This is a genomic window from Streptomyces sp. NPDC104313, assembly GCF_055583985.1.
Map to the genome: position 1 here is coordinate 115,344 of NZ_JBVJMW010000004.1, position 57,671 is coordinate 173,014.

At 71.6% G+C, this 57,671-nt stretch carries 29 protein-coding genes, 1 tRNA gene and 4 pseudogenes (2 of these 34 cut by a window edge); 14 read left to right on the forward strand and 20 right to left on the reverse strand.

Annotation, left to right across the window (positions count from 1 at the left end; genetic code table 11):
• On the forward strand, positions 1-232 hold the 3' end of the coding sequence (locus tag ACZ60Q_RS10860; RefSeq protein WP_469631510.1) for a LutC/YkgG family protein. 401 nt of this gene lie to the left of the window's left edge; only the last 232 of its 633 coding nucleotides appear in the window; its start codon lies off the left edge, out of view; its stop codon occupies positions 230-232.
• Between the two features lie 134 nt (positions 233-366).
• Positions 367-552, forward strand: a pseudogene (locus ACZ60Q_RS10865) (sulfite exporter TauE/SafE family protein); the annotation flags it as partial.
• A 42-nt stretch (positions 553-594) separates the two neighbouring features.
• On the opposite strand, the gene ACZ60Q_RS10870 reads toward ACZ60Q_RS10865, so the two are convergent.
• Entirely contained in the window at positions 595-1,089 is a 495-nt protein-coding gene (locus tag ACZ60Q_RS10870) for a hypothetical protein (protein WP_469631513.1), read from the reverse strand.
• A gap of 87 nt (positions 1,090-1,176) precedes the next feature.
• Positions 1,177-1,656, reverse strand: coding sequence for a DUF309 domain-containing protein (locus ACZ60Q_RS10875; protein ID WP_469631515.1), 480 nt, complete (start codon positions 1,654-1,656; stop codon positions 1,177-1,179).
• Between the two features lie 110 nt (positions 1,657-1,766).
• Here ACZ60Q_RS10875 and ACZ60Q_RS10880 point away from each other — a divergent pair, with 110 nt between their 5' ends.
• The gene (locus ACZ60Q_RS10880) at positions 1,767-4,421 is read left to right on the forward strand and encodes an ATP-binding protein (protein WP_469631518.1); all 2,655 of its coding nucleotides are present in this window, start codon (positions 1,767-1,769) and stop codon (positions 4,419-4,421) included.
• Between the two features lie 48 nt (positions 4,422-4,469).
• A tRNA-Pro gene (locus tag ACZ60Q_RS10885) sits at positions 4,470-4,543 on the forward strand.
• Positions 4,544-4,717: 174 nt separating this feature from the next.
• Here the strand turns inward: ACZ60Q_RS10885 and ACZ60Q_RS10890 are convergent.
• On the reverse strand, positions 4,718-8,008 hold the full coding sequence (locus ACZ60Q_RS10890) for a S8 family peptidase (protein ID WP_469631521.1): 3,291 nt from the start codon (positions 8,006-8,008) through the stop codon (positions 4,718-4,720).
• Between the two features lie 302 nt (positions 8,009-8,310).
• Between ACZ60Q_RS10890 and ACZ60Q_RS10895 the strand changes: the two genes are divergently transcribed.
• From ACZ60Q_RS10895 to ACZ60Q_RS10905, 3 genes are all read left to right on the forward strand, one after another.
• On the forward strand, positions 8,311-9,051 hold the full coding sequence (locus tag ACZ60Q_RS10895; RefSeq protein ID WP_469631524.1) for a rhomboid-like protein: 741 nt from the start codon (positions 8,311-8,313) through the stop codon (positions 9,049-9,051).
• A 445-nt stretch (positions 9,052-9,496) separates the two neighbouring features.
• Complete coding sequence (locus tag ACZ60Q_RS10900) at positions 9,497-10,006, forward strand: Mu transposase C-terminal domain-containing protein (RefSeq protein ID WP_469631526.1); 510 nt, start codon at positions 9,497-9,499, stop codon at positions 10,004-10,006.
• Positions 10,007-10,488: 482 nt separating this feature from the next.
• Positions 10,489-11,397, forward strand: coding sequence for an aminoglycoside phosphotransferase family protein (locus ACZ60Q_RS10905; RefSeq protein WP_469631528.1), 909 nt, complete (start codon positions 10,489-10,491; stop codon positions 11,395-11,397).
• 159 nt (positions 11,398-11,556) lie between these two features.
• On the opposite strand, the gene ACZ60Q_RS10910 is transcribed toward ACZ60Q_RS10905, so the two are convergent.
• On the reverse strand, positions 11,557-11,856 hold the full coding sequence (locus ACZ60Q_RS10910; RefSeq protein ID WP_469631531.1) for a hypothetical protein: 300 nt from the start codon (positions 11,854-11,856) through the stop codon (positions 11,557-11,559).
• A gap of 722 nt (positions 11,857-12,578) precedes the next feature.
• Here ACZ60Q_RS10910 and ACZ60Q_RS10915 point away from each other — a divergent pair.
• Together ACZ60Q_RS10915 and ACZ60Q_RS10920 are read left to right on the forward strand one after the other, a co-directional pair.
• A complete protein-coding gene (locus ACZ60Q_RS10915; protein WP_469631534.1) occupies positions 12,579-12,722 on the forward strand; it encodes a hypothetical protein in 144 nt (47 codons plus the stop codon).
• A 436-nt stretch (positions 12,723-13,158) separates the two neighbouring features.
• Positions 13,159-13,818: pseudogene (locus ACZ60Q_RS10920) on the forward strand (HAD family hydrolase); the annotation flags it as partial.
• A 1-nt stretch (position 13,819) separates the two neighbouring features.
• Here ACZ60Q_RS10920 and ACZ60Q_RS10925 read toward each other — a convergent pair.
• Together ACZ60Q_RS10925 and ACZ60Q_RS10930 are read right to left on the reverse strand one after the other, a co-directional pair.
• Positions 13,820-13,994, reverse strand: a pseudogene (locus ACZ60Q_RS10925) (ISAzo13-like element transposase-related protein); the annotation flags it as partial.
• Positions 13,995-14,090: 96 nt separating this feature from the next.
• Positions 14,091-14,735 (reverse strand): TetR/AcrR family transcriptional regulator, encoded by a 645-nt coding sequence (locus ACZ60Q_RS10930; protein ID WP_469631537.1) that lies wholly within the window; start codon positions 14,733-14,735, stop codon positions 14,091-14,093.
• Between the two features lie 29 nt (positions 14,736-14,764).
• Here ACZ60Q_RS10930 and ACZ60Q_RS10935 point away from each other — a divergent pair, with 29 nt between their 5' ends.
• Positions 14,765-15,166 carry an MFS transporter gene (locus ACZ60Q_RS10935; RefSeq protein ID WP_469631539.1) on the forward strand — a complete coding sequence of 134 codons (402 nt, stop codon included), beginning with the start codon at positions 14,765-14,767 and terminating at the stop codon, positions 15,164-15,166.
• 42 nt (positions 15,167-15,208) lie between these two features.
• Here ACZ60Q_RS10935 and ACZ60Q_RS10940 read toward each other — a convergent pair.
• Positions 15,209-15,595 (reverse strand): annotated as a pseudogene (locus ACZ60Q_RS10940) (DUF6281 family protein); the annotation flags it as partial.
• Between the two features lie 451 nt (positions 15,596-16,046).
• Positions 16,047-16,976, reverse strand: coding sequence for a TauD/TfdA family dioxygenase (locus ACZ60Q_RS10945; protein ID WP_469631542.1), 930 nt, complete (start codon positions 16,974-16,976; stop codon positions 16,047-16,049).
• A gap of 460 nt (positions 16,977-17,436) precedes the next feature.
• Between ACZ60Q_RS10945 and ACZ60Q_RS10950 the strand changes: the two genes are divergently transcribed.
• Complete coding sequence (locus ACZ60Q_RS10950; protein WP_469631545.1) at positions 17,437-18,471, forward strand: ABC transporter substrate-binding protein; 1,035 nt, start codon at positions 17,437-17,439, stop codon at positions 18,469-18,471.
• Positions 18,472-18,557: 86 nt separating this feature from the next.
• Here ACZ60Q_RS10950 and ACZ60Q_RS10955 read toward each other — a convergent pair whose 3' ends face one another.
• The 10 genes from ACZ60Q_RS10955 to ACZ60Q_RS11000 form a co-directional block, all read right to left on the reverse strand.
• Complete coding sequence (locus tag ACZ60Q_RS10955) at positions 18,558-26,132, reverse strand: non-ribosomal peptide synthetase (RefSeq protein ID WP_469631547.1); 7,575 nt, start codon at positions 26,130-26,132, stop codon at positions 18,558-18,560.
• Positions 26,129-30,913, reverse strand: coding sequence for an amino acid adenylation domain-containing protein (locus ACZ60Q_RS10960; protein ID WP_469631549.1), 4,785 nt, complete (start codon positions 30,911-30,913; stop codon positions 26,129-26,131). The genes ACZ60Q_RS10955 and ACZ60Q_RS10960 overlap by 4 nt, the downstream gene beginning before the upstream one ends.
• Positions 30,910-35,670 carry an amino acid adenylation domain-containing protein gene (locus ACZ60Q_RS10965; protein ID WP_469631552.1) on the reverse strand — a complete coding sequence of 1,587 codons (4,761 nt, stop codon included), beginning with the start codon at positions 35,668-35,670 and terminating at the stop codon, positions 30,910-30,912. The genes ACZ60Q_RS10960 and ACZ60Q_RS10965 overlap by 4 nt, the downstream gene beginning before the upstream one ends.
• A 170-nt stretch (positions 35,671-35,840) precedes the next feature.
• The gene (locus ACZ60Q_RS10970) at positions 35,841-37,472 is read right to left on the reverse strand and encodes a (2,3-dihydroxybenzoyl)adenylate synthase (RefSeq protein ID WP_469631555.1); all 1,632 of its coding nucleotides are present in this window, start codon (positions 37,470-37,472) and stop codon (positions 35,841-35,843) included.
• Complete coding sequence (locus ACZ60Q_RS10975) at positions 37,469-41,122, reverse strand: non-ribosomal peptide synthetase (protein ID WP_469631557.1); 3,654 nt, start codon at positions 41,120-41,122, stop codon at positions 37,469-37,471. Before ACZ60Q_RS10975 ends, ACZ60Q_RS10970 begins: the two co-directional genes overlap by 4 nt.
• A gap of 139 nt (positions 41,123-41,261) precedes the next feature.
• On the reverse strand, positions 41,262-42,590 hold the full coding sequence (locus tag ACZ60Q_RS10980) for a salicylate synthase (protein WP_469631560.1): 1,329 nt from the start codon (positions 42,588-42,590) through the stop codon (positions 41,262-41,264).
• A gap of 191 nt (positions 42,591-42,781) precedes the next feature.
• Positions 42,782-43,018, reverse strand: coding sequence for an MbtH family protein (locus tag ACZ60Q_RS10985; protein ID WP_469631563.1), 237 nt, complete (start codon positions 43,016-43,018; stop codon positions 42,782-42,784).
• A gap of 305 nt (positions 43,019-43,323) precedes the next feature.
• A complete protein-coding gene (locus ACZ60Q_RS10990) occupies positions 43,324-44,184 on the reverse strand; it encodes an ABC transporter ATP-binding protein (protein WP_469631566.1) in 861 nt (286 codons plus the stop codon).
• A 100-nt stretch (positions 44,185-44,284) separates the two neighbouring features.
• Positions 44,285-45,355, reverse strand: coding sequence for a FecCD family ABC transporter permease (locus ACZ60Q_RS10995; protein WP_469631567.1), 1,071 nt, complete (start codon positions 45,353-45,355; stop codon positions 44,285-44,287).
• Positions 45,352-46,395, reverse strand: a complete 1,044-nt coding sequence (locus ACZ60Q_RS11000) for a FecCD family ABC transporter permease (protein WP_469632721.1) — start codon at positions 46,393-46,395, stop codon at positions 45,352-45,354. The genes ACZ60Q_RS10995 and ACZ60Q_RS11000 overlap by 4 nt, the downstream gene beginning before the upstream one ends.
• Positions 46,396-46,740: 345 nt before the next feature.
• Between ACZ60Q_RS11000 and ACZ60Q_RS11005 the strand changes: the two genes are divergently transcribed.
• Together ACZ60Q_RS11005 and ACZ60Q_RS11010 are read left to right on the forward strand one after the other, a co-directional pair.
• The gene (locus ACZ60Q_RS11005; protein WP_469631570.1) at positions 46,741-48,252 is read left to right on the forward strand and encodes an MFS transporter; all 1,512 of its coding nucleotides are present in this window, start codon (positions 46,741-46,743) and stop codon (positions 48,250-48,252) included.
• Between the two features lie 350 nt (positions 48,253-48,602).
• Complete coding sequence (locus ACZ60Q_RS11010) at positions 48,603-49,445, forward strand: hypothetical protein (protein WP_469631572.1); 843 nt, start codon at positions 48,603-48,605, stop codon at positions 49,443-49,445.
• 120 nt (positions 49,446-49,565) lie between these two features.
• Here ACZ60Q_RS11010 and ACZ60Q_RS11015 read toward each other — a convergent pair whose 3' ends face one another.
• Positions 49,566-52,877 carry a right-handed parallel beta-helix repeat-containing protein gene (locus tag ACZ60Q_RS11015; protein ID WP_469631575.1) on the reverse strand — a complete coding sequence of 1,104 codons (3,312 nt, stop codon included), beginning with the start codon at positions 52,875-52,877 and terminating at the stop codon, positions 49,566-49,568.
• A 232-nt stretch (positions 52,878-53,109) separates the two neighbouring features.
• On the opposite strand from ACZ60Q_RS11015, the gene ACZ60Q_RS11020 reads away from it, so the two are divergent.
• Positions 53,110-54,393 carry a S8 family serine peptidase gene (locus ACZ60Q_RS11020; RefSeq protein ID WP_469631577.1) on the forward strand — a complete coding sequence of 428 codons (1,284 nt, stop codon included), beginning with the start codon at positions 53,110-53,112 and terminating at the stop codon, positions 54,391-54,393.
• Positions 54,394-54,475: 82 nt separating this feature from the next.
• Here ACZ60Q_RS11020 and eccCa read toward each other — a convergent pair whose 3' ends face one another.
• Positions 54,476-57,671, reverse strand: partial view of a type VII secretion protein EccCa gene (eccCa, locus tag ACZ60Q_RS11025; protein ID WP_469632724.1) — the 3' portion only. The gene runs 728 nt beyond the window's last position; 3,196 of the gene's 3,924 nt are visible here — the last part of the coding sequence; its start codon lies off the right edge, out of view; the stop codon is at positions 54,476-54,478.

Genomic DNA, 57,671 nt, shown 5'->3' on the forward strand with positions numbered 1-57,671 from the left:
TTCGCCCGGCCAGGGTCGCCGGGCGCTCTCCCTCGTCCCTGATCTGCACCTCTGTGTGGTGGACCTCTCCACCATCGAGGCCGGCGTGCCCGAGGCGGTGGCGCGTCTGGTGCCCGAACGGCCGACGACGCTGATCAGCGGCCCGTCCGCCACGTCCGACATCGAACTGGAGCGGGTGGAGGGCGTGCACGGGCCCCGGACGCTGGTGGTGGTGATCCGCACGGACGCATAGCACTGGGGCCTCTCGTTCGGATCATGCTGGGCTCCCCGGCCCGGTCTGATCCGGACGACCGGTTTGGGCGGCGGTGTCCGCCGGCCCGTGATCCATCGTCACCGCAGCACCGCAGCACCGCAGCACCGCCGAACGTGAACGTGTCCAAGGTGCCGTTCAGCGTGGGCCTGGGCCTGATCGACGCCCGCTCCCTGCTGCTGTTTGTCCTGCCCGGCGCCTACCTGGGCCGGGCGTGCGTCGACCGGATCAATCAGAAGGTCTTCGACCGGATCGTCATCGGTGCGACGGCGATCGGCGGACTTCAACTGCTGCTGATCTGATGGTGCCGGGCCGCCGGGCCGCCGGGCTGCCGGGCCGCCTCCTCAGGGAAGCAGCAGCCAGTCCGCCCCCACGGCGGCCAGCAGCCCCGTCCCCAGCAGCCAGCTGGCCAGCCGGGTGCGGCCGTTCCTGCTCAGCTCGATCACCACGCCGCACAGGATGAGCGCGAGTCCGTAGACGCCGACGACGAGTACCGATGACCGGCTCGCGATGCGCAGCCCGAGCACAAGGGCCATCGCCGCCATGCCCACCGAGGAGAGCACGATCCGCAGCCGTCGGGCCTGGCGCGGGCTGAGTCTTTTCCCGTCCCGACCGTCCCGACCGTCCCGATGGTCCTGGCCGTCCTGACTGTCCCCACGTTCCTCACCACCGGGAACACTGATTCCGTCTGTCGCTGTCGTTGTGGCCGCTTCCGTCTCCGAGGCGGCGTCGGCTATCGGGGAGTCGGCGCCCCGGTCATCCCGGTCCCGGTCGGACTGATCGACGTTCGGCCCGTCCTCGCTCTGGTCCCGGTGCTGGTCCTGGTCAGAAGTGCTCATGGAGCCGGATCGTAGTAGCTGTACGGAGCCGGGACCCGCGGACCCGGTTCTTCCGCTTCTGCCCCCGCCTCAGCCCCGGCCGTAGGGCTACCCCCGCAGGCGGGGCGCCTCGGCGGCTGCGTCGACCGTCGGGCCTGCCCCCACCCGGTCCGCCAGCTGCCGAGCCCAGTCGGACAGCGCGGTGACCGCGATCCCGTGCGGCCCGGATCCGGCGAACGGGGCGAGGGCTTCCGCGCCCCGGCGCAGCAGTCGCGCCCCGCCCGCGGTGTTGCCCCGCGCGGAATGGGTCAGCCCCACCGCGAGCTGGGCGAGCCCCCGCCAGAGCTCGCGCTCGTCCTCCGGACCCGACTTCCAGGCGTCCTCGAAGACCTCGTGCGCGTGGAACGGCATTCCCGCGTCCAGCAGTCGCTGCGCCTCCCGGAGCGTCTCCGCGGGCGCGCGGACGACCCCCTCCGGCTGTCGTTCGACGCCGGGTGTCCCGTACGGCAGGGGGCGTCCCAGTCCGTCACGGGGGCGCGCGTTGCGCGCCCGGCCCTCGGCATCACGGTCTCTGCGCGTCTCGTTCACTACTCGATTGTGCCCCGCACCTGCGGAGAATCGTGCGAACCCTGTCGACGAGCACCCGCGCACGACTAGGCTCGACCGTCGAGAAGACTGCCTCTGTGGGAAGGGTGGGCATGAAGCCGTCCCAACCGTTGTACGAGCGTGAACCGGAACTCGCCGCCGCCGCCGAGGCGGTGGACGCCCTGTGCGGTGCGCAGGCCGTCGGCGGACTCCTGGTATTCAGCGGGGAGGCGGGGATCGGCAAGACCGCACTGCTCGCGGAGATCCGGAGGATGGCCGCCGACCGTTGCACGATCTGGTCCGCCCGGGGAGGTGAGACCGTCACCTCCGTACCGTTCCACGTCGTACGGCAGTTGCTGCATCCCGCACTCGACCGGTTCCCGCCCGACGAGACCCGCGCCCTGTTCGGCGACTGGTACGAGACGACCGCCCCGGCCCTGGGCCTCGCCGAGCCAGGAGGCCTGCAACCCGACCCGCAGGGTGTGCGCGACGGCCTGGACTTCGTCGTCGGCAGGCTCGCGTCCCGGCTCAGCCACCAGCCGCTCCTGCTCATCGTGGACGACGCGCACTGGGCGGACGGTGAGTCCCTGGCCTGGCTGGCCTCGTTCACCGCCCGCCTCGGTGAACTGCCGGTCCTGGTGGTGCAGGCCCACCGCCCGCAGGAGCTGGCCGAGCGCGACGCCAACTACATCGCCGACCGCGAGGCCGAGCGCGGCTTCGGCAACCAGAGCACGGTGACCAGGGTCGCCCTGCGGGCGCTGACCCCGGACGCCACCGCCGTACTGGTCCGCGCGGGCCTGGGTGACCATGCCGACGACCCGTTCTGCCGCGAGGTGTGGGCCGTCACCGGAGGCAATCCGTACGAGGCGGTCGAGCTGGTCGCCAAGGTCCAGGACCGCGAACTGCCTCCGGTGGAGGAATCCGCGGGCGAACTGCGCGAGCTCGGCGCGTCCGCCAGGGGCAGCGGGCTCGTCGCCCGCCTGGAGCGGCTCGGCACGAATGCCAACCGGTTCGCCTGGGCCGCCGCGGTGCTGGGTACCGACATCTCTCAGGAACTGGCCGCCACACTCGCGGGAATGAGCTCGGCGGAGGCCGCCGACTGCACGGCCCGGCTGCGCGACGCCCGTATCGTCACCGGCTTCGACCCACTGGAGTTCGTCCACCCGCTGATCGCGACGGCGGTCTACCGCTCGATCCCGTCGGCCACCCGCACCGCCATGCACGGGCGCGCCGCCTGGGCGATCACCCGGGCCGGCCTCGGCGCCGCCGCGGCCTCCCGGCATCTGCTGGAGGTCCACCCGGACGACGACCAGGAACTGGTCGCGCAACTACGGGAAGCCGCCGGCCAGCACCTCGCCGTCGGTGCGCCCGAAGCGGCCCGACGCTGTCTGGAACGGGCCATCGAGGAACCGCCGCGCCCCAAGGACCGGGCCGTCCTGCTGTACGAGCTGGGCTGCGCGACGCTGCTGAGCTCCCCGCCGACCACGGTCCAGCACCTGCGCGCCGCCCTGGACATGCCGGGTCTCGACGACGGGCTGCGGGTCGACGCCACTTTCCGGCTCGCAGCCGCGCTCGCCCACAACAACCAGCTCAAGGACGCGGCGCTCTCGCTGGCCGCCGAGGCGGCGCGCACCGCGCCCGGCCCCGGGCTGATGCGCCTGCAGGCCGCGCACTTCATGTGGGAGGGCATGCAGGCCACGGAGGACGACGGACCGGCCCGCTCGCGGCGGCTCACCCGTAACGCCGACCACCTCAAGGGCTGGGACAACTCGGAGCGGGCGCTTCTCACGCTCCGGGCCTTCGACGCCATGGTGCGTGGTGAGAACGCCCAGCTCATCGTGGACCTGTGCGAACGCGCCCTGATCGACGGCAGTCCCGCCCGGGGCCTCGGCTGGACCGACTCCGAGTGGGGCTTCGAGCTCCCCACCATGGTCGGCATCGCCTACACCTTCGTCGACCAGCTGGACCGGGCCGAGAGCCTCTTCGGCGAAGCGGTCCGGGCCTTCGAGATCTCCGGCTGGAGCGGGGCCCACCTGGCGTTCGCGCACACCCTGCTCGGCATGGTCCACCGCCGTCGCGGCCGCCTCGCCGAGGCCGAGGGCTTCCTTCGTGAAGGGCTCCGCCTCGCGGACCGCGTCGGTTCCGGACTCCCCGTGCACTGGGACGCGGCCTGCCTGCTCATCGACACCCTGCTGGCGCGCGGACGCACCGAGGAGGCCCGCCGCATCGCCGACCGCTACGACTTCGGCCCGCCCTACCCCAGCGCCATGGTCCTGCCCGACGCGCCGTGCATGCGGGGCCGCCTGTTCCTGGCGGAGGGCCGCAAGGAGGACGCGATCGCCGAGCTCGAAGCGGCGGGGACCGCTCTGGAGTCACGTGAACGCTTCAACGGCATCTGGGCTCCCTGGGCCGCCGACCTGGCGCGGGCCCTGGCCGAGGACGACCCGGCCCGCGCGGCCCATCTCGCAGCCCGGAACCGCGTGCACGCCGAGAGGTTCGGCACGCCCACCGCCATGGGCGAGGCGTTGCGCTGCGTCGCCCTCTTCGCACCCCCGGAGCGGTCCGCGCAGCTGCTCGCCGAGGCGGTGGGACACCTGGAGAAGTCCCCCTCCGCCTACGAGCACGCCCTCGCCCGGGTCGACTACGGCATCGCGATCGGTTCGCACCGGGAACTCGCCCGCGCGCAGAAGCAGGCGATGGCCTGCGGAGCCGAGGGGCTGGCAGCCCGCGCCCAACAGGCACGGGCGTCGATTCGGTCCTCGGAGTGAGGTAATGTTTGTCCTGCGCGGTCACCCGGGGCAACCGGGGGAACGCAGCGGGACGTGGCGCAGCTTGGTAGCGCACTTGACTGGGGGTCAAGGGGTCGCAGGTTCAAATCCTGTCGTCCCGACTTGTGTTTTCGCAGGTCGTAGGCGGTATCGGAGAAATCCGGTACCGCCTTTCCGTCGTTCCTGGGGGCCAGTTGGGGACCAGACGGTGAAGCGACGTCTCCCGGAGGGCGGTGCCCGGAGCGACCCCTGGGCGTGGAGCGCTCCGGGCAGGGATCTCCTGCGGCCGTGAGGGCCTACCGGGTCCGGTAGGCGTTGTGGATGGTCTGGGTCAGGGTGTTGCCTTGCTGGTCGATGACCTTGGCCTTGAGCGAGACGCCCTGGCCCGCGGGCGGGTTGGTAACGCTGACAGCGCCCTTGGCGACGGGGGTTCTCGTCCAGGTGGCGCCGTTGTCGTCGCTGGCGTACACGGTCAGGGAGGCGAGCGCGGAGCCTGCCGCCGTGCCGGTGACGGCTACGGGGATCTTCATCATGTCACCGGCCTTCGCCGTCGAGTCGAGGGCGAGTGCCGGGGTGAACCGGACGGCGGAGACCGGCAGGGCGGTACGGCTCCGGGTGCTGCGGGAGGAGAAGGTCCAGTCCGCGGTGACCTTGGTGGAGACGGTCGCCGTGGTGTCGTGGGTCAGGGAGGTGCTCAGCCGGTAGTCGGCCCTGCCCGCGGGGACGGTGAAGGCCGTGTCGCACAGAGGCTGCGGGCGGGAGGCGGTTTCGATGCCGTCGCGGTGGAGCGTGGTGGTGGCCTGTCGGTGTTCCGGGGTGGTGCGGTGACCGGCTCCGTCGGCGAGGAGCGGCAGACAGCCGCTGATCGTGTCGCCGGTGCGGAAGAGGCCGTCACCGGCGCCGAGCGCGGGTCCGTGGACTCCGACGCCGATGTCCCGGGGGTGGCGCTTGCCCGGTTGAAGGCGCAGCGGACCGGTGGAGTAGTCAAGGCCCCATCTGCCGCCCTCGCCGCCCCACTGCTCAAGGCGCAGAGCCCATTCGGCATCGGCGGCGTTGACCAGGATGTTCCGTTTCGCGGGCAGTGGCACTGTGGACATGAGGCTCAGGTCGTGGCCGTCGACGCGGGCGCTGGTGGTGAGTTGTCCCTCGGTGCTGGTTCCCGACGAGCCGAGCCCGAGGGCGAGTGTGGCGAGTTCGACGGCCTTGGCGTGCCGGGTGTAGCCGGTGGGGAATGCGGTTCCCCCGGTCGCGTAGGCGAGGTGGTACTCGGTGCCGGTGCCCGTGCCCGTGCCGGCGGTCCAGGATCCGCCGAACCGCTGGGAGACGGTGCCGGTGGTGAGTTCCGGGCCGAGGTGGGCGGTGCGCACTCCGGCAAACGAGGGGAACGCGACCCCGCCGGGATAGTTCACCTGGCCGTCCCGGACGGTGAACTGGATCATGGCGGAGGTGCTTTTGGCCGCGGGGTCGGGGACGGTCAGCCGGACCGGCTTGGTGGTGCGCGCGTCAAGGGTGACGGTGGTGTCGCCGGTGACGTCGAGTCGCGGCTGGGTGATCAGGTCGTTGCCGAGGGAGCTGTCGGCGGGGTCGGCGTAGATGGTGCTGCTGAGGATGTACCCGCCCTTGGGTACTCGGGCGGTGTAGCTGCCGCTCGGGTCGACCCGGTGGTAGGAGCGGCCCTTGGCGGGTCCGCTGACGCCTTCGACGCTGGTCCGGTAGTTGGGGGTCGGCTTCCCGTCCCGGTCGAGATGGCGCACGGTCAGGTCGTAGGACTCGACTTCGCGGTCCACGGCCGCGGGGGTTCGTACGTTCTGGCCGCCGCCGGTCGCGGTGAGCGCGGCACTGTAGGCGCCGTCGAGGGTCCCCTCGCGGGTGTCGGCGGTGACCTCGGCGGAGGCGGTGCCGCCCGCCGGGACGGTCAGCTTCGGCACGGAGACGGAGAAGAGGCCTGTGGGCGCGGGCTTGCCGTCGGGGCCGGCCGCGGTGACCGTGAGATCAAGGGTGACGGGGGCGGCGGCGTCGTTGCGGTAGGTGATGGTCCTTGTCAGGGGCTTGTCGTCGGTGTGTGGCCACCGCTGGATGCCGTACGAGAGCGAGGGCGTGTCGGTGGTGACCGTCTGCTCCAGTGCTCTGGCCATGTCGATACGGCCCGAGCCCTGTTCGAAGGCGGTGTACGGGCCGGGCTTGGCCGACCCGGTCAGTGCGGCCTTGAGCCGGTCGCCCTTCCAGTCGGGGTGGCGCTGTTTGAGCAGGGCTGCGGCTCCGGCGACATGGGGGGTGGACATGGAGGTACCGGTCTGGGCCGTGTACTGGTTTCCGGGAACGGCGGCGGTGATGTCCACGCCGGGGGCGGTGATATCGGGTTTGATCCCGCCGTCGCCGATCCGGGGGCCGCGGCTGGAGGTTTCGTGGAGCGCGTCCTGCCGGTCCACGTTGCCGACGGTCAGCGCGGCCTGCGCGCTGCCGGGTGTCTGGACGGTCTCCGCGCCGTACGTGCCGAAGTTGCCCGCCGCGACGGTGAAAAGGGTGCCCGTCTGTGCCGACAGCCGGTTGACGGTCTCCTCCAAGGGGCCGATCCCTGGCGAGTCGGGCCAGCCGATGCTCATGCTGACCACATCGGCGCCCTGGGTGACGGCCCATTCCATGCCCGCGATGGCGTGGGACTCGCTGCCGCCCCCGTCGTCGCCTATGACCTTGGCGTCGATGATCTTCGCACCGGGAGCGACGCCCTTGTACCGGCCCCCCGAGTGCGCTCCCGTGCCGGCCGCTGTGGACGCGACATGCGTGCCGTGGCCGAAGCGGTCCACGGCGTCGGGGGCGTCGGAGAAGTTCTTCTCGGCGATCTCCTGGGAAGCGAGATCGGGGTGGCTCTGGTCCACCCCGGTATCCAGTACGGCGATCTTCACGCCCTTGCCGTCGTACCCGGCCGACCATGCTTGCGGTGCGCCGATCTGTGCGGTGCTGCTCTCCAGTGTGGTCTTGAGAACCCCGTCGAGCCATACCTTCTCGATTCCGGCGGCGGTGGTGCGGTGTCCCCCGGACCGGTCGGTGAGGGCTTCCCACACCTTCGCCGCGTCCTCGGGTCCCGGCGCCCTCAGGGCCTGGGCGTCGAGCCTTGCGAGGGTCCGGCCGGCGTCACCGGCCCGGCCCAGCTCGGCTCTGGCGGCGCCGGCGGCCTCGCCCCGGTAGCGGACGATCAGATGGGGTCCGGAGCGCTTGCGGTACTCCGGGCGGCTGAGTTCGGTGAGGTCGAACAGCCTTGCGTCGAGGCGGCCCTCGGCGATGAGCCGGTGGGCGTCGAGCGGGACGACAGTCGTACGGCCTCCGGCCCGGCCGATCTGGAAGGAGACGCGCTCGCGCCCCTCGGCGCGCTCGATCCCGAGCACTCGGCTGCCTGTCGCGTCGACCGTCACCGTGTCCCCGGTGATCAGTGTGACGCGCTTCTGCTTCCCCCGCTCGCCCTGCTGCTGCGGGGACCGGTCCGCCTCGTGGGCCGCGGAGACCGGCGTGCCGAACCCGGAGCCGAGCGCCATGGCGACGGCCGTGGCGAGGGCGACGGCGCCGGTTCTTCTGACTGAGCGATGCAACATGTCTCCTCTTCCGGTGCTTCCTGTCCCATAGGAGGAGGGAGGCGGGGGCGCGGCTGTTGCCTCCGAGACGATGGTGCTCCTGTCAGATCCCTGTCAGATTCCTGTTCGGGACGGACGCTTCAGATAGATACGACCAGTGCGGACGGGTCCCCGCCACAGCGCCCGCGCCTCCCCATGGCCGCGCCCTGTCCGGTCTGTTCCCAGGTGTGCACGGTTCTGGAACCATCGAGAGGCATCGTTCCTGCAAGGACGTGCGCCCCTCAATCACGGTGTTCGCGGATGTGGCGTGTGTGAATCGACTCATGCGAATTTTTTCCCGGACAGTGGTGGCCACCACTGTGCGCCGCGGCTTCCGGGCCGTCGGCGCCTATGTGCGAGGCGCCCCTGGCACCTACGGTTGGCTGGTGCTGCTGTTCGTGACCACGGTCCTGATGCACCAGATGTCGCCGGAGTTCGAGACCGAGTTCTTGCGGCAGCGTTCGACGAACATCCACGAACTGTCCGATAACCCGGTGCGGGTGCTGATCTCCAGCGCCCTGTGGATCGACGGCGGTAGCTGGCTCCCCTACGCGGCCCTGTACAGCCTTTTCCACGCACCGGCCGAGCGCTGGCTCGGCACCCTCCGGTGGCTGGCCGTCGTCGTGGCGGCCCATGTGCTGGCCACGCTCGCGAGTGAGGGCGCGCTGCTGTGGGCGATCCGGCACGGCCTCGCCCCGGAGTCGTCGGTGAACACTCTGGATGTCGGCGTCAGCTACGCGCTCGCCGGGGTCGTCGCCGTGCTGACCTACCACATCGCGCCGCCCTGGCGGTACGGATATCTGGCGGGTGTCCTGGTCGTCTACACCGTCCCCCTGATCGTGGGGCGCACCTTCACGGACCTCGGTCACTTCACTTCCGTCCTCATCGGTCTGGCCTGTTACCCCCTCACCCGGCACCGGGGGTCCACCTGGAACCCGGCGGACACCTACCGTCGGGGGCTCCGGTCCATCCGCCGCCGAAGGTCCGCCGACAGCGCCACGCGGAACTGCCACGGGCCGACCTGAAGCCCGCCGACTGGTGCGGAGCGTCCCGTCCTTCGGTCTGTCCGGCCCGTTCTCCGGCGGGGTTGAGCCGATGCGGCCCGGCTGGGCGGACGCGTCGCGTATGTCGGCTTCGTTGATCCCGCCCGCCTGATGAGTATCGATGCCCGGCTGGAGCATGCCGCGGCCAAGCCGGTGATCGTCCCGGACACGATCGCCGTCGACCGCGGGAGGGTCTTCATCTCCGACACCTTCGAGGCCTGCCGGTCGTTGGGGGGCTCGGTCCAGCCCGCGCGGCCGGCCACCCCAACCGACAAGATTGTGGTCGCGCGCACCTTTCCTCGATCAACACCTTGTTCTGCCAGCACGTCGCCGGTTACGTCGGGTCCCATGTCACTCGTCGCGGCCAGGACGTCGAAGCCGTCTGGAGCATCGTGGAACTCGCCGACCTCTTCCAGGAATGGGTAATGTGCGCTGGCAGAACCGGCCCCATGACGGGTTGCGCAGTCCGTTCCTGCCCGGCCGGGCGTTGTCGCCGAACGACGTCTACGCGCTGCTGGTCTCCCGCTCGGGGCATCTGCCCATCTGCCTGAGTGGGGACGACTACATCGAGCTGCTGCCGGTGGAGTGGCGGAAGATCAACGACTACGGGATCACCCTCGATTACCGCACCTACGAATGCCGGGAGTTGGGCCCCTATCGGCGCCAGCCGTCCGGGGGCGACGTGAAGCGCAATCTCTGGGAGGTTCATCACGACCTTGACGACCTCTCTCACGTCTGGATACGCGACACCCGCGCCGGAGGCTGGGTCACTGTCCCGTGGACCCGGCTGGGCACGGTCTCAGCCCCGTTCGCCGACTTCACCTGGCACCATGCGAGGTCACTGCTGGCCGCGCGGGGATCGGACAACACCGACGAGGGCGCCATCGCGGCGTGCGCAAGAACGTCAGACCGGCAGAGGATCCGCCTTACCAGGTGAACCTGGACGCTGGCACCGTGCGCATCCGACGCACCAGAGGCGACGGACAAGAATCGTAGGTCTGCCGCGACCCAACCCGGCTGAGCAGGCTGCGCGGGCCTTCGATCAGCCTCCGTCGTCACGGGGCACCGGCCACCTGATCCGATACGAGGCTAAGGAGAGACAGGTCAAGCGGACTCAACCTTGCAGCTGAGCACCCCACTCACAGAAACTGCCACCTTCAGTGAGAACTGTGGAAGCAGGCGTCTCACCATCCTGACGAAGGCCAGGTCGAGAACCACCGCCCCCGCCATGGTCAACGAGACGCACACCTGAGGCTGTCGGCGCCTCTTTCAAGACGCAGTGCCTCCCCCTCCATGAATCGCAGATCAACCTGTCACCCAGCAGGTCAACAACCCCACCTCCGCAAGATCTCATGAGACGGGACACTCGCCTCGGGAAAATCGCTGGCGGGGGCGGAGCCCGCGAAGAAGGATCTCACCGTGACACTTCACAAGAACGAGATCCATGCGGACGAGGCGGTGGTCCGGTCGCTGCTGCGCCAGCAACGGCCGGAATGGGCAGACCTCACCATCTCGCCGGCCGGTGCGGGCACGGACAACACGATGTACCGGCTCGGCGACCGGCTACTCATGCGGCTGCCGCGCACCTCGGACAACGCGCAGGCCGTCCGGAAGGAGCAGACATGGCTGCCGCGACTGGCGCCACATCTTCCCTGCCGCATCCCGGAGCCGGTGCACGAGGGCACTCCGAGTTCCGCATTCCCGCTCGCCTGGTCGGTGTACCGCTGGATCGACGGCGATGAAGCCGGCCCGGGCTCGGTCACCGACTGGCCCTCCTTCGGGGCCGATCTTGCGGCGATCGTGCAGAGCCTGCATTCCGTCCCCCTGATGGGAGCCACTCGGCAGGACGCACTCAGCTGGTACCGCGGCGGTGGCCTGCGTGCCTGTGACCGCTGGATCAGCGTGTGCTTCGACAACTGCCTGACGATCGAGGGCGTCGACCTGGACATCCCTCACCTGCGACAGCTGTGGCAGAGTGCGCTCGCCCTGCCCGAGCCGTCCGGCCGCCAGGTGTGGCTCCACGGAGACCTCAAACCCAGCAACCTTCTGGTCCAGCAAGGCAAGCTGCACGGGGTCATCGACTTCGGATGCCTGTCGGTCGGCTTGCCCGACGCCGAGCACTCACCTCTGTGGGATCTTCCACCCCAGGCCCGACAGACGTACTGGGACGCCATGAGCCTCGACGATGTGACATGGCTGCGTGCCCGGGCGTGGGCCATCGCTGTCGGAGTCAGCGGGGTGTCGTACTACTGGGGCACCTACCCCCTCTTCGTCAGCGATTGCCTGTCGCGTCTTCACGCGATCCTGGAAGCTGCCGGCGAGAGATGAACAGGTCTCGGACGGAACATCGCCACGAGCTCCAGTTCCGCAGAAGCCGGCCCGCTCGAGAACGACATCCGACTCGATTCCCACATCACCTGGCAACCAAGCAGGTTGGAGACCTGCCGGCTGCCAGTTCAGAAGCGACGGGACAAGAGCGTTGCCGGGTCACAGAAGTTGGGCCAGAACCACTACTGGTGAATAGAGCCACCCGACGAAGGCGCAGACATAGGCGACCACGAGGGTGCGCGGTCGACCCAGAACGATCTCCGCGGTACCGAAGACCAGCAGCACCTGTGCCAGCGCACCTCGCGTCGGCAGTCTGAGCGCGGGCACGAAGAGCGAGGCCGGGGTGAGGAGCAGGGCGAGCCAGACCGGGTCCGTCGCACGGACGAACCCGATGTCCTGGACGAGGCCGTGACCCCACTCCTGATTCTGAATGGAGTCGAAGAGCGCGATGAGGGCCATCGAGATGAGCGTCAGCGGGATCGCCCGCCACCCCGGGCGACCAGCGCGTTCCGCGCGGCCTCGTAGAACGGTCCCCACTCACACCGGGTGAGCGAGGCCGCCCGGCTCAACGGCGGGTCTCCAGGTGTGCGCGATGCAGCCGCTTCGGTGGTCCGGTTGTCTCCAGAAAGCCCTCGGCCCGGGCGCTCGCCCCTCCGATCCGCGGCAGATCGGTGCTCTTGTCGGCGTACGCCTGAACGTGGCTCCGGCAAGAGGTTCGTAACCGGAGATAGTCCTGGGGCGGCGGCCAGCTGGCTTACTGGCGGGCAAACTCTAGCTGGGTTCTGTTGAACTGCCCTTGCTGTTTGCGCAGTTGGCCACTGTTTTGGTTGTTTCGGTTGAGGTTTCCGATTCTGTCGTGGCGGTTCGTGCCCGCACACGGTCCGGTGTTCCAGCGGCGTGTACGGGCTGCGGCCAGTCGAGCGAGTGGTGCCACAGCTGCCACGTGCGGCATCTCGCCGATCCCGCGATCGGCGTCCGGCCCGTCCGAATCGACCTGTCCGTACGCCGCTTGTACTGCGAGAACACGGCCTGTCCGAAGGTGCCCTTCGCCGAGCAGGTGCCCGGGCTGACCGTGCGCTACCAGCGGCGCACTCCGCTGTCGCAGCAGCTGGTCGAGGCCATCGGCGTGCTGCCGGGCGGCCGGGGCTCGGCTGCTGCGCGTCGCGCTTTCGCGGTCCACCGTGTTCTCCCCGCTGATGCGGGTGCCGCTGCCGCCGCCGGTCACGCCCCGGGTGCTGGGGGTGGACGACTTCGCGCCGTACAGCGGCACCTACTGCGCGCTGCTGGTCGACGCCACGACACGGCTCCCGCTGACGCTCTGGTAGGGCAGGGAAGCCGAACAGCTCAGCCGATGGCTGCGCGGGCATTCCGGCATCGAGGTCGCCTGCCGCCACGAACGCTCGCTTACAGGCAGGGGATCGCCGACGGTGCCCCCGATGCGGTCCAGGTCAGCGACCGCTTCCACCTGTGGCAGGGCCTGTCCCGGCGGTTCCAGAACATCGCCGCCGCCCACCGCGGCTGCCTGCCCGCAGCACTTCCTGCCCCCGATCCTGTCGGGCCGGGACCCGCTCAGGCAGTGGACGCCGACCCCGAGCCGGTGGACGCCCTCGCCGGTGGACACGCACGCCGGCTGTTCGAAGCCGTCCTCGCGCTCACCGATACGGGCCGGCCCTACGCTGCCGTGGCCCGTGAACCAGGCCGTGTATCGGAAGTACGTGGGGCCCCGATCTGGCGCCTCGCGTGGCGTGACATCCTTGGTCGGTGTTCTCATCCGATCATGCGGGCGTCGTGTTCTTCGATATCGATGGCACCCTCGTCCCAGGCACGAGCTCGTCGGTCTTTCTGGCCGGTTTCCTTGGCCATCAGGACGAGTTGGCCAAGGCCGAAGACGCTTACGCCTCCGGCGACCTGGACAATCGAGAAGTCTCCGAGCTGGATGCCAAGGGCTGGGCGGGCGTGCTGGAAGAACAAGTCTCCGGCTGGCTCGATGGGCTTCCCTTGGTCTCGGGCATCACGGAGACCGTGGGCTGGTGCCGGCGAAACGGGTTGGTGCCCGTGCTGGCAACTCTCGCCTGGTCGCCGGTCGGCAGCTACCTGACTGACCGCTTCGGCTTCCACGCGTTCAGCGGGCCTCGGCTGGAGACCACCGACGGCCGGTTCACCGGCCGCGTCGCCTGCCACTTCGACGAGTACAACAAACGAGACTTCGCCCTCGCGAAGGCACGAGAGCTGGGGTTGGCTCCTGGCTCGTGCGGGGCCGTCGGAGACAGCCGCTCCGATCTGCCCCTATTTGCTTCCGTTGGGCTGAGTGTGGCGTTCAATGCCTCGGCAGGAGCACAGGCGGCTGCAACCGTGACGGTGGACGACGGCGACCTACGAGGCGTGCTACCCGCCCTGGGCCGCTTGGTCACAGCCACTCGTCAAATCCGTTCTCCCGTAGCAACCTGCCCACAGTCGGCGCTGACGCGGGATGACCTTGTCGCGTCAGCGCCCCGGCCAGAGACCGCAGCGACTTGATCGTCCGGGCGCAGCGGCGACATTAGATCGTCCCGCTCATCCAGCTCGACCAGCGACAGCGACGCCGGAACGAGCAGCGGGAGTGTCGTGGTCATGGTCCCGCCTCTCCCGTGCTCTGCCCTGTGCCCTTTTCCGTGCCGCTCCTCCGGGCCCCTGCCCTGGTCTTTCCTGAGTGTCTACGGAGAGTCAACGGCTCGGGGAGCGTAAGCGCACAGGAAGGTGTCGACCGCGGCCCGCCCCACGGTGCGCAGTTCGGCGTCGGACACCTTGCGCGTGCCCAGCCGGGTGCGCAGCTCCATCGGGCCCGTGAGCAGCGCGAGGAACTGCTCGGCGGCCAGGTCGGGGGCGCTGGTGTGCAGGCGTCCGGAGAGCGCGAGGCGTGCCAGACGGTCGGCAAGTGCGTCGTGGAGGCGCTGCGCGCCCTCGCGCTGGATGGTCTCCAACAGGTCCGGAAACCTGGCGGCTTCGGCGTTGAGGAGCCGGCGCAGCGCCTGGGACTCCGGGTCGCAGTGGTTCTTCAGAATGCGGTGGCCGACTTCCTCCAGCATGGGGCGCACATCATCGTCAGGCTCCCGGAGCTGCTCGAGTGCCGCCAGTCCCGCGCCGCTCGTACGGCCGACGGCGGCCAGCATCGCCTCGCGGAACAGCGTCTCCTTGTCCCCGAGGTGGTTGTAGATGGTGGGTTTGGCCACACCCGCCTCGGCCGCGATCTCCCGTACGCAGGACTTTCCGTACCCCTCACGGGCGAACGTCCTGAACGCGGCTTCGAGGATCGCCTGCCGCTTGTCGATGCGCCCGCGCGGCGCCTCACGTCTGGTCACGTTATCCCGGACTGTTACGGCTCATCGGGGTGACCCTGCTGGGTGGGATCATGGGGATCCTCGACAGCACGATGGTCACCGTTGCGGCCTATACCCTCGCCGACGAGTTCAACACTTCGCTCAACTCCATCAGTTGGGCGACAACCGGCAACCTGCTGGCGCTCACGGTCACCATCCCCATCACGAGCTGGGCGGTCGGCCGGTTCGGCGTCAGGAAGCTCTGGCTGTTCGGACTGGTGCTGTTCCTGCTCGGCTCGCTCGCCTCGGCGCTCGCCTGGAACGTGGAGAGCCTGGTCGCCTTCCGGGTCGTCCAGGGTGCGGGCGCCGGCGTCGTCGACCCGCTGGTCCTGGTGATCCTGGCCCGTGCGGCGGGCCCCAGCCGGGCGCTTGGTGGCCGCGTCCACTTCCTGGGCCTCGATGAGTTTCCGTAGCTCCGGCAGGGTCTTCTTCGATGCCTGTTCGATGTAGAGGGTTCCGCCGGCCGGATGGTCCACGGTCACGGCGTAGACGGGGTCCACACCCTCGATCCCGTACACGGTTACCGGCTCCGAAGTCGCTTGCCGTTCCTTGTTGTTGGGAGTGTCCTCACACCCGGGGATAGTGCCTGCGCCCAGCCGTCTGCCCGCCCTGACGTCGTCGCTGTCGCCTTCGTCATCGGGATAGAGCCCGTGGCCGAGATAGGTGCGGCCCTCGTACTCGAGCCGGGCCGCGCAGGAACCCTTTGCACCACCTTGCGTGGTGCCTGCCCCCGCACAGGACGTGGACATGACCAGGGCCGCCGCCGCGAGCGCCGCCCGCACACTCACAGACCGCGCGAACCTTCCGCGCGCTGTCCAACTGACCGTCTGTATGCCCGTCATGAACCGACCTCCCTCAGCCGCCGCTGCCTGCCGCACCTTCGACGCCACAAGGCCGCGAAGAGTTCCCTCGTTCTCCTACGGCACGATGAGAGCTGTTGAACCATCCTCAGCAAGGGTGCCGACAGCTCCACCGGACGGTCGGCGAACTTCGACGCTGCTGCCGTCTGTCGAGCTCCGACCCTGAGGGCGCGGTGCTATGGAAAGGGATGGCCCATGCCCCTGGGAGTCAAAGGGCCGCAGGTTCAAACCCTGTCGTCCCGACTGGGGACAGTCGCAGATCAGGGCCGGTTTCGGAGCAATCCGAAACCGGCCTCGGCTGAACTGGGACCGCCGTCCGGCGTTTGGATGTCCGCGGCCGACGGCCACGTCATCAGCCATCTCCTGTCGCCTGGGCGACGGCCTCGCGGTGATTCTTCTCAGTGCGCGGCGGGGCACGCCACCGCACCCCGGTTCATGCGTCGGATGCCTCGCCCATCGCCACGGCGATCCTGCGCGGGCCTGTGAACGGCTCACGGCCGTGGGAGACCAGCATGTTGTCCACCACCAGGAGGTCGTCGCGCTGGTAGTCGAAGCGGGTCGATGCCTGGCGGTAGCAGTCGCGGAGGTGGTCGGTGACCTCGTCCGGGATCGGTTCGCCGTCGCCGTAGTACGTGTTGTTCGGCAGGCCGTCCTCCCCACAGATCTCCAGCAGCCCGCTGCGGGTGGGCGCGGGGAGGCTGCTGACGTGGAAGATGACGACGTGGTTGAACCAGACGGTCTCGCCGGTGACGGGGTGCTGGTGGACGGGTTCGCGCACCGCCCGGGTGCGCAGGCCGTCCTTCCCGATCCACTGCGCTTCGATGCCGCCCTTGGCGCAGAGCTGTTCGACCTCGTCGCGGTCCTTCGTATGGAAAGCCTGCCACCAGCGCAGCCCGATGTCGTCCCGGTAGTTGCGGACCGCCATCCACTTGCGGCGGACGAACTCCTCACGGACGGAGGGATCGATCAGGTCATGGACCGCACGAGTGGAGGAGAGCGGGGTGGCGCCCTGCGTCAGGGGCGGCTCGACGCAGTGGAAGTAGAGAACCAGGGGCCAGGTGGCCTGGTACGACATCTCATTGTGCAACGGGATCTCGGCCTTGGCCGGATACTCCGTCGAGGTGTAGACCTTGCCCTTGATGACGCTCCGGGGCGAAGACTGTTCCGTATAGGTGAGCGGGGGACCGGAGAGCTCACGTACCGCGCCTTCGAAGCCGTCCACCCCGCCGATGTCGAAGCCACGCAGGAGCAGTGCTCCGTGCTGGTGCAGCAGTTTCCGGAGATCCGCGCGGTCGTGGCGGAGGGTCTCGGAGACCGGGCCCCCATCACCTTGGATCGTCAGAGCGAGCGTCGAACCAGCCATCAACGTGTTCTCCTGTCGCCTTGGTCCGGCGGCGGTACGCCGCCGACGCCTTCGTCGGCTCATCCGCGCGATGAGCCGGCCGAGGTGCTTCGGGGTAGGGATCGGAGTCGGGGTAAGGGTCGGGATCGGAATCGGGCTGTCAGGCATGACCGGACTCTCAAGTAAAGTTAGCCTAACCTAAAATCGCCGCGCCTTGAAGGGGTGCGATCTTGCGGGGGTGGATCAAGTGACGTGCTCTGCACAGCCGTTGACGAGATGTCGGTAAGAGGGAACTGCCCTTCGGTCTTTGCCAAGGCGAGCCTTACCTGATTAGGGTCTGCCCCTGCGACCCGCACACCGTGGACGGAGCCTCACGCCGGAGGCCTCGTGCATGGGGTTTCGCACCTGAGGAAGGCCGCGTCCCACCGTCACGGTGTGGTCGGCGGTTCACCGCTTTGACACTCACAGACAGGGCTACGCCATGACCAGACCGAACGACCGCGAACTCTCGCTGAGCCGCCGAGGGCTGCTCTCGCTCGGCGCGGTGCTCGGCTCGACCGCGCTCCTCGCGGCATGCGGGAAGGACGAACCGGCCAAGTCGACCGGGGCCGGCTCCGCTCCGGGGCGGTCCGGAACGTTCCCTGTCACCGTCCAGGACAAGTTCGGCTCGGTGGAGATCCCGGCACAGCCGAAGCGGGTGCTCTCGCTCGGTCGCACCGACCACGACGTGCTGCTGGCGCTCGGCATCGTACCCGTGGGCGTGTGGCAGTTCCTTCCGGTGATGAAGCGCGGTGTGGGCAGTTGGGCGGAGAAGTCCCTGGGCGGACAGACGCCCGCCTTCCTGAAGCCGCCGTTCGACTTCGAGAAGGTGGCCTCGCTCGCCCCCGATCTCATCGTGAACGTGCAGTCCGGCGGAGACGAGACCGAGTACAGGACGCTCACCGACATCGCCCGCACCGTGGGGCTTCCCAAGGGGGTCACCCCCAACACCGTGCCGTGGCGGGACTCCACCAGGATCATCGCCGGTGCCGTGGGGCGTGCGAAGCAGGGTGATGAGCTGATCGCGGAGACCGAGGCGCTGCTGAAGGCGACCGCCGACAAGAATCCCGCGTTCGCCGGGAAGACGGTCTCCATCCTGCTCGCCTACGGCGGCAAGATCGGCGTCTACACGGTCGGTGACACCCGGATGCAGTTGGTCACCGCACTCGGCCTCAAGCCGTCGGAGTTCGTCCAGGGACTGGGCAAGAAGGAGTACTTCGTCGAGCTTTCCGCGGAGAAGACCGCCGACGCGGACGCGGACGTGGTCATCCTGCTGAGCCAGCAGCAACTGCCCCTGGCCCAGACCCTGAAGCAGTATCCGCAGGTCGCCGCGGTGAAGGCTGCCAAGGAGAACCGGCTGGTCTTTCCGGCGGACCCCTCGGTCGGGCTGGCGCTGTCCAGCGCCTCCGTGCTGAGTATCCCCTACGCGGTGAAGGGGCTTGAGCCGCTGCTCGCGCAGGTGCTGGAGAAGAAGTAGTCGCACTCGCCGCGGCGTCCGGCCGGCCCGGCTCGGCGGCCCCGTTCGGGGGCGCCGAGCCGGGCCGGCCGGTTCTCGGACCGGTGTCACTTCGGGGGAAGAGCCCCCTGCGCGACGAAGAACCGCAGGTAGAGATCGACCAGCCGGGGACCGGGGGAGGGCCGGAGAAGTCCGGAGCCGGCCAGCCCGGAGCGCAGCCGCTGGGTGTCGAACGGTTCGGGCACCCAAGGAGCCGGCGGCCTCGGTCCTCCGCCACGCAGCTGGGGCAGGAACGGGGCCACCGGGTTTCCCGGATCGTCTGCCAGCGCCTCGGCCCACTCCGCCGGTTCCGCCAACCCCACCGGCCGTCCGCAGTCGGCCATCCACGCTCCCAGTTCGCCCATGGAGATCGCCGGGGTGTCCGCGTGATGGAAGATCCCGCCCTCCGACTCCGGTCGCAGTGCCAGATGAACCATGCCCTCGGCCACCTGGTCGACCGGAGTCCACAGCTCGGCCGGTCCGTGCGCGGGCAGCAGACCCACCCGGAGCGAGCCGATCAGCAGCCGCGCCAGGAAGTCGTCCTCGGTCCAGGCCCCGGTGCGGCTGTGCCCGGTCACCCGGGCCAGCCGGTGGACGGTGGTGGGAACCCCGAGGCGACCGGCCTGCGCCACCAGCGCCTCGGCGGCCCGCTTGCTCAGCACATAGCCGTTGCCGGGACCGCCTACCTCGGGAAGCTCCGCCTCGGCCGGCCACCGGGCGGCTCCCGACTCCAGCCGGGGGATCACGGAGAGCGTGGAGGTGTGGTGCAGCCGCTTGAGCCGGGCGGTCATGGCGAACCGTACGATCTCGGCCGTTCCCAGGGTGTTGCCCGCACGCAGCGCCGGGTAGCCGCGGAGCAGACTGATCGAGGCCGCGTTGTGGAAGACGGTGTCGATCCGCTCGGCGAGGGCCTGGTGATCGGCGGCGGACAGGCCCAGACCGGGCCGGGAGAGATCGCCCGGGACGACGACGACCCGGTCCGCCGGCGGGGCCGGAAGTCCGAAGCGGTCCATGGTCTCCCGGAGGCGTACGGCCGCCCGCTCCGGATCCGCGGCCCGGATCAGACAGTGCACCCGGGCGTCGGTCCGGGCCAACAGGGTGTCCAGCAGGAAGGCCCCGACGAATCCGGTGGCGCCGGTGAGCAGGATCTCGCCGGGGGCGTCCGCGGCCACCGCTTCTGCGGCGGGACGGACCGGAGCCGGATCGAGCCGGGCGTCGAGCCGGAGCTGGACCAGCGGATCGTCCGTGCCGCCCGCTGCGGCGACAGGGCCCGGCGCGCGGACGGAAGCCGCCGCCTCCACCACCGCTGCCAGCTCCGCCACCGTAGGACCTTCGAAGAAGGCCCTGGTCTCCACCTCCGTACCCAGTTCGGTCCGGATGCGGGCCAGGAGCAGAGGCACCAGGAGCGAGTGCCCGCCGAGCGCGAAGAAGTCCTCGTCCACACCGACCGCGGGCAGGTCCAGCAGGTCGGCCACGACATCGGCCAGCGCCTTCTGCACCGGGTCGGACGGGCGATCCGCTTCGTCCCGGTTCCGCCGGGCGGGGGCCGGGAGCGCCGCCCGGTCGAGTTTGCCGCTGCCCGTCACCGGCAGAGCGTCGAGCACCACCACGGCGTACGGCACCATCGGGCCGGGCAGTACGGCCGCCAGAGCGGTCCGCAGTACCTCGGGGTCCAGGGCCCGGCTCCCGCCGCCGACCGCGTACCCGACCAGACGACGTCCACCGGGCAGGTCCTCCCGGACCGTCACGGCCGCCGACACCACCCCGTCGAGCGCGGTCAACGCCGCCTCCACCTCGCCGAGTTCGATCCGGAAGCCGCGGATCTTCACCTGGTCGTCCGTGCGGCCGACGAAGTCGATCCGCCCGTCGGGACGGCGGCGCACGATGTCACCGGTCCGGTAGAGCCGGGATCCGGCGGGGCCGTAGGGATCGGCGATGAACCGTTCCGCGGTCAGCGCGGCCCGGCCCAGATAGCCGCGGGCGAGCCCGGCGCCGCCCAGATACAGCTCACCGGGCACCGACGGAGGCACGGGACGCAGCGTGGCGTCGAGCACATGGGCACGGGTGCCCGGGTCCGGTATTCCGATGGGCACCGATCCGGGCACGGTGTCCGCGTACTCGCCCGGATCGCAGGCGCCGAGGGTGGAGTTGACGGTGGCCTCGGTCGGGCCGTACGCGTTGAAGAGCCGTCGGCCGGGCCCCCAGCGCGTGACCAGCTGCGGTGACACCCGCTCGGTACCCGCCAGCAGCACCGAGTCCTGTGGGAGCACGCATCCCGGTGGCAGCGCCTCCAGCAGCGCTGGGGGCAGGATCAGGAGGTCCGCCCCGTGCTCCACGGCGTACTCGGTCAGTTCGGGCCCGGCCACCCGGCGTTCCTTCGGCACCATGATCAGCCGCCCGCCGCTGCACAGGGCGAGGCAGAGTTCCCAGAACGCCACGTCGAAGGCGGGCGAGGCGAACTGGAGCACCCGGGTGTCGGGGCCCACGCCCAAGCGTTCCCGCTGGGTCGCGATCAGTCCGGCGACTCCGGCGTGGGTGAGCAGAACCCCCTTGGGGCGACCGGTCGAGCCCGATGTGTAGACGAGGTAGGCGGCGCTCTCCGGGCGTACCGGACCGCCGCGTTCGGCATCGGTGACGGTGTCCGACGCGAACTCACCGACCCGGGCGGTGACGGCCGGGTCGTCCAGGGACAGCGCCAGGGCACCCGGACAGGCCACGGCCGGATCGACCGCCGATCCGGCCGTGGTGATCACGACGACCGGATCGGCGTCCTGGAGCATCAAGGCGATGCGTTCGGCCGGGTGGTCGATGTCCAGCGGCAGATAGGCGCTTCCCGCTTTGACCACGGCGAGCTGGGCCACCGTCGTCTCGATGGAACGGGGCAGCGCCAGCGCGACCAGGCCCTCCCGGCCCGCTCCGCACGCCAGGAGCAGCCGGGCGAGGCGGTTGGCACGCTCGTCGAGCTCGCGGTAGGTGATCTCCTCCCGCTCCAGGACCATGGCGATGGCATCGGGCCGGAGCGCGGCCTGCTCCTGAAAGGCGTCGACCAGGGTGACGGGGGTCTGGACGGATCCCGCACCGCTCCATTCGCCCAGCAGCCGGGCGCGCTCGTCCTCGGAGAGCACGTCGATGTGGCCGATCGGCCGGTCCGGTTCGGCGGTGACCGCTTCCAGCACCCGTACCAGCCGTTGGGCCAGGGCCTCGGCGGAGGACGCGTCGAAGAGATCGAGCCGGTAGTCGATCCGGCCGCTGACACCGCCGCCGTCCTCGTACTCGGTGAGGTCCAGCGCCAGGTCGAACTTGGCGGTGCGCAGTCCGGTGTCGTGCTGGGCCGCGGTGATGCCCAGCAGGGTGGGTCGTACGGGCGGGGCGACCTGATGGGCGAGCATGACCTGGAAGAGCGGGTGGCGGGAGAGCGAACGGGCCGGGTTGAGCACGTCCACCAGCCGTTCGAAGGGCAGCTCCTGGTGGGCGTAGGCGCTGAGGCCGATCTCCCGCACGCGGTCCAGGAGTTCGCGGAAGCCGGGATCGCCCGAGGTGTCCGCGCGCAGCACGAGGGTGTTGGTGAAGGACCCGACCAGATCGGTGAGGGCTTCGTCGGCACGGCCGGCGACCGGAGTTCCGAGCGGGATGTCGTCTCCGGCTCCGAGCCGGGTCAGCAGCGCGGCCAACGCGGCCTGGAAGACCATGAACACGCTGGCGTCGCGACTCCGGGCGAGTTCTCCCAGAGCCCGGTGGAGAGCGGGAGGTACGGAGAAGGCGACGGCCTCGGCGCGGTGGCCGGCGGTGGCGGGCCGGGGCCGGTCGGCGGGGAGGGCCAGCTCTTCGGGGAGGCCCGCGAGCGTGGTGGTCCAGTACTCCTCCTGGCGGCGGCCGAGGCTGCCCGGATCGCCCTCGGGGCCGAGTAGTTCGCGCTGCCACACGGTGTGGTCGGCGTACTGGACGGGCAGCGGCGCGAAGGACGGTGCCCGACCGGCCAGGCGGGCGGAGTAGGCGGTGTCCAGGTCACGCAGCAGCGGTTCGCGAGAGGCACCGTCGGCAGCGATGTGATGCACGAGCAGGACCAGGAGGTGGTCATCGGGTCCGACGGTCAGCAGATGGGCGCGGAACGGGATCTCCCGGTCCAGGGTGAAGCGGTGGCTCGCGGCCGCGGCGAGGCGTGCGGGCAGCGCCGCGGGGGTGGTGTCCTCGGTGTGCAGTTCGGGACGGGCCTCGTGCGGTGGCAGGACGTGCTGACGCGGTACGCCGTCGGCGTCGGGCAGGACGGTGCGCAGGGCCTCGTGGCGTTCGGTCAGGTCTCCGAGGGCGGCCCGCAGCGCGGCGTGGTCGATGCGTCCGGTGAGCCGCCACGCCCAGGGGATGTTGTACGTGGTTCCCTCCAGGTCCAGCCGGTCCAGGAACCAGAGCCGCCGCTGGGCGAAGGAGAGCGGAATCGCCGGAGGCCGGACGACGGGAACGAGCGGCGTCCGGGTGGCGGGCCCGCCGTCCAGGACCCGGGCGAGCCGGGCGGGGGTGGGCGCGTCGAAGACGGCGCGCAGCGGCACCTCGGTGTTCAGCTCGGTACGGATGCGGCTGACCAGCCGGGTGGCGAGCAGGGAGTGGCCGCCGAGTCGGAAGAAGTGGTCGTCCGGTCCGGTGGCGGGCAGACCGAGGACATCGGCGAACAGCGCGCACAACTGCCGCTCGCGCGAGGTGAGGGGCGCCCGGCCCCCGTCCGCCGGGCGTCGGCCCGGGGCGGGAAGGGCGCGACGGTCCAGTTTGCCGCTCGCGGTGAGCGGTAGCGCGGCCAGCGCGACGAAGTCGGCGGGCACCAGCTGCTCCGGCAGGACGCGGGCGGCGTGGGCGCGGAGCGCGTCGAGGTCGAGCTCCTCCGCCGGGACGCCCGGGACGGGTACGGCGTAGGCGACCAGGCGGAGATCACCAGGGCGGTCCTCGCGGGCGACGACGCTGACCCGGGAGGCTCCCGGCGCGCCGGTGAGCGCGGCCTCCGCCTCGCCGGGCTCGACCCGGAAGCCGCGGATCTTCACCTGGTCGTCGGTCCGGCCGATGAACTCCAGGACACCCTCCCGGTCGGAGCGCACCAGGTCGCCGGTGCGGTACATCCGTGTCCCCGGAGCTCCGAAGGGGTCGGCGAGGAAGCGTTCGGCGGTGGCGCCGGGGCGGCCGAGGTAACCGCGGGCCAGTTGGGGCCCGGCGAGATGGAGTTCGCCGGTGACGCCGGGCGGGACCGGGCGCAGCGCCCCGTCCAGGACGTACACCCGCGTGTTGTGCACGGGGCGGCCGATGGGCACGGTCGCGGAGGGCGGGGCGGCGGGGTCGTGCGGGTGGGCGGTGACGTCGATCGACGCCTCGGTGGGGCCGTAGAGGTTGTGCGGGTTCAGTCCCAGCAGCCGGTGGCAGCGATCGGCGCTCTCGCGGCGCAGGGCCTCGCCGCTGCAGAGCAGCAGGCGCAGCGAGCGGCAGTCGGCCGCGCCCGGTTCCTCCAGGAAGGCGTCGAGCATGGACGGGACGAAGTGGACGGTGGTGATGTGTTCGTCGCGGATCAGTTCCGCGAGGTAGGCGGGATCCTTGTGGCCGCCGGGGCGGGCCAGGACCAGAGTGGCCCCGGTGGCCAGCGGCCACAGGAACTCCCAGACGGAGACGTCGAATCCGGCGGAGGTCTTCTGGAGGACCCGGTCGCCGGGACCCAGCGGATAGGCGTGCTGGGTCCAGTGGAGCCGGTTGACGATGCCGGTGTGCGGGACCGTGACGCCCTTGGGGCGGCCGGTGGAGCCGGAGGTGTAGATGGTGTAGGCCGGGTGGAGGGGGTGGAGCGGGGCGGTCCGCTCGCCGGGACGCAGGTCGTGCCCGGGATGGTCGCCGCCGGTGCCGGGGCCCACGGCCAGCCGGGGGGTCCCGGGGTGGTCGGCGTCGTCCGGGGCGTCGTACGGGGTGAGCAGCAGAGCGGGCCGGGCGTCGGCCAGCATCAGGGCCCTGCGCTCGGCCGGATAGTCCGGATCGATGGGCAGATACGCGGCTCCGGCCTTGTGGACGGCGAGGATCGCGGTGACCAGTTCGGGTGAGCGGGGCAGCATGAGCGCGACGGTGTCCTCGGGGCCGATGTCGCGTGAGACGAGGACCCGGGCGAGCCGGTTGGCACGGGTGTTGAGTTCGGCGTACGTGAGGCTGTGGCCCTCGTGCACGAGGGCTTTTTCGTCCGGTCCGGCGGCGGCCCGCGCCTGGAACAGCTCCGGCAGTGTCTCGGAGGTCGGCGGTGTGCGCTCACCCCGCCAGCTCTTCAGGACCCGGGCCGTCTCGTCGGGGCCGATGGCCTCGACGCGGGCAGTGGGACGCCCGGGATCGGCGGCCAGTTCGCCCAGTACTCGCAGGAGTTGTTCGCCGAGCAGCGCGACCTCGTCGCGGTCGAAGGTGTCCGGCCGGTGATCCAGGGTGAGGTGGAGGCCGCCCGGGGTGGTGCGGTCGGGGACGGCGGTGAGGGTCAGCGGATAGTGCGTGGCGTCCTCGCCGTCCAGACCGGTGACCCGTACGCCGGCCACCGGCTCCCCGGTGGTGGGCGGCGGGTAGTTCTCCACGATCGCCAGAGTGTCGAAGAGTTCGCCGCTGTCCGCCGTCGGAGCCGAGCGCCGGATCTCGGCCAGGCTCGGGTACTGGTGGCCCAGCAGACGGGACTGCTCGTCCTGAAGGCGGTCCAGCAGGGCGCCGACGGATTCGGCCGGGTCCAGCCGGACCCGTACCGGGACGGTGTTGATGAAGAGCCCGATCATCGACTCCACGCCGGGGATCTCCGGGGGACGGCCGGAGACGACCCCGCCGAAGACCACGTCACCGCGGCCGGTGCGACGGGCCAACAGCAGGCCCCAGGCGGCCTGGACCAGGGTGTTGGTGGTGAGCCCGCGACCACGTGCGAGGGCGTGCAGGGCGGCGGCGAGGGGCGGGGGAGTGGTGAGGTCGAGCCGGTGCGGGAGCACCGAGGCGCGGGTCGGGGAAGGCCCGGCGAGCAGGGTGGGGCCCTCCAGTCCGGCCAGCGCCTCGTCCCAGACGGCAGTGGTGGCAGCCCGGTCCCGGGTGTCGAGCCAGGCCAGGTAGTCACGGTAGGGGGTGACGGCGGGCAGGGGTGCCGGGGCGGGCCCGGCGGCGAATCCCTCGTACAGCGCGAGCAGTTCGCGCAGCACCAGAGGGGAGGACCAGCCGTCGAGCAGCACGTGGTGGAAGGTGAGGGTGAGACGGTGACGGTCCGGAGCAAGCCGGATCAGCGCCATCCGCAGCAGCGGAGGGGTGCGGATGTCGAAGCGGCGGGTGCGTTCGCGGTCAGCCAGATCGGCGAGGGCGGCGCGCTGCCCGGCGTCGTCGAGGCCGGACAGGTCGTGCTCGGCCCAGGGGAGTTCGACGGCCCGGAGCACCACGGCCATCGACCGGCCCTTGGCGTTGGTGCGGAACACGGACCTGAGGTTGGCGTGCCGGTCGAGCAGGGCCTGTCCGGCGCGGCGCAGGGCCTCGGCGTCGGCGGGCCCGGTGAGGCCGACGCCGAGTCGGACGGTGTAGACGTCGGGGCCCGACCCGTCGTCGAGCAGCGTGTGGAAGAGCATCCCCTCCTGGAGGGGGGTCAGGGGCAGGACGTCCTCGATGCGGGACTGCTGGGTCATGACGGCATCCTGTCGATGTCGATGGAGGTGTCCTCGGGTGTGGAGGCGCGGGCGGAGCCGGTGCCGGCGGTGCCGGATCCGGCTGCCGTGATGCCGCCGCCGCCGCCGTCGCCGTCGCCGTCCCCGTCGAACTCGGCTTCCAGGGCGTTGATGTCGTCCTGGGTGAGTTCGACGAGAGGCAGGTCCGAGGGGGTGTGCCCACCGGTGCCGGGCAGTTCGGCCCCCTCGACGACGGCCTCCAGGACGCTGAACCACGTGGTGGCGAGGGCATGGGCCCGCTCCCGCGTGAGCAGGGACGGGGCCCAGGTCCAGCGGGCGGTGAGCCGAGGGCCGGCGGGGGTGTCCCAGGTCGCCGCGTTCACCTCGATGGCGTGGGTGAGCGGCATACCGGGGTCGGCCCCGCCGCCCACCGGGCCGCCCGCGCCCCCGGCCGGGGCGACCGTGTCCGGGGCGGCGAACCTGCCCAGGTAGTTGAAGCCGAGGAGTGGTTCGGGGAGCGCGGAGAGGACGGGCGCGGTGTCGGCGTTGAGGTGGCGGAGGAGACCGTGGCCGAGGCCGCTGTCGGGGATGGCGCGCAGCTGTTCCTTGATGTCCTTGACCGCGCGGCCGAGGGCGGCCGGGTCCTCCCGCATCCCCTCGGAGGTCAGGGAGCCGGTGGTCAGCCGGACCGGGTGGACGGCGGTGAACCAGCCCACGGTGCGGGAGAGGTCCGTTCCCGGGAAGAGATGGTCGTGCCTGCCGTGGCCCTCCACGTCGACGACCACGGGCAGACCGCCTTGGGGCCACTGTCCGACGGCGATCGTCAGCGCGGCGAGCAGGATGTCCTGGATCCCGGCGTGGAAGGTACCCGGGACCCGGCCGAGCAGAGGTTCGGTGTGCCGGGCGGAGAGCTGGAGCTCAAGGCGCCCCGCGGTGCCCGCCGTGTCCCGCACGGGATCGGGGCGCCGCCCTTCGAGGAGGGGCCCGGGGTCGGTGAGCACCTCGGTCCACAACGGGAGCTCGGCGGTGCGCCCCGGACGGTGGGCCTCCTCGGCGAGGAGCGCGGCCCAGCGGCGCAGCGAGGTGGTGGGCGCGGGGAGTTCGGCGGGAGTGCCCGAGATGGCCGCGGTCAGTGCGAGTTCGAGGTCCGGTAGCAGGATGCGCCAGGAGACGCCGTCCACGGCGAGATGGTGCAGTACCAGCAGGAGTACGCCGGAACGGCCGGGCCCGGCGTCCAGCCATTCGGCTTCCAGGACAGTCCCGGCGCCGGGGGCGAGCCGTTCGCGGGCCGCCCCGGCGCGCTCCCGGGCGGTGCGTTCCAGCTCGGCGCGGGTCGCCCCGGCGCACTCCACGCGGCGCAGCCGGGGCGCGGCGGGTACCGAGCCGCGCTCTCGGACGTGCAGGGCCCAGCCGCCCGTGGAGCGTTCGGTACGGAGCCTGAGTGCGTCGTGGTGGTCGGTGAGGGTCTGGAGGGCGGAGGTGAGCTGCCGCTCGGTGGCTCCGGCCCGCACGGGGACGACGGCGGACTGGGAGAGACCGTCCACCGGACCGTCGAGTCCGCCGAGCCAGGCCGTGATGGGGGTGGGGCCGACCTCGCCCGTGCCGTCGTCCGCAGGTGCGGCGGCGGGGGCCGCGGCGGTCGCGGCTGCCGCGGCGTCGGCCAGGGCTGCGGGGGTGCGGCGGGTGAAGACGTCCCGAGGGGTGAACGGCAGGCCGGCCGCGCGGGCTCGGGAGACCAAGGAGATGGCGAGGATGCTGTCACCGCCGAGTTCGAAGAACGAGTCGTCGGGACCGGCCCGCTCCGTGTGCAGGACCTCGCGGAAGAGCTCGCACAGAACGGTCTCGGCGGGCCCGGCGGGCGGCCGGGTGGCCGTGCCTGTGCCCAGGTCGGGGGCGGGCAGTGCCCGGTGATCGACCTTGCCGTGCGGGGTGAGCGGGAGGGTGTCGAGGACAGTGAAGGAGGCGGGCACCATATGCGGCGGCAGCAGGGCCGCGGTGTGGGCGCGCAGTTCGGCGGAGGTGGGTGGGTGGCCGTCGGCGGTGGCGGCCCAGGCCACCAGCCGGGTGCCGCCGGGGCCGTCGTCACGGGGGAGGACGACACAGCGGGAGACGCCGGGGTGGGTGGCCACCGCGGTCTCGATCTCGCCGGGCTCGATCCGGAAGCCGCGGATCTTGACCTGGTCGTCGGCCCGCCCGGCGAACTCCAGGGTGCCGTCGACGGCGCGGCGGGCCAGGTCGCCGGTGCGGTAGAGACGCTCGCCGGGGGAGAAGGGACTGGCGACGAAGCGGGCCGCGGTCAGTGCGGGCAGCCCGAGGTAGCCGCGGGCGAGCTGGGGGCCGCCGAGATAGATCTCGCCGATGACGCCGGGCGGGACGAGGCTCAGCTCGGGGGAGAGCAGATGGGCGCTCAGCCCGGGGAGAGGATGCCCGATGACACTGGCCGCCGAGGCCGTCATTCCGGCGTGCAGGAGCTGGTAGGTCGCGTGGACGGTGGTCTCGGTGATCCCGTACATGTTGACGAGGTCGGGGGAGCCGGCCGCCCGTCCGGTGTGGTCGGCGTACCACTCGGCGAGTCGCGGTGGCTGGAGGGCCTCGCCGCCCAGGACGACGGTGCGCAGTGTGCCGGTGGGACGGCCGCGGTCGTGGACGGCGCGGGCGAGCTGGTGGAAGGCGGACGGGGTCTGGTTGAGCACGGTCACCCGGTGCTCGTCGAGGAGAGCGAGGAAGTCCTCGGGCGAGCGGCTCGTCCCCGAAGGCACCACCACCAGCCGGCCGCCGTGCAGCAGGGGGCCCCAGAGTTCCCAGACGGAGAAGTCGAAGGCGTAGGAGTGGAAGAGGGTCCAGACGTCGTCGGGACCGGGGTTGATCAGGGGGGCCGTGGCGGTGAAGAGCCGTACGACGTTGCGGTGCGGGACCAGGACGCCCTTGGGGGTCCCGGTGGACCCGGAGGTGTAGATGGCGTAGGCGGGATGGTCCGGGTGCAGCGGGGTGCGGCGATGCCGGTCGTCCGGGTCGTGGTCCGGGCGACCGCCGAGGTCGGCGAGCACGTCGGGATCGTCGAGCAGGAGGGTGGCGTCCGTGAGACGGCCCGGGAGTGCGCCCGGCGCGGTGCCGGAGAGGGTCAGCAGGGCGGTGGGCGAGGCATCGGTGAGCAGGAGACGGATCCGCTCGGCAGGGTAGTCCGGGTCGACCGGAAGGTAGCCGGCACCGGTCTTGAGGACGGCGAGGACGGCCACCACCAGCTCCGCCGATCGGGGCAGAGCGAGGGCGATGAGCTGTTCGGGGCCCGCACCGAGCTCGATCAGCCGGTGTGCCAGCCGGTTGGCACGGGCGTTCAGTTCGCGGTAGGCGAGCCGGTCGGCGTCGTGGACCACCGCGATCCGGCCGGGGGTGCGGGCGGCCTGCTCCTCGAAGAGCGAGGGCAGGGTGGCGCCGGAGGCCTCCGGTGTCCCGGAGGCCGTCAGGAGGGCGCGGCGCTCCTCGGGCGCGAGGACGTCGATGGTCGCGCAGGCTGCCCCGGGTGTGTCCACGAAGGCTGTGAGGACGCGGCGGAACCGGTCCAGAACGGCCTCGGCCTCGGCCCGGTCGAAGACGTCGGGGCGGTGTTTGAGGGTGAGCTCCAGACCGGTGGGGCCGGGCATCACCATCAGGGCGAGCGGATAATGGGTGGCGATGGGCCGGGTGGTGGAGACGGCGGTGAGGCCGGAGTCCTGTTGGGCCGCGCTGATGGAGTCCGCGTCGAAGGGGAACGACTCGAAGACGGTGAGCGTGTCGAAGAGTTCACCGGTGCCGGTGAGGCGCTGGATGTCGGCGAGGCCGAGCTGCTGGTGGTCCACGAGGGCGGCCTGTTCGGCCTGGACGCGGGTGAGCAGGGCGGCGACGGTCTCGCCGGGGTCGAGCCGGATCCGTACCGGCAGGGTGTTGATCAGCAGCCCGACGATCCGTTCGACACCGGGCAGCAGCGGCGAGCGGCCGGAGACGGTGCCGCCGAAGACCACGTCACGGCGGCCGGTCAGCCTGCCGAGCAGAATGCCCCAGGCGCTCTGGACCACGGTGTTGAGGGTGACGCCCCGGGCGCGGGCGAGTGAGGTGAGCCGCTCGGTGAGCTCGCGGGGCAGCTCCGCGACGACCTCGTCGGGCAGTTGGGGCCGGTCCGGGCGCCCCGGGGCGAGCAGGGTCGGCTCGGTCACCCCGTCGAGGGCGGTGCGCCAGGCGTTCAGCGCCGCGTCCCGGTCCTGGCGGGCGAGCCAGGCCAGGAAGTCGCGGTGCGGCCGGGCCGCGGGGAGGGCGGACGGGTCGCCGTCGGCCGCGTAGAGCGCGAAGAGGTCGCGCATCAGCAGCGGGGTGGACCAGCCGTCCAGGACGATGTGGTGGTTGGTCATCACCAGCCGGTGCCGGCCGGGGCCGGTGGTGATGACGAGGAAGCGGATGAGCGGCGGCTGCTCCAGGTCGAAGCGGTCGAGCCGGTCGGCCTCGACCAGCCGGTCGAGTTCGGCGGCGCGGCCGTTCTCGTCGAGCGCGGAGAGATCGATGTGCCGCCAGGGGACGGCGACCTCGCGGAGCACCACCTGGAGGGGCGTTTCGCCGTCGCGGACGAACCCGGCCCGCAGACAGGTGTGGCGGCGGACCAGGGCCTCGGCGGCGCGGCGCAGCCGGGCGTGGTCGAGCGGGCCGGTCAGGTCGATCAGGAGCTGGGCGACGTAGACGTCGATCGAGGTCTCGTCGTAGACGGAGTGGAAGAGCAGACCCTCCTGGAGCGGGGTCAGCGGGAGGACGTCCTCGATCGGGGAACGGGCGTTCATGCGGTGCGCCACCTCGATTCGAGGGCGTCGAGCCGGCTCTGGTCGATGGTGACCAGAGCGAGGTCGGAGGGAGTGTGGCCGCCCGCGTCGGGGCGGTCGGCGTGGGCGGCGAGAGCGGTGAGGGCGCGCTGCCAGTGCTCGGCGAGCGCGGTGACCTCATCGGTGGAGAGGACCCCGGAGGGGTGGCTCCAGTGGGCGGTGAGCCGGGGGCCTTCGGGGCCGTCCTCGGTGAGGGCGTTCACGACGACGGCGGAGGGCGCGGGCATATCGGCGTCGGACGCGGCGGTCAGCCCGCCGGGGCCGAAGCTCCAGGGGGTGGCGCTCTTCCCCGCGTCGGTGCGGAACCGTCCCAGGTAGTTGAAACCGATCTGGGGTTCGTGGTGGGCGGCGAGGACCGGCTCGGTCTCGGTGTTCAGATGACGGAGCAGGCCGTATCCGAGCCCCCGGTCCGGCAGCGAACGCAGATGTTCCTTGATGAGCTTGACGGCGGTTCCGGCGGCCGGCCCGCCGGAGAGCGCCTCGTCCAGGTCGACTCCCGTGGTGTCGAGCCGGACCGGGTACTGACTGGTGAACCAGCCGACGGTACGGGTCAGGTCCGTGCCGGGCACCACGCCCTCCTCGCGGCCGTGACCCTCCAGCGTCACCAGGGTGGTGGGTTCGACGATGCCCCGGTCGCGCCGCCAGGCGGTGACCGCCAGGCCCAGTGCGGTCAGCAGGATGTCCTCGGCGCCCGCGAAGTAGGCGGCGGGGACGGTCGTCAGGAGGGCCGTGGTGGTGGCGGTCGGCACGGTGGTGGTGACGGTCCGCACCGTCGACCAGCGGTCGAGGGCGGGGTCCGGACGCCGGGTGCCGAGCACCGGGTCGGGGCCGTCCAGGACGGCGCGCCACCGGTCGAGTTCAGCGGTGCGGGCGGGGCTCCGGGCCGCTTCGGTGAGGCCGCCGGTCCACTGGGCCAGGGAGGTGCCCACCTCCGCGAGCCGTGGCGTCCCGCCGGATCGCACCGACTCCCAGGCGGCGGCCAGGTCCTCGGTGATGATGCGCCAGGAGACGCCGTCCACGGCGAGGTGGTGGATGAGCAGCGAGAGCCGGCCGCCGGCCGGTCCCGCGTCGTACCAGACGGCCTGGAGCATGGTTCCGGCCCCGGGGTCGAGCCGCTCCAGCGCCGTGCCGTGCTCCCGTTCGGCGACGGCCGTGCGCTCGGACTCGGAGAGACCGGAGACGTCGACCCGGTGCAGCAGGGCCCCGGCCCGGACCTCGCCCCGTGGCCGCACGGTCAGCAGGGGCCCCGCCTCGAGTACGGAGCGCAGGGCGCCGTGATGATCGAGGAGGGCCTGGAGGACTGCGGTCAGGCCGGCGAGGTCCAGCTCGCCCGGAACATCGAGGAGCGTGGACATGTGGTGGCGGGGGAGCAGCCCACCGGGGCGGGCGTCGAAGGCCCGCATCAGGGGCGTGGGGGTGGCCGTCGCGGTGTCGTCTCCCGCGGCGGCCGTCGGCGGAGAGGGGGCGGGGGCGGTCGTGGCGAAGGCGGCGGCCAGCGCGGCGGGGGTGCGGTGGGCGAAGACGTCACCGGGGGAGATGGGCAGTCCCGCCGCGCGGGCCCGCGAGACCAGCGAGATGATGACGATACTGTCGCCGCCGAGCTCGAAGAACGAGTCGTCCACCCCGACGTGGTCGACGCCCAGCAGACCGGCGAAGAGCTCGCACAGTGCCCGCTCGGCCTCGGTCCGGGGCTCCCGCGCCGGCGCGGCGGCGGTGAAGCCGGGGGCGGGCAGGGCCCGGCGGTCCGTCTTGCCGGAGGGGGAGAGCGGCATGGTGTCGAGCAGGACGATCGCGGCCGGTACGGCGTGCTCCGGCAGCCGGGCCGTCAGATGGTCGCGGAGCGCGGCCTCGTCGACGGCGTTCGGGGCGGACGGGACCGCGTAGGCGGCGAGGTAGGTGCCGCCGGGGCCGTCGTGGTGGGCGGTGACGGCGGCCGTGGCGACACCGGGGAAGGCGGCGACCGCGGTCTCGATCTCGCCGGGCTCGATCCTGAATCCGCGGATCTTCACCTGATCGTCCGCACGGCCCAGGAACTCCAGGGTGCCGTCCGGGCGGCGGCGCGCCAGGTCGCCCGTGCGGTAGAGGCGCTCGCCGGAGCCGAAGGGGTCGGCGATAAAGCGGCCCGCGGTGAGACCGGGGCGGCCGAGATAGCCGCGTGCGAGCTGGACCCCGCCGATGTACAACTCGCCGGTGACACCGTCGGGGACCGGCCCCAGCGCGTGGTCCAGGACATGGCAGCCGGTGTGCGGCACCGGCCGGCCCACCGGGACCGGGCCCGGCGGGACGTTCTCGGCGGTGCCGAGGGGATGGAGGAGAGCACCGACGGTGGTCTCGGTCGGACCGTATTCGTTGATGACCTCGACGGATCCGTCCGCCGGAGGGCGCCAGTCCTCCAGGGCCTCGCCGCGCAGCACCTCACCGGCGATCACCAGGGTTCGTGGCCCTGTCTCGGAGAAACGTACGGACGGGAGCAGCGGCAGATGGCTGGGGGTGATCTTGAGGAAGCTCGCTCGTCCGGCCGCCGAGGCCAGCGCGTCCAGGGTGTCGTCGCAGAGTTCGAGGACGCCTCCCCGCAGGAGCGGGCCGTACATCGGGGTCACCGAGAAGTCGAAGGAGACGGAGGAGTGCATGAGCGTGTGCCCGCTCAGGCCGGTGAAGACGCGTGCGGCCCACTCCAGGTGGGCGGCGAGCGCCCGGTGGGCGACGAGCACGCCCTTGGGAGTGCCGGTGGAGCCGGAGGTGTAGATGACGTAGGCCGGATGATCGGGGTGGAGCGGGACGGTCCGGTCGTGGTCGCCGATGTCGTCCGCGCTGTACGCGGTCAGGCCGGCGGCGGTCTCCGGGGCGTCCAGGAGCAGCCGGGGCACCCCCTCGGCGCGTGGCAGTCCCGGGTCGGCCGCGAGGGTGGTGAGCAGCAGGGCCGGCGCGGCGTCGGTCAGCATCAGGCGGATCCGGTCCGCCGGATAGGCGGGGTCGACCGGTACGTAGGCGGCACCTGCCTTGAGTACGGCCAGGGCCGCGACGACGGTGTCCGTGGAGCGGGGTACGGAGAGGGCCACCAGGCTCTCGGGGCCGATGCCGCGTCCGATGAGGTGGCGGGCGAGCCGGTTGGCGCGGCGGTTCAGCTCGGTATAGGTCAGTGAGCCCTCGGGGGAGAGCAGCGCGGTGGCTCCGGGGGTGCGCCCGGTCTGCGCCTCGAAGAGGGCGGGCAGCAGCAGGCCGGACACGGCCGGGAGGCTCTCCCCCAGCCCGGCGGCGATGATCCGTTCGCGTTCGTCGTCGGTGAGCAGGTCCAGGGCGGAGATGGGGGTGTCGGGCCGCTCCAGCGCCGCGTCGATCAGAGTGTCCAACTGTTCGAGGAGTTGCCGTGCCATGGCGGCGGCGCCGTCGTCGGCCCAGTGATTGGCCTCGATGCCCACCTCGTCGCCGACGAACTCGGCGGCCAGGGTGAGATCGAAACGGGCGCTGCCGTTGTAGACGTGGCGACGGGTCGCGGTGAGTCCGGTGGCGGCGAAGGGTTCGAGGACGGTGCTGCGGAGGGAGAGGACGACGTTGAACAGACCCTGCTCGCCGTTGCGGCGGTGGGGATCGGCCTCACGGGCGACCTGGTCCAGCTCGACGTCCTGGTGCTCGTACGCCCCGACGCAGCAGGTACGGGCCTTGGCGAGCAGCTCGGTGAAGGTGTCGCCGGGACTGACCTCGGCCCGTAGCGCGAGAGTGTTGCCGAGGTAGCCGACGACCTCTTCGGCGCGTGGGAAGTCCCGGTTGACCACGGGTGCGCCGATGACGAAGTCCCGGGCCCCGGTACAGCGGTGGAGGAGGGCGTTGACCGCGGCGAGCAGCACCATGAAGGGCGAGGCGCCCTCACGACGGGCGAATTCCCGGATCCGGCGGCCGGTTCCGGGGCGCAGCCGGTGTGCCTGGTCGTCACCGGAGCGCCCGGTGCCGCCGCTGCCTCCGCTGAGCCGGGGCAGGCCGAGTGGCGGTGGCGGGTCGGCGAGCTGGTCGCGCCAGTACGCCAGCCCTTCGGGCCGGGCCGGGGCGGGCCTTTCGGGGGCGGCCGCCTCGGCGAACTGCAGGGCGGGCCGGCGGGTCGGCCCGGTGCCCGCGAGGAGGCCGCGGTACTCCTCCATCAGCTCGCCGAAGAAGACGCCGGAGGTGGCGTCGTCCCAGGCGATGTGGTGGGCGACCAGGACCAGGGTGAAGGTCTCGTCGCCGGTGCGGATGAGACGTACCAGCAGCGGGGAGTCCGTGCCGAGGTCGAAGACGTGGCCGGCGGCGGAACGGGCGAGTTCCTCGGTGCGGTGGTCGGTTCCGGCGGCGGGGAAGTGGCGCAGATCGACCTGGTCGTAGGGGGCGGGGAGCTCGGGGCGGACCCGCTGGACCGGGGTGTCGTCGGGGCCGGAGTGATAGGTGGTGCGCAGGATGTCGTGCCGCCGGGTGAGGCGGGCGAGGGCCTGCCCGAGGGTGTCACCGTCCAGCGGACCCCGCAGATCCAGGGCGATCAGCACGTTGTAGGCGACGCTGTCCGGGTGGAGCTGCTGGATCGACCACATGCGCCGTTGGCCGGGCGAGAGCGGCAGCTCCCGGTGGACCGGGACCGGTGCGGCCCGGGGCTCGGGATCCGCGGTGAGCTGCGCGCGGGCTTTGGCCCGGCGCAACAGCTCGCGCCTGCGCTCCAGTGCTTCTCGTTCCGTCCGGGCAGCATCGGTTGTCACGGGACTTCGCCTTCCATCGGCATAGGCATAGGCATCGGCATCGGCAGGGGCAACCGGCAGGGCACCGGGATCGGGCGGGGCAGGGGCACGGTCGGCGCCCCTGAGCGGTCGTCACAGCTCGCAGGGGGCGTGACGGATCCGTGGCGACAAGGGGTCCGGGACGGCGGGGGTCAGCCGCTGCCGTCGGTGAGGCGCAGGATCAGATCACGCTTGCTGATCTTGCCGACAGCGGTGAGCGGCAGCGTTTCGAGCACGACGAGCCGGTCCGGCCGCATGAAGGTCGCCAGACCGCGCTCGGAGAGGTGGAGACCGATCTCCCTGAGCGTGGGAGGAGCGCTTCGCGGGGTGAGCGTGATCACCGCGCAGACCAGCTCTCCCATGGTCTCGTCGGGAAGTGCCACCACCGTCGCCTGGGCGACGGCCGGGTGGGCGAGCAGTTGCTCCTCCAACTCGGTGGCGGAGACGTTCTCGCCACCGCGGTTGACGACGTCCTTGACCCGCCCCTCGACCATCAGATGGCCGGAGGGCAGCCGCCGGACCAGGTCACCGGTGCGGAAGAATCCGTCGGCGGAGAAGGCACCGGCGTTGTGGCGTGCCGCGCGGTAGTAGCCGCGCAGGGTGTACGGGCCCCGGGCCCACAGCTCACCGAGTACGCCCGGCGCCACCGGCTCGCCGTCACGGCCGAGGACGCGCACCTCGTCGTCCGGGGAGAGCGGCCGGCCCTGGGTGGTGGCGACGGTCTCGGCCGAGTCCTCCGACCGGGTGTAGCTGAGCAGCCCCTCCGCCATGCCGAAGACCTGTTGCAGTTCACAGTCGAGCGCGGAGGGGATCCTGCGGGCGAGTTCGGGATCGAGCCGGGCACCGCCGACCTGGAGCAGCCGCAGCGAGGACAGATCCTCCGGGGCCCACTCGGCCATCTCCGTCCACAGCTGTGCCATCGGGGGCACGAGGGCGGTCACCGTGACGCGCTCGCGTTCGATGAGCCCGAACGCCACGTCGGGGCTGGGGGCGGGGGACATCACGACCGTACCGCCGGTACCCAGCACGCCGAGGAGTCCGGGGCAGGCCAGCGGGAAGTTATGGGCGACCGGCAGGGCCGCGAGACAGATGTCGTCGGCGGTCAGCGAACACACTTCCGCACTGGCCCGGGCGTTGTAGGCGTAGTCGTCGTGGGTGCGGGGGATGAGTTTGGGCTTTCCGGTGGTGCCGCCGGAGACCAGCAGCACGGCGGGGGCGGCGGGGTCGGCCGAGGGCCGGGGCCCGGGAGTGGCCGTCACTTCGTCGAGGGCGATGAAGGGGCCGGGGTCCCCGGAGACCAGGATGTGCCTCAGTGACGGGACGGCGGCAGCCGCCTCGGCCGCGAGCCGCCGGTGGTCGAAGCCCGCGTGGCGGTCGGGGACGACATAGGCGACGGCCTCGGAGAGCTCGGCCAGATGGACGATCTCGGAGCGCCGGTGCGCGGGCAGGGCGAGGACCGGGACCGCGGCGCAGCGTGCCAGGGCGAAGAAGAGCACCACGAAGTCGGCGGAGTTGGGGAGCTGGACGAGGACCCGGTCCCCCGGGGCGATGCCGAGTCCGGCGAGTCCGGCGGCCAGGGTGTCGGCCCGGTGGTCGAGTTCGGCGTAGCTGAGACGCTGCTCACCCGAGACCACAGCGGTCCGGGTGCCCGAACGGGCGGCCCAGCCCCGGAGCAGGTCGCCGAGGGTTGTTCCCCGCCAGTGTCCGAGGTCCCGGTAGCGCTGGGCGTCCCCGGCGGGCCAGGGAGTGAAACCCGGTCCCGAGTGAAGGATTTCGGTGCTCACCGGTCACCTGCCTGGTCGAAGTCGAAGTCGGAGTCGGGGTCGAGGCCGGATCGGCGTGCTTCCTCGCCCTCGGCGGTCGCGGCGTCGAGGGCATGCGCCACTTCCTCGTCGCTCAGGGCCTCGATGTCGAGGAAGAGCCGGGCGAGCTGGTTCAGTCGGCCCGGGTCGGGATGGGCGGCTGACAGGGCGTCGGCGACTCCCGCGACGGTGGGCGCGCCGAAGAGCATCCGCACGGATATCTGGGTGGCGTCGAGCGCCTCGCGCAGCCGGGAGACGATCTCGGTGGCGCTCACCGAGTCGCCGCCGAGGGCGAACAGCTCTTCGTCGGCGGCGATCTCCCGGACGTCCAGGACCTGCTGCCAGACATGGGCGACGGCCCGTTCCAGCGGTCCGCTGGGCGCGGTCCGGTCGGCCCCGGGCTGTTCGCGGGCGGTGAGAGGGATGAGGGCGGCACGGTCGGTCTTGCCGTTGGCGGTCAGCGGAAGGGAATCCAGAACGGTGATCCGGTCGGGGACCATGTGCGGGGGCAGTTTCGACCGCAGTTCCTCGCGCAGGAGGTCCGGCAGTCTGTCCCGGGCAGCGAGGAGGCCGCTGTCCGCGTCGGTGCCGACGGGGACGACGGCGGCGGTGAGCGCCGGAGGGGTCCCGGTGGCCAGCGCGACCGCCGAGCGCACCCTGGGGTCGGCCGTGAGCGCGGCCTCGACCTCGCCCAGCTCGATCCGGAAGCCCCGGATCTTGACCTGATGGTCCAGACGGCCCAGGAACTCGATGCCGTCGACGGGCGTCCAGCGGGCCTGGTCGCCCGTGCGGTACCACCGCTGCCCCGCGTGCTGGACGAACCGGTCGGCGGTGCGCCCGGGGTCCCCGTGGTAGCCGAGGGCGACACCGGCGCCGCCGATCCACAGTTCGCCGGGCACCCAGTCGGGACAGTCCCGGTCGAGGTGGTCCACCACCCGGCAGGTGACGTTGCGCAGCGGGGTGCCGTAGGGGACCGAGTGCCAGTGCGCCGGAACCGCGCCCACCTCGCGGACGGTCGAGTGGATGGCGGTCTCGGTGGTGCCGCCGAGGGCGACGAAACGGCAGCCGGCAACGGCGTCGGCCAGTCGGCCGGGCAGGTCCGCGCCGACCCGGTCGCCGCCCAGCAGCACCAGCCGCAGACCGCTGCCGAGCGCCGCGGAGCTGCTCAGCACCATGTCGAGCAGTGCGGGTACGCAGTTGAGCACCGTGACACGGTGCCGGTGGATCAGCCCGGCCCAGCGCTCCGCGTCCCGGCGGTCGTCCTCACCGGGCAGTACCACGGCGCCGCCGGTGGAGAGCGGGGCGAAGAGGTCGAAGACCGAGAGGTCGAAGTCGAGTGCGGAGACCGCCAGCGTGCGGTCGTCGGGGCCCATGCCGTACCGCTCGGTCAGGTCGTCGATGGTGTTCACGGCCGCTCTGTGGGGCACGTCGACGCCCTTGGGCTCTCCGGTCGATCCGGAGGTGAAGAGCAGGTACGCGGGGCGCTCCGGGTCGTCGGGAGACAGCTCCCCGGGGAGCGGACCGGGCAGGGGCGGGGTACGGAGTGCCTCGTCCAGCGAGAGCCCGACGCACCGGTCGCCGGATCCGGTTCCGTCCTCGTACGGCCCATCGCCGCGCTCGTCGAGTACGACGCCGAGTCCGGCAGCGGCCCTGATGCGGGCGGCCCGGGCCGGCGGCTGGTCCACACCGACCGGTACGTAGGTGCCCCCGGCGGCCAGTACACCGAGGACCGCGGCGGCTTGGCCGGGCCCCTTCGGCAGGGTCACCCCGACCCGGTCGCCGGTCTTGACCCCACGCTCCCGCAGCGCGGCGGCCACGCGCAGGGACCGGTCGGCGAGCTCGGCGTAGGTCATCGTGCCGTGGTCGCCCCAGATCAGGGCGGTGGCGTCCGGCGTCTGTCGGGCCCGTGCGAAGTAGTCCTGGTGCAGGGGGCGATCGCGGCGCGGCGCCACGGTGTCATTGGCGGCCGTGCGGGCCGTGACCTGGTCGGCGGGCAGCAGCCCGTCCACCGGCAGGTCCCAGGCGGGGCCGTCCTCGGCGAGCCGGCGCACCAGTGCCTCGAAGGCGGTGAACATGGCCGGTGCCACACCGGGGGCGAGCGCCTCCTCCCGGATGTCCCAGTTCACCAGCAGGCCGCCGCCGAGCTCGGTGATCTGGGCGTCGAGCAGCACCTGGGGACCCTGGGAGACGATCCACACCGGGTCGCCGAAGGCGGAGCCCACGGCCGGGTGGAAGAGGTCGCCGAGGTCGAGGGCGCTGGTGAACACCACAGGTGCCAGGACCTGTTCTCCGGCGCGGCGGGTGAGGTCGCGCAGCACCTCGACACCGGAGTGGGCGGTGTGGGCCATGTCGGCGTGCATCCGGGCCTGAACCGTGTGCGCGCGGTCGGTGAACGGCATCGGCACGCAGAGGTCGACGTCGAGCAGGACGGAGCCGGTGAAGTCGCCGATGAGCCGGTCCACCTGAGGGTGGAGGGGCTCGCGGTCGAAGAGCGGAACGTTGAGCAGGAACCGGCGGCGGGCCGACCAGGCGCCGAGCACTTCGGCGAAGGCGGTGGCCACGGCCATCGCCGGCGTCAGGCCGCGCCGTCGGGCGGCAGCGGTGAGACGCTCGCGGGCGTCCGGGCCGAGGACGAAGTGCCGCCGGGTGACCCGTGTGGCGGGCGTGCGGGCCGGGGCGAGCGGCAGCTCGGGTGCGCCGGGCAGTTCCGGCAGCCGGTCCCGCCAGTAGCGTGCGGCCTCCAGGGTGGCATCGGCGCGGGCGCCGGGGAGCGCGGCCCGGTACCGGCGGTAGCTGTACTCGATGGCGGGCAGTTCGGCGTCCGGGTCGCTGTGCAGCCGGGCGAGGTCGGCGAGCAGTGTCCGGTAGCTGACCGCGTCCGCGGCGACCATGTCCACATCGAGGTGGAACCGGGTGCGGTCACCGGGAAGCAGACTGAGCGCGGTGGAGAAGACCTCGCCGCGGGCGATGTCGAGCAGTTGGTGGGAGAGCGTCTCCCGAATGTTGTCGAGCCGTTCCGCTGTGGCCGCCTCGTCGAGGGTGCGCAGATCGTGGACCGTCAGACCGCGCCAGCCGGACCGGTCCTCGATCCGCTGTCGGCCGTCCTCGGTGAAGCGGGCGCGCAGCATCGCATGCCGGGCGACCAGACGCTCCACGGCGATGCGCAGCCGGTCCGGAGCGACGCCGTCGCCGGGGGCGCTGTCGAACTCGGTGTAGAGATGGGCGGCGACGCCGCCGAGACGCTGGCCGTCGGTGCGGCCGATCCAGTAGGCGTGCTGCATCACCGCGAGCGGGAAGTCCGCGTGGGGGCTGTCCTGTCCCGCATCGGGGAGGGCCGCCGCGCTCGGCTGGGGGCGGGCTTCTCCGTCCGGCTCCGGTGCTCCCGCGCCGGCCTCCCGGAGCCGGGTGGCGACCAGTTCGGACCAGGCTCGTAGCGTGGGCTCCTCGGCCAGTTCGGCGAAGTTCACCGACAGCCCGTCCCGGCGCCACCCGCCGATCAGCCGCATCACCGTGACGGAGGCGAGACCGTACTCGAAGAGGTTGCTGTCCTCTCCGAGCGATTCCGGTTCCATGTCGACGAGTTCGGCCATCACCCGGCGCAGTGTGGCGGGCGTCAGTTCCTTGGGGTTCATCAGGGGGTCGCTCTCCCGAGTCGCGGATTGCACGGGATGCCAGGTGCTGCCTGGCGGCCGGCGGTGTGAAGGGGACGAGGGGGCGGAGCGCGCGGAGGAACCCGCCGGACCAGGAGGTGTTCGGCGGGTTCCTCCTGGCTCACGAACCGGCGTGCGGTGCCCCGCCGCCGGGCGGCGCGGCGGGGACGAGGAATCTGCTCGTGCTGCGCAGCTTCTCGCACGTCTCCTCGAACTCCCGCTCCGGAGTGGAGTGTTCGACGATTCCGGCTCCGGCCCGGAGCCAGGTCTGGCCGTCGCGCTGGAACACGGTCCGCAGAACCAGGGCGGCGTCGAGGGAGCCGTCGGCGTCGACGGTGAGGACGGCGCCGCTGTACAGGCCCCGGGGGGCGCTCTCATGCCTGCGGATGGCGTCACAGGCAGGGGCTTTGGGCAGACCGGACGCGGTCACCGCGGGGAACAGCGCCGCCAGGGCGTGCCAGGCGTTGCGGCCCGGGGCCAGTAGGCCGCCGACGCGGGAGGCGAGGTGCTGGACGCTGCCACGTTCGGTCACGTTCATGAACTCGTTCACGGTGACCGAGTCGAGGTCGCAGACCGTGGACAGTTCCTCGCAGGCGGCCTTGACCGATACCGCGTGCTCGAAGATCTCCTTGGGGTCGCCGAGCAGTTCCTCGCGGTTGGCCCGGTCGGATCCCTCTTCGCCGGAGCGTGATCGGGTTCCGGCCAGTGGCTGGGTGGAGACCCGGCCGTGCGGGTCCACCTCGACCACGGTCTCCGGGCTGAATCCCGCCGCTCGGTGCACTCCCAGGTCCAACAGGAAGGATCGGGCCGGGGTGTTGCCGCGGCGGCCCAGGAGGTAGGTGGCGGCAAGGTCGATCTCGCCGGGCACGGGAACGACCCGGGAGAGGATGACCTTCTGGAGTCGGTGTGCCCGGATGTCCTCGATGGCCGCGGCGACCGATTTCCGGTACTGCTCGGCGGGTTCGCCTTCGTAGAGATCCGCCGCATCGCCCGCTACCGGAGCGGGAGCCTCGGTCAGCAGGGCTTCCAACTCCGGTAGATCCAGCGGGTCCAGGGCCCGCAGGATCGTCTCGCCGTTCTCACGGCGGACCTCGCGCTCGGGCACGGTGAGGTGCAACAGGGGTTCTGGACCGACCGGTACCGGCAGTCCGTTCAGGAGGTACGACAGCTCGAATCCGGCCCAGCCGTAGGCGCGCCAGTCGTCCACCGGGCAGTCGGCGAGCAGGCGGGCTATCTGCTGAAGGGGTTCCGGGCCGGTCGGAACGGTGCGGTTCGCGTGCTCGCCGGGGCCGGAGCGCCATTCGATCCGGTCCGCGTACAGCAGAATCTCGAAGGCCGCCCCGGCCCCGAAAGCCCAGTGTCCGGTGCGTTCGTAGAGAACGAAGGGTGCGCTGGAACCCGCGGCGAGCCCGGCGGCGACGGCCGAGGAGTCGCCGTACGCTGCGGACACGCTGACGTGGTAGTCGAGTCGCTGGGAGGGATGGGTCACCGCACGCTCGCGGCATGTCGGTGATGCAACGTGGTCCGCATGGAGGGTCCTCTTCTGGCAGCACGAAGTGCGCCGTGTCGGAGTCGGGTCCTGGACGGCTCAGACGCAGGCGGTTACCTGCTGGTGCGGTGTTGGCCTCACTGCCGCTGGTCTCAGAGGTGTGAACGGCTCTGTGCGTCGCGTTCCATCTGTGCGATCAGGCTCTTGGGCCGCATATCGGTCCACTGCCGCTCGATGTATTCCACACAGGCGGTGCGGCTGTCCGCTCCGTGCTCCGAGGTCCACCCCTGGGGGACTTCGATGAAGGACGGCCAGAGGGAGTACTGGCCCTCGCTGTTGACCAGGGCGTAGAAGGTTCCGCCTTCGTCGTCAAAGGGGTTCGTCGTCATGGGCGAGTCGGTCCTCACGTTGTCGGTCTGCATGGCCCGTGCCACTAACCGGCCTGATCGGCTACTTAGGGAAGCGTAACCTAAGTTGCCCTGCGGGCACTACTGTGCATGATCCGAAATACCCATGGGAGGAAGGTAATTGGCGAAACATCGGGAGTGTCGATGCGGGCGTCGGAGCGTTGCCGTGCTGAGGAATCGCGGCCGGGAGTGTCCGACGAACGGAACGGCTCCGCCATGCGAAGGGGACGGCGCGGGCCAACGGGCAGCGCCGCGGCGCCCCCGCTGTGCGAGTGGTCGGACCTGGCTCAGCCGTGGTGCGCGGGCATGGGCCTCGTGGCGGGGACGGGGTGCGGGCGGCGCGGATCATCGGGCCGGGCGAGAGGCACCACCAAGGGGGTCCCCACCTCCGGGTCGGGAATGATCCGGCAGGAGAGTCCGAAGACCTCCTCCACCAGCTCTGCCGTGATGATCAGAGCCGGGTCGCCCTGGGCGGCGATCCGGCCGTCCTTCATCACGATCAGATGGGTGGCGTAGCGGCAGGCCTGGTTGAGGTCGTGCAGCACCAGGACCAGCGTGTGTCCGCGCCCGCGGTGCAGATCCCAGCAGAGGTCCAGCACCTCGACCTGGTGGGCCAGGTCGAGGTAGGTGGTGGGCTCGTCCAGCAGGAGAATGCCGGTCTCCTGGGCGAGCACCATGGCGAGCCAGACCCGCTGGCGCTGACCGCCGGAAAGCTCTTCGACGAACCGGTCGGCGAGCTCGAGGACGCGGGTCATCTCCATCGCCGCCACCACCGCGTCCTCGTCCGCGGTGGACCACTGGCGCAGCATCCGCTGATGCGGGTAGCGCCCCCGGGCGACCAGATCGCCGACCGTGATGCCGCCGGGTGCGGTGGAGGACTGAGGCAGGAGTCCGAGGAGCCGCGCCACCTCCTTCGCCGAGTACGAGGAGATCGGCGCCGAGTCCAGCCGGACCGTTCCGGCCCGGGGCTTGATCATCCGGGAGAGCGCCTTGAGCAGGGTGGACTTTCCGCAGGCGTTGGGGCCGACGATCACCGTGAAGGACCCGTCCGGGATGCTGACGTCCAGGGCGTCGGCCACCACCCGCTCGTCATAGGCCAGGGTCAGGCCGTCGCCGTGCAGCCGGTCGCCGTGCGTGGATTCGCTCATGTCATTCCTTGCCCGTTGGCCGAGTGGTACCGAGGTGATGCGTCCGCCCCTACCGGGCCGGCCCCGGCCGCTCCCGTACGGGCTACGCCCCGTGCCGCCCTCATCGCTTGCGCCATTCCCGGCCCAACAGCCAGGCGAGGTAGAGACCGCCGATCGCGGCGGTGCCGATACCCACCGGCAGCTGGGTCGGCGCCAGCGCTCGTTGCGCGGCCAGATCGCTCCCGGCCAGCAGCAGCGCACCCATCAGCGCGGCGGGCAGCAGACCGGAACCGGGCGAACCGGTCAGCCGGCGGGCGAGCTGCGGAGCGGCGAGCGCCACGAACGCGATCGGGCCGGCGGCGGCGGTCGCCACCGCGGCCAGGGCGACGCTGGTCACCAGGAGCGCCAGCCGGGTCGGTTCGGCGGGAACCCCGCGTGCCCGTGCGGTCTCGTCGCCCATCTCCAGGAGCGACATCCGGCGGCCGAGCGCGAGCGCGACGGGCACGAGGGCCAGCAGCGCGAGCGACAGCGGCAGGGCGTGTTCCCAACGGCGTCCGTTGAGGCTGCCGGTGAGCCAGAGCTGCGCGGCATGTGCGTCGACGAGGGCGGCACGGGTCAGCAGATAGGAGTTGAAGGCCGCCAGCATGGCCGAGATCCCGATGCCCGTCAGGATGAGCCGGAACCCCTGCGCCCCCCGACGGAAGGCGAGTACGTAAACCAGGGCGGCGGTCGTCAGCCCGCCGACGACCGCCCCCATCGCGACATTCTGCAGGCCGCCGCCGAAGAGCAGGATCACCACCAGAGCGCCGGAGGCCGAGCCCGTGGTGAAACCGATGACATCCGGACTGCCCAGCGGATTGCGGGAGATGCTCTGGAACATCGCCCCGCTGATGCCGAGGGCCACCCCGACCATGACGGCGACCAGCAGCCGGGGAAGCCGAAGCTGGTTGACGATGAAGTCGAGCCCGGGGGGGCCGCCACCGAGAACGGTGGCGATCACATCGGGGATCGTGGCCGCATAGCTGCCGGTGGTCAGGCTGACCACGCCCACCACCAGTGTGGCGAGGGCGAGACCGGTTCCCACGATGAACGAACGCCCGTGGAACCGGAAGGAGATGACCTCGCCCCGGGTTCGCAGCACCCGCCCGGTGACCGGCGCTGTGGGCCGCCGCAGCTTCTGCCCGGCGCTCACAGCGCGGAGATCCTGCGTCGGCGGATGAGGACGATGAAGATCGGTGCGCCGAGGAACGCGGTGACGATGCCGGTCTCCAGTTCCCCCGGCGCGGCGAGCAGTCTGCCGAGGATGTCGGCGCCCAGCAGGAGCACCGGTGCCAGAAGCAGGGAGTAGGCCATGACCCAGCGTTGGTCCGGTCCGGTGACCATACGGACGATGTGCGCAATCGCCAGACCGACGAAGGCGATCGGGCCGGCCGCCGCGGTGGCTCCGCCACAGAGCAGAGCGACCGCGACCGCTCCGATCAGCCGGGTCCGTTCGGTCCGCGCTCCGAGCGCCCTGCCGGTGTCGTCACCGAGAGCCAGGGCGTTCAGCGGACGTGCCAGGCACAGCGCGGCCACCACTCCCACGAGGATCAGCGGGCCCACCTGGAACACCACACCGAGATCGCGTCCGGCGAGTGAACCCACGTCCCAGAAGCGGAACTCGTCGAAAGTGCGGGCGTCATGGAGTATCACGACGGAGACGAAGGCGATCAGTGTGGCGTTGACGGCGGCCCCGGCGAGCACCATCCGGTCCGGTGTGACGGTCCGTCCGGTCGAGCCGAGCAGATAGACGATTCCGTACGCCGCCGCCGCGCCGAGGAAGGCGAACCACACGTACCCGATGGGTGATCCGACGCCCAGGAACGAGATGGCCACCACGACCGCGGCCGAGGCGCCGTTGTTCACCCCGAGCAGTCCGGGATCCGCGAGGGGGTTGCGGGTCAGTCCCTGCATCAGTGCGCCCGCGAGGCCCAGTGCGGACCCGGCCAGTACGCCGAGCACGGTCCGCGGGAGGCGCAGCTTCTCGATGATGAAGGCCTCGTCGCCGCCCCGATCGTGTACCAGCACATCCCAGACCACGTCGAGCGGGACGTGCTTCGCGCCGACGGCGAGGCTGAGCGCGCAGACAGCGACCAGCAGTGCCGTGGCGGCGAGCAGCCCGCCCCAGCGGATCGCCGTCGCGCGGCGGTGGCCCGGCAGACCGGGCCGGGGCGTGGGCGCGCTGTCCGACAGGTCTCCGGTGGGCGGCTTCCCCGCGGTTCGCGGCTGCGCATGAGCCGACCCCTGGCGCGGGTCGAATCGGCCGGCCGCCTTCGACGCGGCCCGTGCGTCCGACTTCACCGCCCGGCCGCCTTCGTACCGGCTGAGCGGCGCGGTGCTTTCGCCACCCGGTCTCCCCCGTCTTTCCCCAACGACCCATCGCTCGTCCTCACTGAGGAGAGCCTAACCAACTTTCCAACCCCCAATCAACGCGCCAGGCAGGCGCGTTGAGGGCGTCGGCAGTGCGCCAACCTTGCCAAGGAGAAAAGTTAGGCATACCTTACTCGATCGGTGCGGCTGAAGATATGGGAGGCAATCATGGGTGATGCCGTCGGGTCCGTCGGGTCCGTCGGGCCTCCCGCGGGCGGGAGCGCCGCGCCGGGTGTGATTCCGGGCCCCGGACGCAAGAGACACGAACCGGCGACGCGCACGACGCTGGTCCTGGCCTCGGTGTGCCTCTCCCAGCTCATCGTGGCGCTCGATATCAGCGTGGTGAATGTGGCGCTGCCGGAGATCAGCCGCGACCTCGGCTTCTCGGCCGGTTCACTGGCCTGGGTGGTGAACGCCTACACCCTGGTCTTCGGCGGTCTGCTGCTGCTCGGCGGACGGCTGGCCGACCTCTTCGGCCATCGCCGGACCATGGTCGCCGGACTGCTGTTGTTCGCCGTCGCCTCGCTGCTCGGAGGCTTCGCCCAGACCCCGGGCCAGCTGATCGCCGCCCGCGCGGGGCAGGGTCTGGCCGGCGCGGTGCTCGCTCCCATCGGTCTGACCGTGATCATGGTGACGTTCGCCGAGGGGCCGGCGCGCTCCAGGGCCGTCGGCACCTGGGCCACGGTCGCCGCGTCCGGTACCGCGCTGGGTGTCCTGGCGGGAGGGCTGCTGACCGACACACTCGGCTGGCGATGGGTGCTCTTCATCAATGTTCCGCTGGTCGCGATCGCGCTGCCGATCGTCCTGGTCTCGGTGCGGGACCGGCACACCGGTGAGCGCCCGCGGATCGACCTGCCCGGCGCACTGCTCGGGACGGCCGCGGTAACGGCGCTCACCTACGGGGTCCTGGAAACCGAGCGGCATCCCTGGAACTCTCCCCGCATCCTCGCGATACTCGGCACGGCCCTGCTCCTGGGCATCGCCTTCGTCCAGTGGGAGAAGCGCTGCGCCGCACCGATCGTCCGGCTGGGCATCCTCCGGAGCAGGACGGTCTGGGTGTCCAATCTGAACTCCCTTCTCGTGGGCGCGGGGATGGTGGCCGGCTTCTTCCTCGCGTCCCTCTATCTTCAGAACATCCTGGGATACCGCCCGTTGATCGCGGGCGCGGCGTTCCTGCCGTTCTGCTTCGGGGCGATGGCCGGCAGTATCGCCGGAATGCGCCTGGTCGGATGGGTGGAACGGCGGACCCTGATCGTCGGCGGGCTGCTCCTGGCTTCGGCGGGAATGGTCTGGTTCGGCGCGCTGGAAGCTTCTTCCACCTTCACCGGGGGATTCCTCGGACCCTCTCTGCTGGCGAGCGTCGGCATCGGGCTGAGCATGGTGACCAACACCTACATGGGCACCTCAGGGGTGGCCGCGCACGAGGCGGGCCTGGCCAGCGGCCTCCTCAACGCGGGCCGCCAATGCGGTGGCAGCGTCGGCCTCGCGGTCCTCTCCACCATCGCGGTCGCCGTCACCCGCACCGCCGATGCCTCCGGCGCCGCGACGGCCGATGCGCTGGCGGCCGGGTACGGGCGCGCCTTCACGGTCACGGGCTGCCTCCTGCTGGCCGCGGCGGTGCTCACGGCGGTCGCCGTTCCTCGGGCGCGTCCGGCGGACGTGGCGGAGCCGGTGTCCTGAGATTCTCCGCCGATCCAGCGGCTCGGGGCTCACGTCCATCTGTGCTGTGGTGGTCGCCGCCTGCCGCCCTGCTGTCCACTGCTCCGTGTGGTCGATCACATCACCGGCGGAGTAGCGGGCGTCGGCGCCCCGGGGCCACGGGACTCCGCCGGCCACCGCGCGTCGGCCGGCGCGATCCGGGACAACGAGGGTCCCTGTCCGTGCGGTTGCCCCGTCGCCATTACCTCTGCGGTAATCGCGTCCCGCGAGGCGAGCGGCACAGAATGTGATCACCGCGCAGGGCGCCGGGCATGAGCCCCGGCCCGCCCTCGGGATCAGCCCTCCGCGGTCCTACCGATCAGGAGATCATCATGAGGCGCCTCGCTTCCGCCGCCCTTGTCACCGCCCTCGGTGCCGCCGCCCTGGTGGCTCCCACGGGTGTGGCCCACGCGGACGCCACCTTGCTGCCCCTCCCCTCCACCGATATGAGCGTCACGGGCTTCGCACCGGACCGTGCGGCCCCGGGCGATCAGGTCACCTACCGGCTGACCGTGACCAACAGGGGCCCGGTGGCCGCGGCCCCGTACCTGGACGTGTCGCTGCCGGTGGGCTCCACCGAGCCGACCTACAACCATCGCCCGATCGAGGGCGGTTCCGTTCGTATCGACCCGATAGAGCCCGGCGAGGCCAAGCGGGTCTCCATCCGGGCGAAGATCGGCAGCGCCGACGGCGGGCCGGTCCTCGGCTCGAAGTTCGAGATCAGCCAGGGCCCCTACGACGCTCCGGTGTACCAGGACACGCTCTCGGCGAACAACTTTCTGAACCTGAACACGGTGAACGAAACGGCTACTCCGGACTTCGGGTACAGCGGCAGGCTCCATCTCACCGGCAGGGTCACCGGAGGATCCGACCCGGGACGACTGGTCCGCCAGCGGCTGGTCATCCACAACACCGGTCGGGACCGGACCGGTGAGGTCGCGCTGGTGGGATTGGTGAGCAAGGCGTCCGGCGAGATCGAGAAGGTCACCGGTATCGAGGGAGGACGCGGTGTGATCACGAAGGTGGGCCTGAACTACACTCTGCCGCCGCTGGATGCCGGAACCTACCGCGTCGTCACCATCGAATCAAGCCGCGGCCAAGCCGGCGAGATCGGCGGAAGCTACTTCGTGGGGGCCGACGCCGCTGGATACCCCGAGTTGGAACTCCGCGGCTGAGACGGTTCCCCACTCCATTCCACCTCACCCCATCCCGGCCGAAGAGCGCTCCATGGCGATGCCGTCGCGGGTCGCGCGACCGGCAGGACCAGGCCGCGACGCGAGAAAGGAGCGGTTCCGTCACCGCGCGGAGAGGTCCCCGGGGAGCAGCAGCCGCAGATCGTCCCTGCTCGGCATCGCGACGGTGCTCAGCCGACCGGCCTGCCGGGTCATCATCTGTTCCAGCGTCTGCCGTGCCAGCCGCGCGTTGCCGAAGGCCGTCCCCCTGGGGATGCCGTCGAAGTGGTCCCGCAGCGCTCGGGCCGTGCCGGGTGCGCACTCGTAACCGTTGTCGGCGGCGTGCAGGCGGACGATCGTGACCAGCTCGTCCGATGAGTAGTCGGGGAACTCGACACGTCGCGGGAAACGTGAGGCGAGGCCGGGATTCGAGCCCAGGAACCGGTTCATCTCCGCGGTGTACCCCGCCGCGATCACCACCAGCTCGTCGCGATGGTCCTCCATCAGCTTCAGCAGTGTCTCCACCGCCTCCTGCCCGAAGTCCGAGGAACCGGGGCCCGAGTGCGGCGTCAGGGTGTACGCCTCGTCGATGAACAGGACTCCGCCCAGAGCCCTTTCGAAGACCTCCCGGGTCAGCTGTGCCGTGTGACCGACGTAGCGGCCCACCAGGTCCGCCCGCGAGACCTCGACGAGCTGGCCGCGCGGCAGCACGCCCAAGGACGCCAGCAACTCGCCGTACAGCCGCGCCACCGTGGTCTTGCCGGTACCGGGCGGGCCGGCGAAGACCAGATGGTTGCTGATCCTGGGCGCCGGCAGCCCGGCCTCCTTCCTGCGCCGTGCGGTGCCCAGCAGATTGACCAGGTCGCCGACCTCACGCTTGACGGCCGCGAGACCCACCAGGGCGTCCAACCGCGCCAGCGGCCCCTCCTCCTGCGCGTTCTCCGGCGAGTCGGCCGCCACGTCGCCCACGTCCCCCGCGGTCAGCACCGCCAGTTCCCGCTCACCGGCCTCCGGCAGGATGGCGAGACGGGACGCCTGCCGGTCCACCATCTCCTCGAAGACCTTGCGGGCGGTACGGCCGTTGCCGAAGCCCGCGTCGCGGGGTATCCGCTCGAAGCGGGTGAGCAGAGCCGTACGGGCCGCGGGATCCAGCTCGTAGCGGTGGCCGGTGCACATCCGCTCCACGATGGTGACCAGCTCGTCGGAGGTGTAGTCGGAGAACTCGACGCTGCGCGTGAAGCGCGAGGCGAGACCGGGGTTGGAGGCCAGGAAGTCCGTCATCTCCTTCGGATAACCGGCCGCCACCACCACCACGTCCTCCCGGTGGTCCTCCATCAGCTTCACCAGGGTGTCGATCGCCTCGCGCCCGAAGTCGGCTCCGCTGCCGCCACCGTCGGAAAGCAGGGTGTACGCCTCGTCGACGAACAGCACCCCGCCGAGCGCCTTGGTGAAGGTCTCGGTGGTCTTGATGGCCGTCCCGCCGATGATCTGCGCCACCAGGTCCGCCCGCGACACCTCCACCAGATGCCCGGAGCGCAGCACACCGAGCGAGGCCAGGATGGACCCGTACAGCCTGGCCACCGTGGTCTTGCCGGTGCCGGGCGGGCCGGCGAAGACGAGGTGGCGGCTCATCGGCGGTGCGGGCATGCCGATGCTCGCCCTCCGCTGCGCCATCCGGTTGAGGTTGATCAAGGTCAGTACCTGCTGCTTGACCTCGTCGAGGCCGATCAGGGACTCCAGTTCGGCCACCGGGCCCGTGCCCCGCCCGGAGGGGGCCGCCGCCGGGGCAGCCCCGCCGGGCAGCCGCCCGTCGCCCGCCGCCTCCGCGTCCTGCGTGGTGCCCCAGGCGTCCGGGGCGCCGTTCTCCGCGCTGGCCAGCCCCTCCACGGTGAACCGGTCGCCGGGCACCGTCTGGCGCACCCCGCTGCCCCGGTTGCCGCGTACGGTGCAGCCGGTCAGGGACACCGCGTCGGTGCCTTCCACCCGTACGCCGTCGGCGCCCGAACCGGTCGCCTCGCAGGTGCCGAGGGAGGCCCGCGCGCCCGCGGCCACGAGCACGCCGCACTCGCCGGACCCCGTCACCACGGCACGTACGGCCGCCAGTTCGCCCTCGGGCGCGACATGGACGCCCGCGCCGCCCGAGTCCTCGATCCGGGTGTCGCGCAGCGTGAGCATGCCCAGCGCGCCGATGTGGACACCGGCCTTGCCGGACGTACGCAGCGTGCCCTTGCCGACGTAGAGGTTGCCGTGGCCCGAGACGTGCACCGCCGAGTCGCCCGACCGCTCGACGACGCCTTCCTCCAGCCGCCCCCTGCCGTCCTTCACGACCTCCACGCCGTGCGTGCCGGAGCCCGTGACGGTGGCCCGCATCAGCAGCGGATTGGCGCCGCTGCGGATCACGACGCCGGACGCGCCGCTGTCCCGTACCTCGAGGCGGTCGAACTCGGCGGCCGAGTCCTCGTCGAGCAGCACCCCGATGCCCTTGGCACCGTGGACGACGGTGTCCTTCAGCACCGGAGAGGAGAAGGCGGTGACCCGTACGGCGGGCTCCTCGGCGGTGGCGAACACACACGCCTCGAACGTGCCGCGGCTGCGCTCGGTCACCAACAGGCCGTGCCCGCCGGTCCGTTCGGTGACGCAACGGGTCAGACTCGGTGAACTGCCCCCGCCCAGGACGAAACCGTGACCGCTGACATCGCTGACGGAGACGTCCTCCAGGACCACCGGCCCGTCACTGTTCACGAACACGCCGACGGCGGCCTTGCGGACGGTGCCGCGCACCATCCGCACCGAACTCTCCTCCTCCACGGCGACCCCGGGCTTACCGGTCGCCGATATCGCGCACTCCTCCAGAAGGACATGCGCCTGTCCGTTGGTGAGGACGCCGTTGCCCTTGGTGTCCCTGAGCCGGCTGGAACGCGCGGTGATCCGTCCCCGCTCACCGGCCACCACGGCGGAGGTCCCGAGGTGTTCGACGACGCAGTTCTCCAGGAAGCTCTCGGCCTCGGAGGTGGACACCACACCCGCGCCCGCCGGGTTGCTGATCCGGCACTGGCGCAGCGCCAGCGATCCGCCGTCCCGCGCGAACAGCGCCGACCAGGCCGAACCGCGGATGTCGCACCGGTCCATCGCGAGCTGCCCGCGTGGTGCGTCGACCACCGGCAGTTCGTCGTCGTGTCCCCGCAGTACGAGGTCCCTGACCATCACCGCGTCCCCGGTGAGCGTCAGCGCCGTTCCGCGCCGGGGCGCCAGCTCCACCGTCCCCTCGCCCTCGGCGGCGGTCAGGGTGATCGCCACCGAGATCGTCAGGCTCTCCTCGTACCGCCCCGGAGCGATCCTGACGACCGCTCCGGCACGGGCCCGCGCGACGGCCTCCCCGACGGTGCGGTGCTCGCCCGTCCCGTCGGCGGCGACGGTGAGTATCTGACGTGACACGTATCTGACCTTCCGGACCCCCGCGCCGTGGGTACGGGGCGGAGGCGGCATGTGGGGCGGGGGAAACTGCTGGGCCCATCATGCCTGTTGCCGCAGGTCGCCCGCCATGGTGATCGCCGCGCACCGGCCGCCGGTCCATCGGCCCGCGACGCGTACCGGCGCGGATTTCGGCGGTCGCGGCGCGTACCGGGGCGGATTCCGGTGACGGGCGGAGCGTCGCTACCATCGGCGCATGCGATCTTCGAGGCCCCCGGTGTCCCACGCACTCGGACCGGCTGCACTGGCCGCCCTTCTCCTGATACCCGGCACCGCGACTCCGGCCGGTGCGGCGGAGGGCGCGGACAGTCCCTCACTGCCGGGCATGCCCGCCACCGTCGCCGACGGGCGTCCATGCACCAAGGCCTCCGCCAAGAAGTCGGCCCAAGTCCCCTGGGCACAGAGCTTCCTGGGGATCGACAGGGCCTGGGAACTGAGCCGGGGCGCGGGGGTGAAGGTCGCCGTCGTCGGTACGGGAGCCGACCTGGAGGCAGTGCCCGCGCTCGACGGCGCGGTCACCGGTGGCCCGGACGTGGTGGCGGGCGGCACCGTACGGGACGACTGCGTCGGATACGGCACCTTCCTCGCGGGCATCGTGGCGGGCCGCCGGCAGCCGGGTGTCAAGGCTGCCGGGGTCGCCCCGGAGGCCGAGGTGTTCGCGGTGCGGGCCACCGGCCGGTCCGGCGCGACGACACCCGGGGAGCTGGCCGAGGGGATCAGGGCGGCGACCGACTCCGGGGCACGGATCGTCCACGTGGCACTCAGCGTTCCCTCCGCGCCGAAGCAGCTGAAGGAGGCGGTCCGCGCCGCGCGGAAGGCCGGAGTCCTGGTGGTGGCGCCCGCCTCCGCACGGGAGTGGGAGAGCGGCGCGGCGGCGTCACAGGCGGCGAACGGCCCCGCCTACCCGGCCGCGCTGCCCGGGGTGCTCGCCGTCGCCGCGGTGGGGCCGGGCGGCGAGCCCGAGGCGCCCGGCCCGGAGAAGGGGCGGCGGACGCAGCCCGGACTCACCGCCCCCGGCGTCTCGGTGACGGGGCCGGGGCCCGGCGGTCGCGGTCAGTTCACCGGCCGCGGCGACGCGGTGGCTGGCGCCTTCGTCGCCGGTACGGCCGCGCTGGTCCTCTCGTACCACCCCCGGCTGACCGCCGATCAGATCGCGCACAGGCTGCGCTCCACGGCCTACGGAGCCACCGGCGACACCCCGGACCCGGGTCTCGGGCCGGGAGTCGTGGACCCGGTGCGGGCGCTGTCCGCCGTACTCCCCGAAGAGCACACGGGCGCCCCCGAGACAGGGAAGGACGCACCGGCGCCGGCTGTACCGCCGTTCGACCCGCCGGAGGCGCGGAACCGTGCGCTGGCCGTGGCAGCCGGGGCGGCCGGGGTGGCGCTGCTCGTCGCCTTCCTGGGGTTCGTCCTGCCCAGAGGGGTTCGCAGGGGATGGCGGCCGGGCCGGGCCGCGGAGCCCGTCACCGAAGCGGACTGACCCCCGGCCCCGGAGTCCACGACGAGGGGCGGGGCCAGCGAGCGCCTGCCCGGACCGCTCTCCCGGCCCGGGGTGCGCGGACCTACAGCGAGCCCTCGGTCTCCGGCAGCAGCGGGGTCTGCACCTGAACCACACCCCTGCGCGTAATCAGCTGCGCCCGACCCGGCGGCAGTTGCCTCGGCTTGGTGTCGTTGAACAGATAGCCCTCCGACGGCGGGCAGGAGAGCAGCGCCGCAGGTGTGTTCACCTCCAGCAGACGGCGCAGCAGCGGGTCGTTCATCGCCCGCGACGCGCCGTTGGCGCTGCGTGCGACGATCAGGTGCAGCCCGAGTTCCGCGCCCTGGGCGAGGTAGTCGAGCAGCGGCCCGAAGTGGTTGCTCATGGTGCCGCCGGACACCATGTCGTAGTCGTCCACGACCAGGAAGACCTGTGGGCCGTTCCACCAGTCCCGCCGCTTCAGCCGGGCGGGCGAGATATCCGCGCCGGGCAGGCGCTCCTTCATGGCCCGTGCGACGCCGTCCACCGCCTGCTTGAGCACGTCGACGGAGACGGCGTAGCCCAGCCGGTTCGCCTCGGGGACGCTCTCCAGCAGCCCGCGCCGGTAGTCGACCAGCATCACCCGGGCCTCGTCGGGGGTGTAGCGCTCGGTGATCGCCCGGCAGACCGAGCGCAGCAGGTTGGTCTTGCCGGTCTCCGCGTCGCCCACCACCACCAGGTGCGCGGTCTGGGCGAAGTCGTGCCACATGACGCCGAGCTGATTGGCCTCCAGGCCCAGCGGCAGGCGCAGATCGCCGTCCGTGCCGACCTCGGCGGCGGGCAGCTCGGAGGGTTCCAGGATCGTGGGCAGTGTGCGGACCGCGGGCGCGGGCGGACCCTGCCAGTGCTCGGCCACGCGGGCCACCGCGTCGGCGACGCCCGCCCCGAGGTCCGAGACGCTGTCGCCGCCGTCCAGCCGGGGCAGAGCGGTGAGGAAGTGGTGCTGGGAATCGGTCATGCCGCGGCCGGGCGTTTTGGGGATGGTCGCGGCGGCCCGCATATTGATCATGGAGTCCATGCTGTCGCCGAGCCGGAGTTCGAAGCGGGTGCCGAGCTGGTCCCGCAGCGCGGTGGGAATCTCCGACCAGCGCCCCGACGCGACGACGAGGTGCACCCCGTAGTTGAGGCCTCGCGCCGCCAGCGCGGTGAAGGTGTCCATGATGTCCATGAAGTCCTGGCGGACCGTGCCCCAGCCGTCGACGACGAGGAACACGTCGCCATACGGCTCGTCGGGCATCTCACCGGCGGCCCGGCGGGCACGCAGCGTCGCCATGGAGTCGATGCCCAGCTCGGCGAACTGCCGCTCGCGCCGGGCCACCAGCCCGTGCATCTCGGCCAGGGTGCGCTGCACCCGCTCCGGGTCCAGCCGCCCCGTCACCCCGCCCACATGGGGAAGGTCCAGGAGCGAACCGAGCGAGCCGCCGCCGAAGTCCAGGCAGTAGAACTGGACTTCGCGCGGGGTGTGCGTCAGGGCGAGTGACATGATCAGGTCGCGTACGAGTGTGGACTTTCCGCTCTGCGGGCCACCCGCGATACCGATGTGCCCGCCCGCGCCCGACAGCTCGGCCACCAGGGGCTCGCGGCTCTGGTCGAAGGGCCGGTCGATGATGCCCACCGGCACCGTCAGCCCGCCGTGCAGAGCGGTGTCCACGCTGGTGAGTCCCCGCTCGGGGTGCGGCTCCACCCCCATCAGCAGAACGTCCAGCGACAGCGGGCTGTCCAGCGGCGGCAGCCAGACCCGGTGCGCGGGCCTGCCGCCCTCCCGCATCCGGGAGACGGCCAGCGCGAGCAGGGACTCCTCGCTCTCCTCCACCACCGGCCGCGGGTCCGGGGCGGGAGCGGGGAGCCGGGGCGCTGTCCACTCCGTGCGGTAGGCGACCACCTGACCGGCGACGGCCGACGGTCCGACCCTGCGGACACCCTGGTAGGGCCCGGAGACGTACGCGGCCTTGAACCGGACCAGGGTCCCGGTGTCCTTCTTCAGGATGGCGCTGCCGGGGACCGAGGGCAGCTGATAGGCATCCGGTACGCCCAGGACGCCGCGGCTCTCCATCGAGGAGAACGTGCGCAGCGCGATCCGGTACGACAGGTGAGACTCCAACTGGGTCATCCGGCCCTCGTCCAGCCGCTGCGACGCGAGCAGCAGATGCACGCCCAGGCTGCGGCCCAGCCGGCCCACCATCACGAACAGATCCATGAAGTCGCGGTGCGCGGAGAGAAGCTCACTGAACTCGTCGACCACGACGAAGAGCGTCGGCAGCGGCTCCAGCTCGGCCCCCGCGGCCCGCGCCGTCTCGTACTCGTACGCCGACGTGTAGTTCCCGGCGCTGCGCAGCAGCTCCTGGCGGCGCATCAGTTCGCCGTGCAGCGCGTCCTGCATACGCTCGACCAGGGAGGACTCGTCGGCGAGGTTGGTGATCACGGCCGAGGTGTGGGGCAGACCGTCCAGGCCGAGGAAGGTGGCGCCGCCCTTGAAGTCGACGAGGACGAAGTTCAGCTTCTCCGAGGAGTGGGTGAGCGCCAGGGCCAGTACCAGGGTCCGCAGCAGTTCCGACTTGCCGGAACCCGTCGCACCGATCAGCACGCCGTGCGGGCCCATCCCGCCCTGCGCCGCCTCCTTGATGTCCAGCTCGACCGGGGTGCCGTCACCGGCGAGTCCCAGCGGCACGCGCAGCCTGGCCCGTTCGCCGCGGTCCTCGCGTACGGCGTCCAGGTCGACGGTGTGCAGATCGGGGAGACCGAGCAGAGTGGTCAGCTGCACGTCCGAGGTGAGCGCCTCGCCGTTGTCCGTGGTGATGCCCATCCGGTACGGGGACATCAGCGCGGCCAGCGCCCTGGCCCGCCGGGGGCCCAGCACGTCGGGCCTGCCGAGCGCGGACACGGTCTCCTTGCCCGACCGGTCGGTGCCGACCAGCTCCAGCCGCCGCCGCCCGATCCGGAGCCGCAGCGTGTGGCGGGACTGACGCCAGGGCAGGGAGCCTGCCACGTCCAGGGTCACCATGTTGCGGTAGCCGTCGGTGGCCAGCCGGGAGTCGGCGGGTGTGCGGGCGCTGTCCAGCACCACGACGCAGTAAGGCTCCTCGGCGCTCGGAGCGGCGTCCGCCTCGAAGGCGGGGCGGCCGGTCAGCTCCTCGCCGAGCAGGGATTCGAGACCCATCACGGAGTCGGTGACCAGCCGCACCGGGCCGCCGCCGTCGACGTCCGTCGGATGCTGGGCGTGCGGCAGCCACTTCACCCACTCC

Bases quoted from the DNA above. Each gene is read 5' to 3' on its own strand.
- ACZ60Q_RS10975 (WP_469631557.1), bottom strand. From the start codon at position 41,122: ATGAACCCCAAGGAACTGACGCCCGCCACACTGCGCCGGGTGATGGCC.
- ACZ60Q_RS11010 (WP_469631572.1), top strand. From the start codon at position 48,603: ATGAGGCGCCTCGCTTCCGCCGCCCTTGTCACCGCCCTCGGTGCCGCC.
- ACZ60Q_RS11005 (WP_469631570.1), top strand. From the start codon at position 46,741: ATGGGTGATGCCGTCGGGTCCGTCGGGTCCGTCGGGCCTCCCGCGGGC.
- ACZ60Q_RS10870 (WP_469631513.1), bottom strand. From the start codon at position 1,089: ATGAGCACTTCTGACCAGGACCAGCACCGGGACCAGAGCGAGGACGGG.
- ACZ60Q_RS10895 (WP_469631524.1), top strand. From the start codon at position 8,311: ATGCGAATTTTTTCCCGGACAGTGGTGGCCACCACTGTGCGCCGCGGC.
- ACZ60Q_RS10890 (WP_469631521.1), bottom strand. From the start codon at position 8,008: ATGTTGCATCGCTCAGTCAGAAGAACCGGCGCCGTCGCCCTCGCCACG.
- ACZ60Q_RS10910 (WP_469631531.1), bottom strand. From the start codon at position 11,856: ATGGCCCTCATCGCGCTCTTCGACTCCATTCAGAATCAGGAGTGGGGT.
- ACZ60Q_RS10945 (WP_469631542.1), bottom strand. From the start codon at position 16,976: ATGGCTGGTTCGACGCTCGCTCTGACGATCCAAGGTGATGGGGGCCCG.
- ACZ60Q_RS10985 (WP_469631563.1), bottom strand. From the start codon at position 43,018: ATGACGACGAACCCCTTTGACGACGAAGGCGGAACCTTCTACGCCCTG.
- ACZ60Q_RS10950 (WP_469631545.1), top strand. From the start codon at position 17,437: ATGACCAGACCGAACGACCGCGAACTCTCGCTGAGCCGCCGAGGGCTG.
- ACZ60Q_RS10960 (WP_469631549.1), bottom strand. From the start codon at position 30,913: ATGAACGCCCGTTCCCCGATCGAGGACGTCCTCCCGCTGACCCCGCTC.
- ACZ60Q_RS10990 (WP_469631566.1), bottom strand. From the start codon at position 44,184: ATGAGCGAATCCACGCACGGCGACCGGCTGCACGGCGACGGCCTGACC.
- ACZ60Q_RS11020 (WP_469631577.1), top strand. From the start codon at position 53,110: ATGCGATCTTCGAGGCCCCCGGTGTCCCACGCACTCGGACCGGCTGCA.
- ACZ60Q_RS10955 (WP_469631547.1), bottom strand. From the start codon at position 26,132: ATGACCCAGCAGTCCCGCATCGAGGACGTCCTGCCCCTGACCCCCCTC.
- ACZ60Q_RS10880 (WP_469631518.1), top strand. From the start codon at position 1,767: ATGAAGCCGTCCCAACCGTTGTACGAGCGTGAACCGGAACTCGCCGCC.